Consider the following 57,438-nt stretch of genomic DNA (forward strand, 5'->3'; position numbering starts at 1 on the left):
CCTGCCCGCGCCCGCCGGCCCGCGCCCGGCACCGGTTCGTCCGGTGCCGGGCGTTCGGCTGTGCGGGCGCTCGGCTTTCCGGCTACGAGACCTTGAGGTGCGCCAGCGTGACGATCAGCCGGTCGGCGATGCCCTCCGGCCACGGAAAGGCGACCGTGACCGCCCGCTGGTGGGCCAGTCCGTGCAGGCCCAGCCAGAGGGCCACGGTGTCCGCGAACGGGTCGTCGCTGCTGGACGCGCCCGTGGCCACGCATGCCTCCAGGGTTTCGACGAACAGGTGCAGGAGCTCCTGGCCGAGGGTGCCCATGTCGTCCGCCGTCACGGTGGTGTCCTGGAGCGCGGGCACCCAGACGCCGCCGAACATGGTGCGGTAGCGCTCGGGGTGCTCCCGGGAGTACGCCAGGTAGGCGTGGCAGAGGGCGGTGAGCCGCTGCCGGGGGTCGTCGCCGGCCGTGTCGACGGCGGCGCGCAGCCGGGCCTCCATCTGCTCGAAGGCCTGCCGCACCACGGCCAGCATGATGGCCGGCTGGTCGGGGAAGTGGCGGTAGATCGAGGGGGCGGCGATCCCGACCCGGCGGGCGACCGAGCGCAGGGTGACGGCGGTCTCGGTGCCGGCCTCGTCGAGCAGTTCGACCGCGGCGGCCACGATGTCCTCGCGCAGGCGGGCACCTTCCCCGCGACGGTTGCGGGCGCGGACGGGGGCTGTGCTCGATTCGTTTCCCATGGCGTGAGCTTACAGGTGAAAACTTACGAGCGGCAGCTCTTGTCAGTCGTGAGCTTACGTGTGTAACTTTACGGCTGTAGCCACCACCGCCACCGCCACCACCGCTGAGCCGAACGGAGCACACCGTGAACACCACCGTCGTCACCCACGCCACCGAGGTCGTCCTGCCGGGCGAGGTCGAGCCGAGCGGCCTGCGGCTGCGCACCCGCGACCTCCCGCCGCCGAGCGCGGGACACGTCCTGCTCCGGATGGACGCCACCGGGGTCTCCTTCGCCGAGCAGCAGATGCGCCGCGGCAAGTACTACGACCAGCCGCCCTTCCCCTTCGTGCCCGGCTACGACGTGGTCGGCACCGTGGTCGCGACCGGCCCCGGCGTCGACCCCGCGATGGTCGGGCGCCGCGTCGCCGCCGTCACCAAGACCGGCGCCTGGGCCAGCCACCTGCTGCTCGACGCCGCCGACGTCGTCCCGGTGCCGGACGGCGTGACGGCCGCCGACGCGGAGACCGTCGTGGTCAACGGCGTGACGGCCTGGCAGATGCTGCACCGGACCGCGAAGGTGCGCCGGGGCGGCACGATCGTCGTGCTCGGCGCCAACGGCGGCGTCGGCTCGACCCTGGTCCAACTGGCCCGGCACGCCGGGATCACGGTGATCGGCACGGCCTCCGCGCGGCACCACGACACCGTCCGCGCCCTGGGCGCGACCCCGGTCGACTACCGCGACCCCGAGCTGTACCGGCGCATCCGGGAGCTCGTGCCGGACGGCGTCGACGCGGTGTTCGACCACGTCGGCGGCGCCGGACTGGAGCAGTCCTGGTCGCTGCTGCGCCGCGGCGGGGTCCTGGTGTCCTACGGCACCGCCGCCACCAAGGACGAGGCCGGCAACTCGCAGCTCCCGGTGTTGAAACTGTTCGCCCGGCTGGCGCTGTGGAACAACCTGCCCAACGGCCGGTCCGCGCACTTCTACAACTTCTGGGCGGGCAAGCGCCGCCCGGCGGCCTTCCGGGCCCGGCTGCGCGAGGACCTCACCCAGGTGCTGGCCCTGCTCGCCGACGGCACGCTCGCCGCCCAGATCGCCGCCGAGTTCCCGCTCGACGAGGCCGCGGCGGCGCTCGCCCTGGCCGAGTCGCGCACCGTCGCGGGCAAGGTCGTCATCGTCCCGTAGTCGGGGACCGGCGTCGGCCGGACGCCCGAAACCCCCTTTGCCGCACCAGGATTGGAGCTCCGCCCATGGTCGACCCAGCTGCCGCCCGGACCGTCCGCCGCCGTTGGTGGTGGTCCCTGTGGGGCCTGATGGCGGTGTCGGCGGTCGGCATCGCGGCCGTCTTCGTCCCGCCGTACCTGACCGGATCCTCGTACGCGCCCATCGACCGGAGCATCGTCGGCTACTACGCGAGCCTCGTCGTCCACGCCGGGCCGGCCGGACTGACGCTGGTCATCGGGCCGTTGCAGTTCGTGCCGCGCCTGCGGACCCGCTACCCCCGGCTGCACCGGATCGCCGGCCGGGTGTACCTGGTCTCCGTGGTGGCCGCCTCGGCCGCGGCCCTCTACGCCACCACGGTGTCGCCGAGCGGCTTCCCGCTCCAGGTCGCCTTCTCCCTGCTGACGGCGGCCTGGCTGTACACCGCGGCCCAGGCCTACCGGACGATCCGGCGCGGCGAGGTGCAGCTGCACCGGATCTGGATGATCCGGAACTACGCGCTGACCTTCGCCGCGGTGACCCTGCGGATCTACCTCCTGGCCGGCCTGGCGCTGGCGAAGGTCGTCCCGTCCCTGACGTTCCGGGACGTGTACACCACGGCGGGCTGGGTGGCCGTCCTGGGCAACGTGCTCGTCGCGGAGTACTTCATCGTGCACCGGACGCTGGAGCGCTCGACCCGCCGGCGGCGCGACGGCTCCGCCCCGGTGACCGTCGCGGGCACGGCGGGCACGACGGCCTCGACGGCCTCGACGGCCCAGCGGGCCTGACCGGCCGGCCGTCGGTCAGGCGGTGTCGGCGGCGGCCGCCGCGATGCGGGCCTCGATCTCCGTCAGGATCGGCCGGTAGGCGTCCTCGTAGGTGTGCATCCGGTCCAGGCACTCGGCGAACAGCCGCCGGGAGCGGGACCTGCGGTGGGGCATCAGGCCGTAGCGGCGCAGGCGCACCGAGCGCATGTCGACCATGAACCCGGGTCGGCAGCGCACGCCGTGGGCGTGCCGGACGGTCTCCTCGGCCTCGCGCAGCAGGCTCAGGTAGGCGTCGTGGCCGACCTTCCAGCGAGCGGCCTCCTCCGGGGTGCCGGGCACCTCGACGCCGCGCAGGGGCGGCAGGACCGGGTCGGCGATGTCGTAGAGGGTGAACTCCAGCCCCTCGGGCGCCTGGGCCCAGGACATCACCCGCCACGGCCACGGGATCAGGGTGTAGGTGCGGTGCTGTACGCGGATCACGCGGTTCCCCCCGGTGTCGGTGCGCATCGGTCCGGCGGCCGGGGCCTGATGCCCCGGGCCGGCTGCCCCGGGCCTGGCGTCAGCGTAGAGGATGCCGCGGGCGGGGCGGAGGCCGTCGGCGTGGGGCCCGACGGTTGATCATCGGGCGTCAAGTTGTCTGTACAGCTACGGGTTTCTTGACGGCCACCGGCCGGACACCGGACTCCGCCGCTGCGTCCACCTCGGTCTCGTAGACCTGACGGGTCCGACACGAACGGCCGCTCCCGGGCCGGTGCCGGAGACCCCCAGTCCGTCAGCAAGGAGCCCCACCCCATGAGTCCGAAGCCCGAACTGTCGCGCCGCAGCCTCCTCGGCGGCGCGGCGGCGGCCGCGGTGCTGTCCGCCCTCCCGCTCAGCGTCCAGCAGGCGCTCGCCGCGCCGGCCCGGCCCGGACGGCTGGCCGACATCGAGCACGTCGTGGTGTTCATGCAGGAGAACCGCGCGTTCGACCACTACTTCGGCACCCTGGCGGGCGTCCGGGGCTTCGGGGACCGCACCGCCGTGCGCGGCGTCGACGGGCGCTCGGTGTTCCACCAGCCGGATCCGAGCCGCAAGGAGGGCCACCTGCTGCCCTTCGCGATGAACGCCGCCCACACCAACGCCTACCAGCAGGGCGCGCCCGCCTTCGGCTTCGTCGACTCGATGAACGCCTGGAACGACGGCCGGGCCGACGGCTCGGTCACCCGCCGCTCCTCCGGGTGGCTCGGCCAGGGCTACTACGAGTCCGCGGACATGCCCTTCTACCACGCGCTGGCCTCGGTGTTCACGGTCTGCGACGCCTACTACGCGTCCGTGCAGTGCAACACCAACACCAACCGCGAACACCTGATGACCGGGACCAGCGGCGGCACCGTGCGGGACACCCCGGTCACCGACAACACCGAGATCCCCGGCGGCTACGAGTGGACCACCTACGCCGAGCGCCTGGAGCGGGCCGGCGTCAGCTGGAAGACCTACCAGGCCCTCGACAACTTCGACGACAACGCGCTCGCCTGGTTCGCCCCCTTCGTCAAGGCCAAGCCCGGTGAGCCGCTGTACGAGCGCGGCATGCGGGCCGTCGGCGACCCGGCGAAGAAGGACGACCCCTTCGCGATGGGCGACGCCCTGGTCGAGGCCTTCACCGCCGACGTCCAGGCCGACCGGCTGCCGCAGGTGTCCTGGATCGTCGCCCCGGCCGCGCTCTCCGAGCACGCCAACTACGCGCCGCCGAACGGCGAGCACCTCACCGCCCGGCTGCTGTCGGCGCTGGCCGCCAGGCCCGAGGTGTTCCAGAAGACCGTCTTCATCCTCAACTACGACGAGCACGGCGGCTTCTTCGACCACCAGCTGCCGCCCGTCCCGCCGCTGGCCGCCGGGCGGGGCAGGTCGAACGTGCCGGTGGACGGCGAGGTCGTGGTCCGGGTGAGCAAGGCCGGGAAGACCTACCACCGGGTGGTCGGCCAGGACGGCCGGTACGGGGTGAAGGCCGCCGACGGCACGCTCGGCTGGTCCGACACCCTGCCCGCCGGGGAGACCCTGGTCTCCGGCCCCTACCCGATGGGCCTGGGCGTACGGGTGCCGATGGTGGTGGTCTCGCCGTGGACCCGCGGCGGCGTGGTCGACTCCACCGTCTACGACCACACTTCTGTGCTGCGCTTCCTGGAGCAGCGCTTCGGCGTCCAGGAGCCCAACATCAGCCCCTGGCGGCGCTCGGTCTGCGGCGACCTGACCCAGGTCTTCGACTTCTCCGGCCGCAACCCCGCCTGGCCGCAGCTGCCCGACACCAGCGGCAACCGGCAGAAGGTGGTCGACACCGGCAAGCTGCCCGCCCCCACCGTGCCCAGCCCGCAGACCTTCCCGCAGCAGCAGCGCGGCACCCGCTCCGCCCGCCCCGCGCCGTACGACCTGCTCGTCAAGCCGCGGCTCAAGGGCGACGAACTGACCCTGGACTTCGTCAACCAGGGCCGCCAGGGCGCGGTGTTCGCGCTCTACCCGGCCCCCGGCGAGGCGCCCCGGTACTACACGGTGGCGGCGAAGAGCCGGCTGTCGGACGTCTGGAAGGTCGGGCCGCAGGGCTACGACCTGCGGGTGCACGGCCCCAACGGCGCGCTGTGGCACCTGCGCGGCGACACCGCCTCGGCGTACGAGGTGTCGCTCTCCGAGGAGCGCGGCGGCAAGGTGCTGGAGGTCGACGTCATCAACCGCTCGCGCACCGCCCGGACCTTCCTGGTCGGCGACCTCGCCTACGGTGACGGACTGCGCGAGGTGCGGGTCCCGGCCGGCGACGACCGGACCGTCAACGTCGCCGTGGGGCCCGAGGGTTGGTACGACGTCGCGGTGGGCGTCCTGGATGACCTGGGCTTCCGCCGCCGGATCGCCGGCCGCTTCCCGTGGGACGACCGCACCGTCACCGACCCGGCCCTCGGCCTGGCCGACCCGCTCACCGTGAACGTCGCCCTCGGCGCCGCCTCCACCACCATCGACGAGCCGGTCCTGCTGCCCGGCCGCCCGGCCAGGGTCACCGCGACCTTCGCCGCCACCGAGGCGCTCACCCGCTTCGAGGCCCGGCCGCTGCTCCCGCCCGGCTGGACGGCCACCGCCGTCACCGCGCCGCCCGCCGCCCTCGCCGCCGGTGCCACCGCGACCGCGGTCTGGGACGTCACCCCGCCCGCCCAGCTGCCCGCCGGCGCCACCCACCGCCTGCTGGTCACCGCCCGTGCCCTGGCCGGCGGCCGCTTCGCCGTCGCGGACGGCGAACTCGCCGCCCGCCCGGCCCCGGTGATGACCGGCCACCTGCTGGACGAGGACTTCGAATCGCTGGCCGACGCGCTCCGGCCGGAGGGCGGCGTGCTCGGCTGGACCGCCCGGGCGCCCGAGGGCTGGTCGGTGGTCAACGCCCCCGGGATGCCGCAGGGCACCGTCCGGCTCCAGGGCTGGACCTTCCACACCAAGCGCGAGTGGACCGTGCCCGCCGGGCAGGACCGCGGCAACTTCGGCCGCGCCCTGGGCGTCGTCGCCGTCGCCGACCCGGACGACTGGGACGACACCGGCTCGCCGTCCCGCAAGGGCGTCTTCGACTCCACCCTGGTCTCGCCCGCGGTCCCGATCCCGGCCGGCACCGCCACCCTCCACCTGGCCTTCGACTCGCACTACCGCCAGGAGGCCCCGCAGAAGGCCGCCGTCACCGCGGTGTTCGACAACGGGACCGAGACCCGGCTGGTCTTCTACAGCGCGGACGCCACCGGCAACGACAACGCGGGCAAGGACGCCCAGAACGTCCAGGTCGTCCGGCAGTTCGCGGTGCCGACGGGCGCGCGTTCGGTGACGTTGAAGTTCCGGATGTACGACGCGGGCAACAACTGGTACTGGGCGGTGGACCACATCCGGCTGGACACCCGCCCGATCACGGGCTGACCCGGTCGCGCCGCGCCGGTCGCTGTCGCGACCGGCGCGGTCGCCGTTCCCGGCCGTGGGCAGAGTGGTTCAGCCCGTGGGGATGCCGACCTGGTCGCGTTCGAGGGCGGCGCGCAGGGTGGCGAGGGCCTCGGCCGCGGCGGACAGCGCGGCGGCGTCGAGGGTGTCCGCGAGCAGCTCGGCCAGGCCCTCGGTGACGGTCCGCTCCGCCGCCTCGACCAGCCGGGTGCCCTCGTCGGTCAGGACCAGCAGCGAGGACCGGCGGTCCGCCGGGTTCGGCCGGCGGGCGGCCCACCCCTGCTTCTCCAGGCGGTCGACGCCCTTGCTGGTCGCCCCGACGCCGATGGCGAACTCGGCGGCGAGGTCGGCCACCCGGCACCCGGGGCGGCGGTGCAGGTAACCCAGGAACTCGTACTGCGAGGTGACGATCCCGTGCCGCTCGCGGAGCCGGTCGTTGAGGGCGTTGTACAGCCGCGTCTCGCACCGCACCAGGTCGGCGAAGAGCCCGGTGAGGCCGGCTGCGGAGCGGGCGCCGTTCAATGTATCTTCCACGGCATATAGTGTACGGGAAGCTACTCAGCCAGGAGTGTGCCATGAGCAGGGAACAGCGCAGCCGGATCGACGCGATGCTGCGGCAGTCGGCGCCCACCGGGCCCCGGTCGGTGGAGGAGATCAGGGCCGGCTTCCGGGCCCTGATGGCGGGGATGATCGTGCCCCACGACGCCATCCGCACCGAGCCGACGACCCTCGGCGACCGACCGGCCCTGCGGGTCCGGCCCGAAGGCCCGGAGGGGGACGGTTCGGATCGTGCTCCGGAAGGCGGGACGGACGCGACGATCCTGTACTTCCACGGCGGCGGCTGGGTCTTCGGCTCCCCCGAGACCGCCCTCTCGCTGACCGGGAACCTGGTGGCCAGGACCGGTGTCGAGGCGTACTCGCCGGACTACCGGCTGGCCCCCGAACACCCCTTCCCGGCCGCCGTCGAGGACTGCCTGAGCGCCTACCGGGCCCTCCTCGACCGCGGCGGGGACCCGGCCGCCATCGTCCTCGCGGGCGACTCCGCCGGCGGTGGACTCGCCGTCACCACCTGCCTCGCCGCCCGGGACGCGGGCCTGCCGCTGCCCGCCGCCGTGTTGGTCCTCTCCCCGGGCCTCGACGCCACCCGGAGCGGCGAGAGCATCCGGACCAAGGAGGGCATCGACCCGATCTTCACCCGCGCCGCACTCGACCGCACCGGAGCCATGTACCTCGGCGGGGCCGACCCGCGGCAGCCGCTGCTCAGCCCGGTCCTGCACGCCGACCTGACCGGCTTCCCCCCGATGCTGATCCAGGTCGGCGCCAACGAACTGCTGCTGGACGACTCCACCCGTCTGGCCGCGCGGGCACGGGAGGCGGGCGTGGACGTCATCCTCGACGTCACCGCCGACGTGCCGCACGTGTTCCAGGCCTTCGCCGGCGTCCTCGACGAGGCGGACGAGGCCCTCGACCGCGCCGCCCTCTTCCTGCGCCAGCGGCTCCGGGCCGGGCGTGCCGTGCGGGCCGGAGCCGCCGTGGGGACCTCGGTGGAGTAAGCGCGGGGCCCGGCGGAGCAGGCGCGGGTCGGGGGCGGGGCCGGGGTCAGACCGCGTCGCCGGCGCCGGCCTGCGCCAGGCGCAGCAGGTAGGCGCCGGAGGCGGCGGCCAACAGGCCCATGCAGGCGGTGAACACCAGGCCCGCGTGGGCCAGGCCGAGCGGCTCGGTGAGCAGCCCGACGCCGATCACCGGGATCGAGATGCCGAAGTAGCCGACCACGAAGAGGGCCGAGAGCGCCCCGCCGCGGTGCTCCGCCGGGCTCGCGGCGGCGACCTCGCCCACCGCGCCGCGCAGCCCCATGCCCTGCCCGGCGCCGCCCACCAGCGCGGCCGACACCAGCAGTGCCAGGACGGCCCACGCCAGCGAACCCGCCAGCAGCGCCAGACCGGCGATCAGCACCAGGCAGCCCAGCGGCACGGCCCGCGCCGTGCCCAGCCGGGGGACGAGCAGCTGACCGAGGGTCGAGGCCAGGAAGGCCGACGAGACGATCAGGCCGACCGCCGCGCGGTTGTGCACGTCCAGCCCCTCGGCGAGGAAGGCCGGGGCGACCGAGGTGAACAGCCCCAGCAGGGAGAACCCGGCGAAGGCCGCGATCCCGGCCGGTACGAACACCCGCCGCACCTCCGGCGGCAGGCTGGGCCGGACCGGTCGGGCGGTGCGCAGCGGACGGGCGCCGACCACCGTCTCCGGCAGCCGCAGCAGCACGCCGAAGGCGGCGGCGAGCAGCACCAGGTGCGCCACGAAGGGCAGCACCAAGGGGTGCGGCGCGTACTGGGAGAGCAGCCCCGCCACCAGCGGGCCGCAGCCCAGGCCGCCCATGTTGGCGGCCGTCGCGACGAAGCCCGCCCGTCCCCGGCGGCCCGGCGGTGCCAGCTCCAGCACGTACGCCGTGGCGGTGCCGGTGAACACCCCCGCCGACAGCCCCGACAGCAGCCGCCCGAGGCAGAGCAGCAGCACGCTGTCCGCGGCCAGGAACACGACGGCGCTGCAGGCCGCGCCGACCAGCCCGAACAACAGCACGGGCCGGCGCCCGACGGCGTCGGACACGTTCCCGACCAGCAGCAGCACCCCGATCACCCCGAAGGCGTACACGGCGAACACCACCGTCACCGTCAGTTCGGAGAAGCCGATCCGCTCCTGGTAGAGCCCGTACAGCGGGGTGGGCAGGGTGGTCCCGGTCATGCAGACCGCGAAGGCGAAGGCGGCGAGCAGATAACCCGCCCCGCCGACGACGGGACCGGCAGTGCGATGATCAGTCACCAACCCACGATAGGCACCCGGGCCGTACGGGCCCACGGCGTACGGGCGCGCACTGGGCCGACCGGCCGTACGCCCGCCCTGTACCTGGACGGCGGCGCCTCCGGGGCCTCCCGGCACCGCCGTCGGCCCGGCGGCCGACCGTGCGTGGGCCGGGTCAGGGCGTCGCGGCCCAGCCGACGACACCGACCAGCAGGCAGACGCCGGCCGCCAGCAGGCAGCCGAGGCCGGCCCACAGGAGCCGGCGCACCGCCTTGTTGTGCTGCGGGAACAGCCCGGCCGGGAGTCGGCCGCCGGTCGGCAGGGTGCCGACGGCCAGGCAGAGCAGCCAGAGGCCGAACGCGGCGACCGGGATCACGGCGAGCAGTCCGGCCAGGTCGCCGGTCGCGTAGGCGAGGCCCGTGCTGTGGGAGCCGCCGTCGCCGTACTCGACGGGCAGGACGGCGCCGAGGTGGTGGGCGCCGTCGATCGGCGAGCCCTCGACCACCGTTCGGCCGTCGTCGGAGCGGAACGCGCCGGCGCAGGAGGTGATCAGCCCGGGCTTCGCCGGGTTGTCGCCCCAGCAGCGCTCCACGGTCAGCTCGCCCGGTCGGCCGCTGAGGCGGGCCGCGTAGGCGAAGGCGGTGCCGGCGGCCCGGCCGCCCAGGATGCCGAGGGCGACGGCCGCCGTGCCGAGGACGAGCAGGGTCAGGAAGCCCACGCCCCGGCTCTGCGGTTGCCGCCGGGCGGTGGCGGACTGTCGGGTGGCGGCGGACTGTCGGGCGGTGCCGGATTGCCGGGAGGCGCGGGATTGCCGGGAGGTGCGGGACTGCCGGGAGGTGCGGGCCGACCTGTTCCTGCTGCTCATGACCGGTTCCGCTGTTCCTCGCCGTCGAGTCGCCCCCGGCCGGGTGGGGCCGCCGGGAACGATGGGGGGTCGATCATGTCAGACCGCCTCCGCAGCGGAACGGTTGGTGCGCGCCGCGGGCTGAGGCCGGGGGAGAGGGGGAGCTCAGAGCTTGTCGGCCGCGCGGACCCGGTGGAGGTGGATCAGCACGTCGTAGCTGCCGCCGAGGGCGAGGGTGGGCAGCGGGGTGCTGGTGAAGGTCGTACCGGCGTCGTAGGTGGGGCGGGCGGTGTCCAGCCAGGTGCGGGCGGCGGGCGGGGCCTGGCGCAGGTCGAGGTAGTAGTCGCGGGGGCGGACCCGGTCGAGGAGGTACTCGTTCATGCCGAGGGTGGCCGGCGGCACGGTGGTGCTGCGCCAGTCGTCGGCGAAGGGGTCGGCCTCGGTGAGGAAGGAGCCGCTGCCGAAGGTGAAGCCGATGCCGACGTAGCCGGCGCCGAGTGCCGCGCGCAGGTGGGCGCCCTGCGGCGTGGGGTAGAGGACCGGGTCGCTGGCCCGGTAGCCGACGTGGCCGTTGTGCGCGGAGAGCAGCACCTTGCCGCCGTGGCGGCGCTGCCACCACAGGGTGTTGTCGGCCATCGCCCGGTCGCGGAGCACCTGGGCGGCGACGACGGAACCGCTGTCGTCGACCTGCATGGTGGTGAAGGCGAAGGTCCGGGCGATGTTGCGGGCGTGCTGGACGGCCCACTCGTAGTCCGCGTCGCCGTCCCGGCCGGCGGCGGCGACCAGGTCCAGCGCCTGCTGCGCCAGGTCCGCGTTGCGCCGGCGCTCGGGCAGCGGGGTGTGGCTGATGTAGCCGATGGCGTCGGTGAACGGCCGCAGGGCGGCGTAGGACTGCTCGACGCTCGACAGCGAGGCGGGGGCGGCCTTCCGCAGGTAGGCGGTGACCTCGGAGAAGGGCTGCTCGCCGATCCCGGGGAAGCCGAGGTCGGTACCCACGAAGTGGACCGGGTGCTGAGGGCCGCTCCGGTTGTACGCCCGCATCCAGCTGATGAGGTCGGCGAACTCGCGCCGCTGCCAGGGCGATCCGGCCATCACCCGGCGGACCAGCGTACGGGCGTCGCCGTCGCCCTGGCCCTGCACGAACGCGTCGATCAGCAGGCCCGCCGACCAACTGGCCTCCAGGGCGAAGGTGGTGAAGCCCTTCTCCTCGACCAGGTAGCGGAACACCCGGTGCTTCATGGTGAAGAACTCGTGGGAGCCGTGGGTGGCCTCGCCCAGGCCGACCACCCGGGCGTCACCGATCATCGCGCCCAGCGCCCGCAGCCCGGCGGCCGGGGCGTCGGGCTCGGTGGAGCGCAACGGGTGGGCGATCCGGTCGAGTTCGGTGGAGACCGCCGCGGTCTCCGGGACCGGCCGGGAGGCCGTCGGGCCGGCGGCAGCGGTGCCGGCCGCGGCTGCGGCAGCGGTGGCGGCCGTCGCCGGGATGAGCAGGGCGGCGGTCGCCGTCGCCGTGGTGGCGGTCAGCAGGGTCCGTCGGTCGATCGGGGTCCGGGTCACGGTCATGATGGCTACTCCACGGCTTGTCGTTTCAACTCGTCCGGCGGTGTGGGCCGGTGAGAGAATCCTCCGCCGAGGAGGGGGTGGGGCGCGCTGGGGAGGGCCGCCAGGTTCTTCGGGGGGCAGCCCCCACCCACCCGGGCCCCTTGGGGGCACCTGGACGGTTCCCCTGGGGCCACCTGGACGGATGGGCGGGCGGCTGGTAGGCGGTGGGAGGGGGCTGGTACACCCTGTTCCGAATGCTCCGAATGCTCCGAATGCTCCGAATGCTCCGGGTGCTTGGGGTGCTTGGGGTGCTTGGGGTGCTTGGGGTGCTTGGGGTCAGCAGAGCCGGTCGGCGCGGTGGGTGGGGCGGCCGTCCAGGACGGTGAGCAGGACCGGGACCTCGGCGAGCTCGGTGGCGGGGGTGGTGAGCGGGTCGGCGGCGAGGACGGTGAGGTCGGCCCGGTGGCCGACCGCGATCCGGCCCGCCACCTGCTCCTCGCCCGCCGCGAAGGCCGGGTTGACGGTCATCGCGCGCAGCGCCTCCAGGGCGGTGAGGGCCTGGCGGGGGTTGTGCGGGGGCTGGCCGAGGTCGCGGGTGGGGCGGCGGTGGCGGGCCCCCGCCATGACGCCCAGCGGCGGGTAGGGGGCGATCGGCCAGTCGGAGCCGAGGACGACGGTGGCGCCGGCGTCCCACAGGTCGCGGCAGCGCCAGGCCCGGTCGGCGCGCTCCTCGCCCAGGCGGCGGGACCAGTTGTCGGTGTGGTCGGCGCGGGTGAAGTCGCAGCAGTGGGTGGGCTGCATGGAGGCGATCACGCCCAGCTCGGCGAAGCGGCGCACCACCTCGTCCGGGACGGTCTCGATGTGCTCGATCCGGTGCCGGGCGGGGGCGGTTTGGGCGGCTGCTCCCGGGGCCGGGGTGGCGGGGGCGGCCGGGGTGTTCGCGGTGGCGGTCGGGGCGGTGGCCTGCTCGACGGCGTCGAGGGCGTGGCGGACGGCTGCGTCGCCGATGGCGTGGGTGGCCGTCGGTACGCCGGCCTGGTGCAGCTGCCCGATCACCTGGGTGTAGTGCGACGGGTCGGGCCAGAAGGCGTGGGTGGACTCGCCGTGGCAGTCCGGGCGTTCCAGCCAGGCGGTGCCGTTGTCGATCGTGCCGTCCATGAACAGCTTGACGCCGTCCACCCGCCACAACTTCCCGCTGCGGCTCTGGAGTTCGACCAGTTCGTCCAGTCCGTCCCGGTCCACGCCGGGCTGGCACCAGGGGGCGACCCGCAGGCGCAGCGGCAGGTCGCCCGCCTCGTCGAGCTCGGCGTAGAGGGCGAGGCTGTCGCCGCCCGCGTCCATCGCGTGGCCGCCGGTGAGGCCGCTCGCGGCCATGGCGCGCAGGGCGGCGGCCAGGCGCTCACGGCGCTCGGTGCGGGTGGGCCGGGGGGCGGCGCGTTCGACCAGTTCGCAGGCCGCGTCCTCCAGCAGCAGGCCGGTGGGACGGCCGGCGGCGTCGCAGACCACCTCGGCGGCCTGGGCGAAGGTGCGCGGGCCGTCCACGCCGGCCAGCTCCAGGGCGCGCGGGCTGGCGAGCATGGAGTGGGCGTCGAAGAGCTGGAGCAGCGCGGGGACGCCGTCGAGGACGGGGGCCAGGGCGGCGGACTCGACCGGGCGGTCGCCGAAGACGTTCGGGTCCAGGCCCCAGGCGTGCAGCCAGGCGCCCGGGGCGAGGCCCTCGACCTCGGCGGCGAGGGCGGCGCGGACGGACGGCAGGTCGGTGCAGCCGGAGAGGTCCAGGCCGTGGGTGAGCTCGGCGCCGGTGACCGGGTGGAGGTGGCCGTCGACCAGGCCGGGGGTGACCACGGCGCCCTTGAGGTCGATCACCGTCGTTGCGGCGTCGGCGAGTTCGCGGATCGTCCGGTCGTCGCCCAGGGCGGCGATCCGGCCGTCGACCACGGCGAGCGCGCTCTGCGGGAGGAAGCCGCCGGACACGGGGTCGAGCAGGCGGGCGGAGAGGAGGACCAGGGAGGTGCGCACGTCGACTCCAGCGGTGGTGCGGGGTGGGGGAGGGGAGGGAGGTGGGGTGGGGTCAGGGCTGCTCTTCGGTGCGGGAGCCGGGCTCGGTGGTGGGGGGTTCCGGCTCGGTGGCGAGGGCCAGTGAGGCTTCCGCCAGGCCGAGTTCGCGTTCGGCGGTGGCGGCCGCCAGCCGGATGACGGCCGAGGGGTGGTTGCCCAGACCGGTGTTGGCATGGGAGGCGAGGCCGTCGATCACCACCAGGATCCGGACGGCGGTGAGGCCCGGGTCCTCGGCGCGGAACTCGCCCCGCTCGACGCCCGTTCGGACGACGCCGGTGAGCCGGTCCCGCCACAGCGACTCCTGGCCGAGCACGCGCTCGCGCAGGACGGGCCGGTAGCGGCTGAGGTGGCGGGCGTTGAGCCAGAGCCGGCTCATGTCGTCGTACGCCGGGCCGGTGGTGCGGGCGAAGAAGCGGGCGAGGAGGCTGAGCGAGCAGTCGTCCGGCGGGTCGGCGGGCAGCAGCGACTCCAGTTCGGCGGTGGCGGCGCTGCCGAAGGCCTCGGCGACCAAGTCCTCCACGGCCGGGAAGTAGTGGCTGATCAGACCGGGTCTGACGTCGAGTTGCTCGGCGATCCGGCGCAGGGTGATGCACTCCAGGCCCTCGGTGAGGGCGACGGTGGCCGCAGCCTCGACGATCTCCGCGCGGCGGTCGTCGGGGGACTTCCGGATCCGTTTGCGCTGAACGCTTGACGTCATGTGCCGGATGCTATTGAGTGTGCGACCAATAAGCAAGCAGGTGGGCACGACACCCCCACGGAGGGCCCCCAATGGCGTCCACGCTCCCGGATCACCCCCAGTCCGACTCCCCCATCGGACCACCGCTCCCGCAGCCCGCGCAGTCCCCGAAATCCGTACAGCTCAGCCAGATCGGCCAGTCCGGCCAGTCCGCGCAGCCCCCACAGGATCGGGCGGCCGGGCGGGTCGAGGTCCACGGCATCGACCACATTCCCGAGACGGAACGGAGGGGCCGCGCCCGCGAACTCTTCGCGGTCTGGGCGGCGGCCAGCGTCAACTACCTCAATCTGGTGGTCGGCGGCGCCCTGGTGCTGAGCGGTCTCAGCCTGTGGCAGGCCTTCGCGGTGGTGGTCGTCGGCAACCTGTTCTGGCTGGGCACCGGACTGCTGGCCGTCTCCGGACCGGCCGCCGGCGCGCCCAGCGAGGTGATCACGCGGGCGCTGTACGGCGTCCGGGGCAACCGGGTGAACAACGCCGTCACCGGCTGGATGATCTCCGTCTGTTACTTCGCACTGAACCTCGCGGCGGCCGCCGTCGCGGCGTTCTCCCTCGTCGAGCAGGTCGGGATCACCCCGGACACCCCGATCAAGATCGCCATCGTGATCGCGATCGTGGTGGTCACGCTGACCATCAGCGTGTACGGGCACGCCGTGATCGTGCGGCTCTACCTGCCGATCACCCTCGTCCTCGCCGCCGCCTTCGCCGTCGTCGGGTACGCGATCCTCCGGCACGCCGACTTCGGCTGGAGCCAGCCGCAGCCACTCAGCGGCAGCGGGATGTGGGCGGCCGTCCTGGCCGGCGTCACCCTCATCGCCTCCGGGCCGCTCTCGTACACCACCAGTGCCGACTTCTCCCGCTACCTGCCGGCCAGTACCTCCCCGCGTGCCGTGCTCGGTTGGACCGCCCTCGGCGGCTTCCTGCCCAGCGTCGTCGTCGGCGGACTGGGCGTGCTCGGGGCCACCGCCGTCGACATGACCGACCCCCAGGCGGCGCTCCGGACGATCCTGCCCGGCTGGTTCAACCCGGTCTTCCTCCTCTCGCTGGTCATAGGCACCGTCGCCGTCAACGCCCTCACCGCGTACAGCGCCGGCCTCGCCCTCCAGGCCGTCGGCATCCGCATCCGCCGCACGCTCAGCGTGCTGGTGGACGGCACGGTCGCCGTCGCGCTGACCCTCTACGCCCTGCTGGTCTCCAACTTCCTGGACACGGTCAGCAACGTGCTCCAGCTGACCGTCGTCCTCCTCGGCCCCAGCACCGCCATCTACGCCGTGGACATCCTGCTGCGCCGCAACCGCTACGACGGACGGGCACTGACCGACGAGTCGCCCGGCAGCCCGTTCTGGTACCGCGCCGGCGTCAACCCGGCCGGCGCGCTCGCCCTGTTGGCAGGCGTGACGGCCTCGGCCCTCTGTGTCGACACGCTCTACACCGGCCCGATCGCGGCGCTGACCGGCGTGGACCTGGCCCTCCCGGCCGGGATCGCGGTCGCCGCCGTGGTCTACGCCCTGCTGATGCGACGGGTGGTGTCGCGGGGGAAGGCGTGAGGCCGGGGCGGTCGGGCCCGTACGGTCTGCGCCGCAGCCGCAGCCGCAGCAGCTCGGTGGGCGGTCCATCGGTACGTCGCGCGGGAAGTCGGCAGGTCCGACTTCCCGCGTCGGCCTTGCCCGGTCGTTCTCCGTTCCGTCTCGGTGGCTCAGGTCGGGGTGGTGGGCCGAGGTTCGTCGATGGTGCCGTTGCGGAGCACAGGGAAGGGTGCGGCGGCTCGGAGGCGGGCGAGGGGCTCGGAGGTCACTTCGACCGGCTCGGTCAGGGCGAACCGACGGGGGTTCTCGTGCCGCTGCTCGGTCCGGACAGTCGGCGGTGGGTGGCGGTGGTGCTGGGCGAACAGTGGTGCGCCCCAGCCGAGTTCCTCCTCCGGGCCGCCTCTGCGCCCGACCGATCGGCGTTGGCTGTCGGCGATCTCGGTTAGGGTGCGGACCGGCTGCGCCTGGCCATTTCAGGGCCGGCGCGAGGGGAGGGGCGTCATGATCGGCGTCGTCGGTGAGGGTTCGCGCGGGGCCGAGGAGCAGGACGGTGAGGGCATCCAGTGGTTGGCGGACGCCGGTGGCGAGGTCAGCGGAGTGGTGTTCGCCCGTGGGATCCCGCCGGAGGAACTCGCCCGCCGGATGGGGGCCGACCCGGCTGCCGCCACCGGGCCGATCAGCGGGCGGGAGATCTGGGACCTGGACATCGAGGTCTACCGGCCCGGTGACGACGGCGACGGCGTGATCCGGGTCGGCGAGGCGGACGGCTGGTCCTACGCGATCGAGTACGGGGACTCCACCGGCGGCGAACTGCTCACCGAGATAGCGCGCGAGGGCGTGGAGGTGGTGCACTTCCGGCCGATGCCGGAACAGCCGCCCGCCCTGCTCGACTACGCCCGGGACGGCGCCGTGCTGTGCGGCTTCGGGCTGGGGGAGGAGCGGTGGCGCTGGGGCCGGCAGCCCGATCTGCTCGTACCGGAGCTGATCGCCGCGAACGTCCTGGAGGCGGACGGCGTCACCTCCTGCACCCCCGGGCGGGCGCCCGCGGCCGGGGCCCGGCGGCGGACCCTCGGCGCGGTCGGGCGGCGCTTCGGACTGCGCCTGCCCCGGGCCGTCCTGGGGGAGGTGCGGCTGCCGGCGTACGTGGTGCGCGGCAGGCCGGGGCTGGAACTGCACTGAGCCCGGCGGCGGGGACGCCGGCGGGAACGACAGCGGCGCGACGCTGACGGTGGTGATGGCGGCAGTGCTGATGGCGGTCATGACGGTCATGGCGGGCTCCCTCCCGGGGCCCACCGGCGGGGCCCCGATGACCGTTATCCTCGCCCGCCGTCGGCCGCCCGCACATGTGCCGATCGGGAGGTTCCGCCGAGCACAACTCCCTTGCGGGGGTGCCGATCGGCCCACGCACCGGTTGAGTCCGCGCCGGGTCGGGTCGGGCCGGGCCGAGCCGCGCCGGGTCGGGTCGCGCCGGGTCAGGTCCGGCGGCCGGTGCCCGCCTCAGGCAGGGAGGTCCGCCGTCCGCACGCGGGCGGCGGCTCGGGACAGCCGGAGCGCGGCGATCGGGCTCGGGGAGAAGCCGAGGGCGCAGGCGACGAGCAGGGCGCTGGCGGTGAGGCCCGTGGAGAACAGCGTGAACGCCAGCATGATCGCGGGGACGAGCAGCAGCGGGGAGACCATGAGCACGGCGGCCTGCCGCTTCTCCCGGCGCGTCCACTGACGGGACCTGGTCACCCGGACGGCCGCGACGACGGCCGCGGCGAAGCCGAGCACGGGCCCGGCGACCGGGACGAGCGAGACCGGCAGGGCGAGGACGGCCAGGGCGAGGGTGACGTTGGTCCAGCGGGTCGTCTCCGGGGCGGGCGGCGTCTGCCCCTCCTCGGCGAGGGCGGCGTCGGCGATCTGCCGGGGCGTGCCGAGCTGCGCCAGGACGGAGCGGACGGCGTCGTCGTCGAGCGGGACGTCGGTGAGCGAGACCTCGATGTGCTCGCGCAGGTCGGCCAGCAGTTCGCGGCGGCGCTCGGGCGGCAGGGTGGCGGTGCCGCGGGTGACGGCGTCGAGGTGAGCGCGGACCAGGGGGTGGTCGACGGGGTTGTTCACGGGTGCTCTCCCGGGGCGAGGACGTGGTCGATGGTGGCGCGGAAGGCGGGCCAGAGCGCGGTGAACTCCGCCAGCGCGCTCCGCCCCGCCTCGGTGAGGGTGTAGTACCGGCGGGACGGGCCACTGGCCGAGTCGCGCAGGAAGGTGTCGGCGAGCCCGGCGCGGCGCAGCCGGGACAGCAGCGGGTAGATGGTGCCCTGGCTGGTCGCCAGCATCGGGTGGCGGCCGAGCTCCTGGAGCAGCTCGACCCCGTAGCGCGGGCCGTCGCGCAGCAGCGCGAGGACGCAGTACTCCAGGACGCCCTTGCGCAGCTGGGTCGCGACCGGGCCGTCGACCGGGCCGTCGACCGCGCTGGGCTCGTCGCCGCCGCCGTCGGTGCTTGCGATGCCAGGTACCATGCAATGCAAGATAGCAGGCGAAGCAAGGTACCGGCCAGGGGGCCGCCCGGACGGCACACCCGGATGGCACACCCGGACGGCGGGCGCCGGGACCGGAAGCGCCACCGACCGCGCGCGACCCGCGGACGCGCTACCCCTCCCGCCGCACCGGCCGCCAGCCGGCCAGGTGCGCAGCCAGGACGGCGCCCGGGTCCGCCGTGGTGTCCCGCAGCGCGACCATGGCCGCGGTGATCACGTCGCACAGCTCGCCCTGCAGTTCGGCCACGGTGTGGCTGACGCCCTTGCGCGGGTTGGCGCCGAGCACGCCGAGCAGGGCCTCGGCGACCTCCCCGGCCTCCTCCTGGATCTTCACCACCTGGAGGGGCAGCAGCGGCAGTCCGACGGTCGACCGGTGGTCGGACAGGTGGCGGTGGATGTCGTCGACCACCGCCCACTCCGGCGTCCGCCCGACCGCCAGCCGCGCCTCCAGCTGCCGCAGGTACCCCTTGAGCGCGGGCGGCAGCTTCATCCGCTGGGCCTCGGCGAAGGGGACCAGCCGCAGCTCCTGGCCCTCCCCGAGGACCAGCTCCGCCGGGTCGACGTCGACCAGGGCGTGGAAGGCGCGGTTCCGTCGGCCCTCCGGGTCGGTGGCGGCCAGGACCGGGTGGAAGGGGAGCAGCCCGGGCACGTCCAGCCCGGTCTCCTCGCGCAGTTCGCGCACCGCCGTGCGGTACGGCGTCTCGCCGGGCTCGCGGTGGCCGCCGGGGACCACCCAGTGGGCGGGCCACGGGATGTCCGGCCGGTCGTCGCGCAGTTGGAGCAGGACCTCCTGCCGGCCGGTGGTGATGTAGACGTCCACGCTGACGAAATCGCTGTCGGTGCTCAATGCGCCCTCCGTTTCGACGGTGCCCCGCGGTCCACGCCGTGCCGTGCCGTGCCGTGCTGTGTCGCGGCGCCGGACTCCCGGGCTGCTTGCGGCGTACCCGCGGCGTACCCGCGGCGTGCCCGCGACGCACCCGGGCAGTGCCCCGCACCCGGGCAGTGCACCCGCCGCCCCTCACTCGGTCGGCCGATGGCAGCCCGTCCGGCGCGCGCCCCCCGTCCGGAGACTCCGGCGGGCGTCGCCCTACGCGGGCCCCTAGGGTCTGTGGTGCGCCGACGGTGCCGGGCGCCGGGGCGCACGCCTCCCCGACGCACGCTTCCCCGACGCACCAGGCGTACGCCGTCCTGCCACGCGCCGGTGCACCCGGCAGTACCGCCCGGCCAACCCGAGAGGTGGACCGCCCCATGCACTCCGTCGTCCGCGGCGCCGGCGCGCTCGGCCTGGCCGCGCTGCTGCTCGCGCCCGTCTCCGGTTGCCAGGGCGGCGGCCCGTCCGCCGCCGAGCCCGCGCCCACCTCCCCGGTCACCGGCGCGAGCACCGGTGGCCCGGCCGCCCAGCGGCTGGACTGGCGGGCCTGCCCGGCCCCGAGCGTCGCGCAGGGCGGTGGCACCGCGCCCGCGAGCGACTGGGAGTGCGCCACCCTCAAGGCCCCGCTGGACCACGCCAAACCCGACGGCGGCACCATCGACCTGGCGCTGATCCGCACCAAGGCCAAGGACGAACAGCACCGGCTCGGCTCGCTGCTGTTCAACTTCGGCGGCCCCGGCGCCTCCGGGGTGGCCACCCTGCCCGCCCTGGCCGCCGCCTACGCCTCCCTCAACACCCGCTACGACCTGGTGGGTTTCGACCCGCGCGGGGTCGGCGACAGCGCCGGGGTGAAGTGCCTGGACGACCGGGCGGCGGACGTCAACGCCGCCGTCGACAGCACCCCGGAGACCCCCGCCGAGGTCAAGGCCCTGGACGACAGCAACGCCCAGTTCGCCGCCGCCTGCGAGCACAACTCCGGCCCGGTGCTGCCCTACGTGGACACCGAGAGCGCGGCCCGGGACCTCGACCTGATGCGCCAGGTGCTCGGCGACCAGAAGCTCTCGTACTTCGGCATCAGTTACGGCACCCAGCTGGGCGGCGTCTACGCCCACCTGTTCCCGCAGGAGGTCGGCCGGGTCGTGCTGGACTCGGTGGTCGACCCGACGAAGGACCCGGAGCAGAGCGCGCTCGGCCAGGCCCAGGGCTTCCAACTCGCCCTCGACGACTTCATGAAGGCCTGCGCCACCCAGGACGCGGCCGCCTGCCCGACCGGTGGCGGCGGCGCCGAGGGCACCGCGCGGATCACCGACCTGCTGCAGAGGCTCGCCGGGTCGCCGCTGCCGACCAGCAGCGGACGGAAGCTGACCGAGGGCCTGGCCGTCACCGGCATCGCCGGCGCGCTGTACAGCCAGCAGACCTGGCCCGCGCTGGCCTCCGGGCTCACCGAGGCGATGCAGGCGGGCACCGGTGACACCCTGCTCCAGCTCGCCGACTCGCTGAACGGACGCGACCCGCAGGGCCACTACAACAACCTCAACGCGGCCAACCGGGCGATCAGTTGTGTCGACGCCCGGCAGCGCTACTCCGACCAGGACGTGGAGCAGCAGCTGCCGCAGTTCCGCGCCGCCTCCCCGGTCTTCGGCGCCTTCACCGCCTGGGGCCTGACCGGCTGCACCGGCTGGCCCGTCCCGGGCAAGGCCGACCACCCGGAGGTCGCCGCCCCCGGCGCCGCCCCGATCCTGGTGGTCGGCACCACCGGGGACCCGGCCACCCCGGTCGAGGGCGCCCGGACCATGGCCCAGCAGCTGGGCGCGGGCGTCGGCGTCACCGTCACGCTCAACGGCGAGGGCCACGGCGGCTACAACACCGGCAACCCGTGCTTGAAGAAGACTGTCGACGCCTACCTGCTGGACGGTACGGTGCCTGCGGACGGGACGACCTGCAGCTGAAGTGGCCCACTGCGGCAGTATTCGATTGGCCCTACGGAATGGTCCAATCGGCCCCTAAGATCATCCGTGTGAACACGCAAGCGAACGAGAACGCCGCCACCGCCGTCCCCAAGGTCGACTTCTACTTCGACCCCGTCTGCCCCTTCGCCTGGATCACCTCGCGCTGGATCCTGGAGGTCGCCCGCCAGCGTGAACTCGACCTCACCTTCCGGGTGATGAGCCTGTCCGTGCTCAACGAGGGGCGCACCGACCTGCCGGAGCGCTACCAGCGCCTGATGACCACCGGCTGGGGCCCGGTCCGGGTCTGCATCGCCGCCGCCGAGCAGCACGGCGAGCACGTGCTGCGCGACCTGTACACCGAGCTCGGCACCCGCTTCCACGACCAGGACCGGGAGGCCGACGACACCGTCATCCGCGAGGCCCTGGTCGCCGCCGGGCTGCCCGAGGAGCTCGCCGAGGCGGCCAACAGCACCGCGTACGACATCGCGCTGCGCAAGAGCCACCACGAGGGCATGGACCCGGTCGGCGAGGAGGTCGGCACCCCGACCATCCACGTGGACGGCACGGCCTTCTTCGGCCCGGTGCTGAGCGCGATCCCGCGCGGCGAGGACGCGCTGCGGGTCTTCGAGGGCGTCCGGCTGCTGGCCGGCTACCCGAAGTTCTTCGAGCTCAAGCGGACCCGGACCGGGTCGCTCGACTTCTCCTGACCGGCGCTTTCCCATGACCGGTGCTCGCCGCCCCGCCACCGCCACGGGGCACGATTCGGGACGGGGGTGGGCGGCGTGACCACGGATCCGCGCGGGCCGTTCGAGTCGGGCCGGCCGAGCGGGCCGGTCGAACATGTCGAGCCGGTCGAACAGGTCGATCCGGTTGAGCCGGGCGAGCTGGTCGAGCGGGTCGACGAGCACGACCGGGTGCTCGGCGTGGTCGAACGCGGCGAGGCGATCCGCCGCGGCTGGCTGCACCGGGTCGCCACCACCGTCTGCCGCGATCCGTCCGGCCGGGTGCTGGTGTACCGCCGCCCGGACGGCGCCAGCCGCTTCGGCGGGTGCCACGACGTGATGCTGGGCGGCGCACTGCGGGTGGGGGAGTCGTACGCCGCCGGGGCGCGGCGGGAGCTGGCGGAGGAGCTCGGGGTGAGCGTGCCGGTGCGCCACCGGTTCACCTTCCTCTGCCGGGGCGCGATCGCGCCGTACTGGCTGGGCGTGCACGAGGCCGTGCTACCGCCGGACCTGATCGCCCCCGACGCGGTCGATCCGGCCGCGATCGCCCGGTACGACTGGCTGACCCTGCCCGAGCTGGCCGGCGCCGTACGGCGGTGGCCGTTCGTGCCGGACGGGCAGGTGGCGTTCCGCCGGTACCTGCTCGGGCTCTCGTCCGGGGCCGGAGGGGTCGACCATGGAGGGGTGGGCGCCGAGCCGGGGCCCGGCTGAGGCCCGGCGGCGCCCGAGAGGCGGTGAGCGTGGATGATCGTCCGAACGCGCCCGGGCGCCGCCCGCCACGCCGCGACCCCGCCCGGCGGCGGCAAGGGCCCCGGTGGCGGCAAGGGCCCGGGCCCCGGCGGCTGGGGCGGCCCCGGTCGCGGACCGGGGCAGGGCCCCGGCGGCACCCCGCCCAAGCCGCCCCCGCCCGCCCTGCGCCGCTGGCTGCTGCCGGTCGCCGTGCTGGTGACCCTGCTGCTCCTGGTGCTGCTCGCCAAGCCCGCCCCGACCGGCCCCCGCTACGGCTACACCGACCTGCTCAACCGGGTCGACGCCGGCCAGGTGCAGACCGTGGACGTCAGCGACACCGGCGGCGTGTCCGGCACCCTCAAGGACGGCACCCGGTTCACCAGCCAGATCCCGACCGCCCTGGACACCTCCCAGCTCGGCAAGGCGCTCTCCGACCAGCACGTGAACGTCACCGGCAGCCGGTCCGGCGGCAGCTCGATCTGGTCGACCCTGCTGCTGTTCCTGCCGCTGCTGCTCTTCGGCGGGTTGTTCCTCTGGTCCGGCCGGCTGGCCGCGCGGTCGCTCGGCGGCGGGCTCAGCGCCATCGGCCGCTCCCGGGCGAAGATCATCGAGGCCGAGCGGCCCGCCACCGGCTTCGCCGACGTCGCCGGGTACGAGGGGGTGAAGCAGGAGGTCAGTGAGGTGGTCGACTACCTGCGCAGCCCGGAGCGCTACGCCGCCGCCGGGGCCAAGGGGCCGCGCGGAGTGATCATGGTCGGCCCGCCGGGCACCGGCAAGACGCTGCTCGCCCGGGCGGTCGCCGGCGAGGCCTCGGTGCCCTTCCTGTCCGTCACCGGCTCCGGCTTCGTCGAGATGTTCGTCGGCGTCGGCGCCTCCCGGGTCCGCGACCTGTTCGACGAGGCCCGCAAGCGCGCACCGTCCATCGTCTTCATCGACGAGATCGACGCCGTCGGCGGGCGCCGCGCGGGCGGCACCCGGATCGGCGGCAACGACGAACGCGAGCAGACCCTCAACCAGCTGCTCTCCGAGATGGACGGCTTCGACCAGAGCACCGGCATCGTCGTCATCGCCGCCACCAACCGGCCGGACGCCCTCGACCCCGCCCTGCTGCGCCCCGGCCGCTTCGACCGGCAGGTCGTCGTGCCACTGCCCAACCAGGCCGAGCGGGCGGCCATCCTCGCCGTGCACATCCGCGGCAAGACCCTCGCCCCGGACGCCGACCTGGACCGGATCGCCCGCGGCACCCCCGGCTTCTCCGGCGCCGACCTCGCCAACCTGGTCAACGAGGCCGCCATCAACGCCGTGCGCGCCGACCGGTCCACCCTCACCGCCGCGGACCTCGACGACGCCCGCGACCGGGTGCTGCTGGGCCGCCGGGAGTCCTCCAACGCGCTGCTGCCCGAGGAGCGGCACTCCGTCGCCGTCCACGAGTCCGGGCACGCGCTGATGGCCGCGCTCTGCGAGCACGCCGACCCGGTCGCCAAGGTGACCATCCTCCCGGCCGGGGTCGCCCTCGGCGCCACCGAGCAACTCCCCGAGGCGGAACGGCACTTGTACAGCGAGAGCTACCTGAACGACCTGCTCACCGTGCAGCTCGGCGGGCGCGCCGCCGAACTGGTGGTCTTCGGCGAGGGCTCCACCGGCGCCGCCAACGACCTCGCCAACGCCACCTCGGTGGCCACCCGGATGGTCCGCGAGTTCGGCCTCTCCCCGGACCTCGGCCCGGTCGGCTACTCCAGCGGCTCCCCGCAGTACCTCGGCGAGCACCCCGACGACCTGCTGCGCCGCCCGTACTCCGAGCAGACCCAGCGCGCGGTGGACGAGGCGGTGGCCGGGCTGCTGCGCGGCGCCGAGCGGCGGGCCCTCGGGCTTTTGCGCGAACACCGGCACCACCTGGACGAGTTGGCGGCGCTGCTGGTCGCCCAGGAGACGGTGGACGGTACCCTGGTGCTCGACATCCTGCGGCACCCGGCGCCGGGCACGCCCGGGGCGGACGGGAGCGGGGGCGCAGGGACGGCACCCTGAGGCGGGGGGCCGTGCGGGCGGGGTGGATGATGGCGTGGTACCGACCCGAAGGAGCCCGACCATGACCGAATCCCTGCCCGCGGACGTCCAGCGCGAGATCGCCCTGGCCCTCGGAGTGGTGCCCGTCACCGACCCCGCGAAGGAGGCCGAGCGCCGGATCGCCTTCCTCGCCGACCAGCTGCGGGCCTCGGGCGCCCGCACCCTGGTGCTGGGGATCAGCGGCGGCGTGGACTCCACCACCACCGGGCGGCTCTGCCAGCTCGCCGTCGAGCGGCTGCGCGCCGAGGGGCACCAGGTGGCCTTCACGGCCATGCGGCTGCCGTACGGCGTCCAGGCGGACGAGGCGGACGCCCAGCGGGCCCTCGACTTCATCCGGGCCGACGAGGTGCTGACGGTCGACGTCAAGCCCGCGACCGACGCCGCCTTCGACGCCCTGCTGACGGCGGGCGTCACCTTCCGCGACCACGCCCACGAGGACTTCGTGCGCGGCAACGTCAAGGCCCGCCAGCGGATGGTCGTCCAGTACGCGGCCGCGGGGGCGAGCGGCGGCCTGGTGGTCGGCACCGACCACGCGGCCGAGGCGGCCGTCGGCTTCTTCACCAAGTTCGGCGACGGCGCGGCCGACGTGATGCCGCTCTCCGGCCTGACGAAGCGTCAGGTCCGCGCGGTGGCGGCCCACTTGGGCGCGCCCGAGGAGCTGGTCGGCAAGGTCCCCACCGCGGACCTGGAGGACCTCGCCCCCGGCAAGGCCGACGAGGACGCCCTCGGCGTCGAGTACGGCGACCTGGACGACTTCCTGGAGGGCCGCCCGGTCAGCGAGCAGGTCTTCGACACCGTCCTCGGCCACTACCGCCGCACCGGGCACAAGCGCGCCCTGCCGATCACCCCGGGCCAGGCGTGACCGACCCGGACGGGCGCGCGGGCCGCGCGGCCGGGGCGGTCCTCGGCGCGGCCGTGGGCGACGCCCTCGGCGCGCCGTACGAGTTCGGCCCGGCCGGCGCCCTGAGCGCCCGCTTCCCGCTCGGCGGCGCGGAGCTGGTCGCGGGCGGCGGCTGGGAGCTGGGTGAGGCCACCGACGACACCCAGATGGCTGTCCTGGTCGCCGAATCCCTCCTTGAACGGGGTGAGTTGGACCTCCCCGACATCTTCGACCGGTTCCGCCGCTGGGCCGCCGCCGAGCCCAAGGACATCGGCATCCAGACCGAGTCCGTCCTCACCAGCGGCTACGCCTGGGACCTCGCGGCCGCCGTCCACTTCAACACCACCCTGCGCGCCGCGGGCAACGGTTCGCTGATGCGGGCGGCCACCTCCGCCGTCGCCTTCGCCGGTGCCGGGCGGGAGGCCACCATGGCGGCCGCCCGGCGGATCGCCGCGCTCACCCACGGCGACCGGGCCGCCTGGGAGGGCACCGCGGTCTTCCACGAGCTGGTCCGGCTCGCCCTCGACGGCACCGACCCGCTCGCCGAACTCCCCACCGTGCTGGCCGCCGTGGACCCGGACGACCGTGAGCGCTACGCCACCGTCCTGGCCCCGGACTGGCACCCCGACCGGGCCACCGAGCCCAACGGCGCGGTCTGGCCCTGCCTCGGCTCGGCCGTCTGGGCCCTGCGCACCACCGACGGCTTCGAGGCGGCCGTCCACGCCGCCGTCGACCTCGGCGGCGACACCGACACCGTCGCGGCCGTCACCGGCGGCCTGGCCGGGGCCCGCTACGGGCTCGCGGCCATCCCGGCCCGCTGGACCGAGCCGCTGCACGTGCCCCTGCCGGGCTCCGGCGGCCGGGTGCTGCGGGCGCCCGACCTGATCGCGATGGCGGCGCGGCTGGCGGCCTGAGCCTCGGGGCGCGGGGCGGCTGCGATGGCCGGCCGGGATGGCGAACAGTGCTTCCCCGGCCCCCCTTGATCGTTCCGGCGGACGGCTCGCTACCGTACGTCGTGGAACGGTTCGACGTCGAAGGGGGAGACGGCATGGCTGACATGACGGTGCGTCCGGTGGCCCGTGTGGTGGGTGGCCGGGAGGACGTGCGGGACGACGGGTGGGGCGGTGTCGCGGCGGTGATCCGGCTGGACGCCGGGCAGTTCACCGAGGAGGCGCTGTACGGGCTGGCGGACTTCTCGCACCTGGAGGTGGTCTACCGCTTCGACCGGGTCCCGGAGGGAAAGGTCGAGACCGGCGCCCGGCACCCGCGCGGCAACACCGACTGGCCGTTGGTGGGGATCTTCGCCCAGCGCGGGAAGAACCGGCCCAACCGGCTCGGGGTCTCGCGCTGCGAGCTGGTCCGGGTGGACGGATTGGACCTGCACGTCACCGGCCTGGACGCGGTGGCGGGCACGCCGGTGCTCGACATCAAGCCGTACCTGGCCGAGTTCGGCCCGCGCGGTGAGCTCCGGCAGCCCGCGTGGTCGACCGAGCTGATGCGCGCCTACTACGACGGCGAGGTCTGAGCGGTGACGGAGCAGCGGTTCGCGGTGGTGTCCGGCGGCGGGACGGGGATCGGGCGGGCGATCGCCGCCCGGCTGGCCGGGGACGGGTGCCGGGTGGTGGTCCTGGGGCGCCGGGCGGCCGTGCTGGAGGAGGCCCGGGCGGAGATCGAGCGCACCGCCGGGCCGGGGGCGGTGGTGCCGCTGGCGGGTGACCTGGCGGATCCGGAGGCGGTCGAGCGGGTGGCCGCCCGGATCGCCGAACTCGGTCCGGTGGACGTGCTGGTGAACAACGCGGGCGCGATCATCACTCCGCCCGAGGACGACGGCCTGGCCGCGCTGGCCGCCTCCTGGCGGCGGGACCTGGACACCAATCTGCTGACCGCCGTGCTGCTGACCACCGCGCTCCAGGGGGTGCTGCGCCGGCCCGGCGGCCGCCTGGTGGTGATCAGTTCGGCGGCCGCCCAGCGCGGTGGCGCGGGCCCGCACTCGGCGGGCTCGTACGCGGCCGCGAAGGCGGCGCTGCACGGCTGGGCGTTCGGCCTGGCCCGGCAGTTGGGGCCGGACGGGATCACGGTGAACGTGCTGGCCCCGGGCTACGTGGCGGACACCGAGATCTTCGGCGCGGACCGGAACGAGGAGTTCCACGCCCGGAAGGTCGCCGACACCCTGGTCGGCCGGGCCGGCACGCCCGAGGACGTGGCCGAGGCGGTGGCCTACATCGCCTCGCCGGCGGCCGGCTACCTCACCGGGCAGGTGATCGGGCTGAACGGGGGCGCGGTGCTGGGCCGATGAGCGGCTCCGCCGGGCAGACGAGCCGTTCATCGGACGTCTACCACCGCTGCCTACGGTGAGTCCCCGTACGAACCGGGACCGACCACAGGAGTTTCCGCTGTCCAGGATCATCACCACCGCCCTGCCCGCGCACGGGCACGTCAGCCCGCTGCTGGCCATCTCCGCCGACCTCGCCGCGCGCGGCCACGAGGTGGTCTTCCTGGGCGGCTCGCGCTTCGCGGAGGCGGCCGGGCGGGCCGGGGTGCGCTTCGCCGCGCTGCCCGTCGAGGCCGACTGGGACGACCGCGACCTCGACGGCTCCTTCCCGGGCCGGGCGGAGCTGGCGCCCGGCCCGGAGCGGATCGCCTTCGACGTGCGGCACGTCTTCCTCGACCCGGTGCCCCACCAGTACCGGGCGCTGCTCGCGCTGTTGGCGGAGTTCCCGGCCGACGCCGTCGTCGCGGACGCCTTCGTCCAGGGCGTGCTGCCGCTGGCGCTCTCCCGTCCGAGGGCGCAGCGTCCGGCGCTGATCGGGGTCGGGATCACCCCGGCGATGCTGCCGAGCGCGGACACCGCGCCGTTCGGGCTGGCGCTGCCGCCGCTGCTGGGGGAGGAGGGCCGGATCCGCAACCGCTCCCTGCGGGAGGAGGTGGACCGGCGCGGCGAGCCCTTGCAGCGGTACGCGGAGAAGGTGTTCGCGGAGGCGGGCGTCCAACTGCCGGAGGGGCCGCGCGGGCTGGCCCAGGTGACGGTGCCGGACGCGTACCTCCAGCTGACCGTGCCGGGCTTCGAGTACCCGCGCTCCGACGCGCCCGCCTCGTACCGGCTGATCGGCGCGCTGCCGGGCAACGTCGGCGAGGAGCAGCCGCTGCCCGGGTGGTGGGCGGAGCTGACGGGTGAGCGGCCCGTCGTGGTGGTGACCCAGGGGACGCTGGCCAACGACGACCTGGGCGAGCTGGTCGCCCCGACGGTCCGCGCGCTGGCGGACCGGGACGTGCTGGTGGTGGCCGCCACCGTCCGCCCGGACGGGCCGGCGGAGCTGACCGAACTGCTGGGCGGCCGACTGCCGGAGAACGTCCGGGCCGCCGGGTACGTGCCGTTCGACCGGCTGCTGCCGCACACCGACGTGCTGGTGAGCAACGGCGGTTATGGTGGGGTGCAGACCGCGCTGCGGTACGGGGTGCCGGTGGTGGTGGCCGGGGCGAGCGAGGACAAGCCGGAGGTCGCGGCCCGGGTGCAGTGGGCCGGCGTGGGGCTGGACCTGCGCACCGGCCGCCCGGCCCCGGAGGCGGTCGGCCGGGCGGTGGAGCAGGTGCTCGCCGAGGGCCGGTTCCGCGAACGGGCCCGCGCGCTGGGCGCGGAGTTCGCGGAGTACCGGCCGTTCGACACCATCGCCGAGCTGGTCGACTCGCTCTGAACCGGTCGGCTCGCGCCGGGCTGGTCTGCTCGCGCCGGGTCGGTCGGCTCGCGCCGGGCCGGCCGGGCCGGTCAGTCCCCGTCGGCGTCCGGCTCCGTGGTGGGTGTGGCGGCGGCCCCGCCCTTGCTGATGCCGAGCTTGGCCTCGGCCGTCGTCCAGTCGGTGGCGATCGCCTGCTGGGCGGCGGTCAGGGTGACCTGGCCCTTGCAGATCGCGGTGTGCAGGTGGGTCTCCACCGAGTCCTTGGGGTTGTTCGGGCCCTTGCCCGGGACGTGGCCGGGGGAGGGCGGCTGGACCCACAGGTTGCGCGGGTCGTTGGGGTCGCCGCCGAGCTGGAGGCTGATCAGGTGGTCGTACTCGGCGTCGCCCATCGGGCCGGTGTAGCCGTAGGACTTGGCGTTCTCGGTCTTCTCCTTGCCGGTGACGTTCACCGGCGGGCGGATGGTCGAGGTGTAGCCGCCCGGCTTGCAGATGGTGTCGTTGATGGTGCCCTGGTTGACCGCGGGGCTGATGGCGCCCGGGGTGCAGTTCGGGTCGGGCAGCGGCTGCTTGTCCGCCGTGTAGCGGTAGTGGCAGCTGCCCGCCGCGGGCTGCGGCTGGGCGTCGTAGGAGCTCTTCGGCCCGGGGCCGGTCACGATCGCGGCCGGGACGGGCTGGGCGGCGTCCCCGGCGGCCGCCGGGGCGGAGCCGTGGGCGCTGCTGCTGTGGGCGGAGGCCTTGCCGCCGGAGCCGTCCTTGGCGGTGTGGCCGCCGCCGGACGAGCAGCCTGCGGCGGCGGCGAGCAGGACGGCCGCGGCTATGGCGAGGGCGCCTCGGGCGGGTGCCGGCACGGAGTTCCTCCAGGTCGTTGCGGTGGCACGGACGGCCGGCCGACGAAGGTGCCGGGGGCCGCGCCAGCGGACACTACCGTGTGGAGGGGGCCGAAGGGGTGACGCCACGTCCGGCGCGGGAGGACGGCGGCGGGCGCGCGGAATCGTTTTCGCACTCCTGACGCGTCGACGGCCGTGCCACCGCCCGGTGCCGTCCCCCTCCGCCGGGACGGCACCCGACGACGGCACCCGGGGCCGGCGGGACCGTCAGACCGACCGCAGCGCCGTGATCCAGTCGCTGATCACGTCCTCCAGCACGCCCAGCGGCAGGCTGCCGTGCCCGATCACCTCGTGGTGGAACTCCCGTACGTCGAAGAGCCCGCCGAGCTCGGCCCGGGCCCGCTCGCGGTGCCGGACGATCTCCCGACGCCCGATCAGGTACGCGGTGGCCTGGCCCGGCCAGGCGATGTAGCGGTCGATCTCGTTGCGGACGTTGGCCTCCGGGGTGGCCGTGTTGTCCCGCAGGTAGGCCATCGCCCGCTCCCGGGACCAGCCGTAGTGGTGCAGTCCGGTGTCCACCACCAGGCGCACCGCGCGCAGCGCGTCCATCGACAGCATGCCGAAGCGGGACAGTTCCGAGCCGTACAGGCCCATCTCGTCGGCCAGCCGCTCGGTGTACAGGCCCCAGCCCTCGACGTGCGCGGTCAGCTGGCCGTTCGGCCGCTGCCGGAACTCCGGCAGGTGGTGCAGGGTGCGGGCGAGCGCGAGCTGCAGGTGGTGGCCGGGCACGCTCTCGTGGAAGGCGATCGCCTCGTACTCGTAGCTGAACCGGCTCCCCGGGTTCAGCGTGTTGATCCAGTGGGTGCCGGGCAGTCCGCCCGGGCCCGGCGGCTGGTAGTAGGCCAGCGGCGCGGTCTCCGCCTCCAGCGGGTCGATCTCCCGGGTCACGCAGTCGGCGATCGGGTACGGGCGGAACCAGTCGGTCGAGGCGCGCCGGGCCCGGTCGAGGGCGCCGTCCACCAGGGCGACGATCTCGGCCGCGCTGGTGAAGCGCAGCGAGCGGTCCTCGCGCAGCGCGGTCAGCACCTCGTCGGTGCCGCTGATGCCGAGCACCCGGGCGCCCAGCTCGCCGAACTCCTCGCGCAGCGCCGCCACCGTCTCCAGGCCGATCCGGTGCACCTCCTCCGGGCCCAGCCCCGGCCGGGTGAAGCGGCCGACGGCGTCCGCGTAGCCCTCGTCGCCGCCGGGCACGTAGCAGACCCCGGCCTCGGCGTCCGGGCGGGCGGCCGGTGCCAGCCGCTGGGCGAGCCCGGCCCGGTAGCGGGCCACGGCCGGGCGCACGCCCTCGCGGACGATGGCCCGGGCCCGCTCGAACTCCCGGCGGTCCCGGAGCGGGCGCAGCAGCTGGTCGGCGGTCGGGTCGGCGGCCAGGTAGCCGTCCAGCTGGGTGATGGCGGCGTCCACGCCGCTGCGCAGCGGGTGGCGGCCCTCGGCGGCGGCGTCCAGGCTGCGGCGCAGGACGGCGTCGAAGTAGCCGGGCAGGCCGGCCAGCCGCTCCAGGTAGGCGTCGGTGCCCTCGTGGTCGACGGCGGTCATGGCGAGCGAGGTGAAGACCGTGTTGTGCGGGGCGACGATGGTCGCGGAGACGCTGACCTCGGCGAGTCCGTGGGTGATCCGGCCGTCGTTGTCGTCGATCAGCCGGGCGAGCACCCGGTGGGTGGTGCGGTCCTCGCCGGTCAGTCCGTCCAGTGGGACGGCGGCCAGCCGGGCGGCCAGGCCGCGGAGCACCTCGCGGTGGCGCAGGGCGGCCGCGCGGGACGGGTCGGGCACCTCGTGGGCGTAGCCCTCGGTGCCGGAGAGGGTGGCCTCGAAGGGGTCGTGGTCGTTCTCGGCGGCGAAGAACTCGTCCGCGAGGGCGGCCAGTTCGGTGTGGTGGGCGGGGACGGCTCGGTGGGAGGTGTCGTTCGGCTGCTCGGTCATGGGTCGCTCCCGGGTCCGGTGGGGGCAGTGCGACACGGGTTCCCTGAGGGCCCGATCGGGCCGATTATTCGGAGTCGGCCACGGCGCGGTCAATACGCACCGGGGGGAGAGCAGTTCGGGGCACCGGGCGGGCACCGGGCAGTGGGCACAGGGCGCCGGCCACCGGGCGCCGGGCAGCGGGCAGCGGGCATGACGGTGCCGGCGTCCGTCCTCCCTGGACGAACGCCGGCACCGGTGGAGCGAGGGGGTCCGGTGGCCGGCCCCCGGAGGGGCTCAGCTGCCCTGGGCCTCCTTGGCGGCCTTCTCGGCGGCCTCCTTCTCGTGCTTCGCCTTGATCCGGGCGGTCTCCTTGCGGACGTCCACCTGGTTGGCGCGCTCGTGCTGGAGCCACAGCGGGTTCTCGGCCTTGAGGGCGTCGACCTCGGCGGTGGTCAGCGCCTCGGTCACGCCGCCGCGGGCCAGGCCCGCGATGGAGATGCCGAGCTTGCCGGCGATCACCGGGCGCGGGTGCGGGCCGTTCTTGCGCAGCTCCTGGAGCCACTGCGGCGGCTCGGCCTGCAGCGCGCTGAGCTCCTCGCGGGAGACCACGCCCTCCTGGAAGTCGGTCGGCGCGGCCGCGAGGTAGATCCCCAGCTTCTTGGCCGCCGTGGCCGGCTTCATGGTCTGGCTGGTCTTCTGCTTGAGCGATGTCATGGAACAAGGGTAAGGGAGTGCGCGGGCGCTTCCGGTCACGGTCGGTAGCCTTGCCCTGTGACAGACATGCAGGTGAACCAGCCCTTCCGGCTCGCGTACGTCCCGGGCGTGACCCCCGGCAAATGGGCCCGGGTGTGGATCGAACGGCTTCCGGACGTCCGGCTCGACCTCGTCGCGGTGCCCTCCACCGACGGTGAGCGGATCCTGCGCGAGGGCGCGGTGGACGCCGGACTGGTCCGGCTGCCGGTCGACAAGGACGTGCTGAGCGCGATCCCGCTGTACACGGAGACCACAGTGGTGGTCTTCCCCAAGGACCACTGGCTGGCCGCCGCGGAGGAGGTCGCCCTCGACGAGCTCGCCGACGAGGTGGTCTTCCACCCGCTGGACGACACCCTCGGCTTCACGGCCGGGACCCTGCCCGGGCGCCCGGCGATCGCCCGCCCGGACACCACGGCGGACGCGGTCGAGCTGGTGGCGGCCAACGTCGGCGTGCTGCTGGTGCCCCAGTCGCTGGCCCGGCTGCACCACCGGCGGGACCTCACCTACCGGACGGTGCCGGAGGCGCCGCAGTCGCAGGTCGCGCTGTCCTGGCCGCAGGAGCGGACCACGGACCTGGTGGAGGAGTTCATCGGGATCGTCCGGGGGCGCACCGTCAACAGCTCGCGCGGCCGCGGGGCCGGACAGCCGGCCGACGCCCCGGCGGAGAGCCGGCCGAAGAAGGCGGCGGCGCCGCGGAAGCCGCAGCAGCAGAAGGCCGGCGGCCAGAAGGCGGGTGCGCAGAAGGCGGGCGGCCAGCGGACCGGCGCGCAGAAGGGCCGGGGCGGCCCGGCCGCGGCCCGGCGCGGTAAGCCGAAGCGGCGCTCCTGACCGCCGCGCGGGAGTAGCGTCGGCCCCGTTCCGGACGGCCGTTCCGGAGCGTCCTGGTGGGAGGAGCGGGGCCGTGTGGCATGACCTGGTGGTCGTCCAGATTCCGATCGTGGAGAAGGTCCTCCGGACGATCGCCGTCTACGTGCTGATCCTGGTGCTGTTCCGGCTGGCCGGGAAGCGCGGGCTGGCGGGGCTGAACACCTTCGACATGGTGGTCGTGTTCCTGCTCTCCAACGTGGTGCAGAACGCGATCATCGGCAACGACAACAGCCTGCTGGGCGGCGCGATCGGCGCCGTCACCCTGATCGCGGTGAACGCCGGGGTCACCCGCTGGCTGGCCCGCGATCCGCGGGCCGCGCGGATCCTGGAGGGGGCGCCCACCACGGTGGTCCGCGACGGCGCGCTGGTGCCCGGCGCGCTGCGCGAACTGGCGCTGCGCCCGTCCGAGCTGGAGCACGCGATCCGGGTGCAGAACGGCGACGACGTGGGCGACGTGGCGCGGGCCCGGCTGGAGCCGGACGGGCAGCTGCTGGTCACCCTCCGGGAGGCCGAGCGGAGCGCGACCAAGGGCGACGTCGACGAGCTGCGGGAGCGGCTGGCGGCGATCGAGCGGCTGCTGACCACGCTCGCCGAGGAGCGCCGCCCGCCGCGCTGACCAGCTGCCTGCTGCCTGCCGCCTTCGGGCTGCAGGCTGCCGGCCGACGGACCCGGGCCGCCCCCGGCCCCGCCCAGGGGCGGTCAGCCGCCGGTGCGGGCGGCGGCCGGGGCGGTGGCGCGGCGTCGGCCGCGGGCGGTGGCGGCGGCCAGGGCGAAGCCGAGCGCGGCGGCGAGGAGGTGGCCGACGGTGGTGAACTCGGGCAGCGGGCCCGGCCACTCCTCGTCGCCGGTGAGCGGCCAGGCGAGCACGAAGGCGGCCCAGGGCAGTCGGGCCCAGCGGGGCAGGGCGAGGGTGGCGAAGGCGAGGGCGCCCTGGGCGCCGTAGCTGATGCCGTAGTCGGAGGCCGCCCGGACGCTCTCCGGGTACCAGCCCTGGTGCAGGGCGAACAGGATCACCAGGGCGGTGATCAGGGTCGCCCCGACGTGCCCGGCGAGGAAGACGGCGGCGGCGCGGGGCGTGCCGAAGCGGCGTTCGGCCCAGGCCAGGCCGACGACGATGCCGAGGCCCAGGGTGATCAGGGTGCCGCCGAAGCCGGTGGAGGTGATGTCGGTGAGCGTGCCGTCGTACAGCAGGGCGCTGCCGGCCAGGGCACGGACGGGGTGGTCGTGCAGGTTGTCCAGGTTGGTGCTGATGTAGGCCCGGAGGTCGTCGGCCTGCTCCTCGGTCAGCCCGTACTCGACCCAGGCGTGCCCGAGGAGCAGCAGCCCGACGTAGACGAAGGTCAGCGGTGAGCGTCGCGGGTACGTGCGGACGGCGCGCAGCAGCGTGCTGAGGAGCCCCAACGGGGGTCGAGCGTTCATGTTCTGATGGTGTCCCGGTCGAGCGGCTGGTCCCGGCCGGCCCGGATGCGGCCGGCCTCCTCGGGACAGTACCGAACCGCGCTGCCGGATGCTCGCGGGGCCCTCAGCGGATCCGGCGGGCGAGCGTGGCGGTGAACGGGCGGGGGGAGAGCGAGGCGCTGCGCTGGGGGCGGACGGGCCTGCCGGGGGTGGGGGTGACGCTCCAGTGGGCGGCGATGCCGGCCAGCGCGAGGGCGGCCTCGGTGCTGCCGAAGGCCTCGCCGATGCAGCGGCGGGCGCCGAGGCCGAAGGGGGTGTAGATGCCGGGGGCCGGGCGGGCGGTGGTGAGCCAGCGGTCGGGGTCGAAGCGGTCGGGGCAGGGGAAGAGGTCGGCCCGGCGGTGCAGCAGGTACGGGCTGTACAGGACGGTGGCGCCGGCCGGGAGGGGGTGGCCGCCGAGCTCGGTGGCGGTGGTGGTGGTGCGGCTGAGGATCCAGGCCGGCGGGTGGAGCCGCAGGGTCTCGCTGACGATCCGGGCGGTGAGCGGCAGGGCGGGCAGGTCCTGGTGGCGGGCGGGGCGGCCGTCGAGGACGGTGTCGAGCTCGGTGTGCAGGCGCTCGCGGACGGCCGGGTTGGCGGCGAGCAGGGTCCAGGCCCAGGAGAGGGTGGCGGCGGTGGTCTCCATGCCGGCCAGCAGGAAGGTGACCACCTGGTCGTGGACCTCGTCGTCGGACAGGCCCCGCCCGTCCTCGTCGCGGGCGCCGAGCAGCATCGAGAGCAGGTCGTGGTGGTCGGTACCGGCGGTGCGGTAGTCGGCGATCAGGCGGTCGGTGATCTCCCGGAGGTCCCGCCGGGCGCGGGCGAAGCGGCGGTTGCCGGGGGTGGGGACGCGGTCGGCGCCGGGCAGCGGCAGCACCATCCGCCGGGCGACCCCGCGGGCGACCTGGTCCATGGCGGCGTGGACGGGCAGCGAGCCGGCCCGTTCGTGGGCGGCGAACAGGCAGCGGGCGGTGACGGCGGTGGAGAGGCGGTACATCGCGGCGGGCACGTCGACCACGTCGCCGTCGCGCCAGCCGCCGGTGGTGGCGGCGATCTCCTCGGCCATCAGGGCGGCGTAGCCGGGCAGCCGGTCGCGGTGGAACGCGGGCTGGAGCATCCGGCGCTGGCGCCGGTGGTCGGCGGCGGGGCAGGTGGCGAGGCCGTTGCCGAAGGCCTCGCGGGCCTTCTCGACGACGATGCCGCCCTTGTCGTAGGTGCGGTCCTCGGTGAGCAGGCGGCGCACCAGGTCGGGGTGGCAGACGACGTACGCGGTGAGCGGGCCGAGCCGGATCCGGACGAGGTCGCCGTGGGCGGCCAGGCCGGCCACGAAGTCGGGCGGGTTGCGGAGCAGGGCGGGGGCGTGGCCGAGCAGGGGGAGCGCGCCGGGGGCGGTGGCCGAGGTGTAGCGGGCGGTGGAGTGGTACTGGGTGGGCACGGGCGTCACCTAGGGGAGGGCGGGTCGGTCGGGCGTCGGTGATCTTTCCCGGCGGCCGCCGGTGAAACGGTCCGCGAACGGCGGGTGGGGTGAACGCGGGGGCGCAGGCCGAACGCCCGTGCGCCGGGGTGGCCTTGACACCCCGGCGCCGAGCCCGGACCGGAGCCCGGTGCGGAGCCTGGTGCGGCCCGGTCGACGCTCGGGGCGGGGCGGGAGCGCCGGAGGCCCGGACGGCGGTTCCGGGGGCGGGCGCAGGGGGTTTCCGCGCGCGGTGCCGCGCGCCTACACTGCGAGCTCCGCACTATTACCGGCTGGTACTACCGGCCGGTACCGCCAGTCAGTTCGGTACTACCGGTTGGGAGTTGGGATGGCCGACGAGCGGGCCCACGCGTTCACCGACGACGCCCTCGGCGCACACGACGCCGTGGCACTGGCCGCCCTGGTCCGGGCCGGTGCGGCCCACCCCCGGGAGCTGGTCGCGGCCGCCGTCGCCCGCGCCGGGCGGATCGACGCCGCGCTGCTGCCCGTCGCCCACGCCGCCCACGACCGGCCCCGGATCAGCCGGGCGGGCATCGACGGCCCGCTCTGGGGCGTACCGACCTACCTCAAGGACAACGTCGACCTGCGCGGCCTGCCGACCGGCATGGGCAGCGAGGCCTTCCGCGCCCGCCCGGCCCGCCGCAACGCGCCCTTCGCCGACCAGCTGCTGTCCACCGGCCTGGCCGTGCTCGGCAAGACCCGGCTGCCCGAGTTCGGCCTGAACGCCTCCACCGAGTTCGCCACCGCCCAGCCGGTGCGCAACCCCTGGAAGACCTCCCACTCGCCCGGCGCCTCCTCCGGCGGCGCGGCCGCGCTGGTCGCCGCCGGAGTGGTGCCGATCGCCCACGCCAACGACGGCGGCGGCTCGATCCGCATCCCGGCGGCCTGCTGCGGCCTGGTCGGCCTCAAGCCCACCCGCGGCCGGCTGGTCACCAACGCCCAGGGCGGCAAACTGCCGATCGACCTGGTCACCGACGGGGTGCTGACCCGTACGGTGCGCGACACCGCCGCCTTCTTCGCCGCCGCCGAACGCCACCACCGCAACCCCCGGGTGCCCCCGCTCGGCCTGGTCGAGGGCCCCGGCGGGCGCCGGCTGCGGATCGGGCTGGTGGTCGACTCGCCCACCGCCAAGACCGACGAGGCGACCCGCCGGGTGGTCGAGGAGACCGCCGCCCGACTGGAGGCGATGGGGCACCGGGTGGTGCCCACCACCCTGCCCTTCGGCGAGGAGTTCTCCCGGGACTTCCTGGCGTACTGGGGCTACATCGCCTGGGTGATCGCGCTCACCGGCCGGGTGCTGCTCGACCCGAGCTTCCGGGCCGGGAAGCTGGACGGGCTCACCACCGGGCTGCGCAACGGCTTCCGGGCGGAGTTCCGGCGCACCCCGGGCGTGCTGCGCCGACTGCGCCGGGCCGAGGCCGTGTACGCGGGGATCTTCCGCGAGCACGACGCGATCCTCTCCCCGGTGCTCGCCCACACCGCCCCGCCGATCGGCCACCTCAGCCCCAACGTGGCCTTCGACGAGCTGGTCGACCGGCTGCTGCGCTACGTCGCCTTCACCCCGGTCAACAACGTGACCGGCGGCCCGGGCATCGCGCTGCCCGCCGGCGCGGCGCCGGGCGGCCTGCCGATCGGGGTGCACCTGTCGGCCGCGCACGGGCAGGAGCGGCTGCTGCTGGAGCTGGCCTACGAGCTGGAGGCGGACCGGCCCTGGCGGCGGATCCAGGACTGACCGGCGCGGGCCCCGGCCCGCCGCGCCGCGGCGGGCCGGTCAGGAGGCCGCGACCGCCCGGGCCGCGTGCACCTCGTGGTGCAGCCGGGCCAGCGCGCAGTCCGGCGCCGGCGCGTCCGGGTCGCCCGGGGGCAGCGGCGCGCCGGTGCGCAGCGCCTCGGCGAGGTCGGTCAGCTCCCGGGCGACGGCGCCCACCTCGGCCGGGGTCGGCACCGGGGCCCCGTGCTCGACCCGCACCCGGGTGGCGGTGGTGGTGTCCACGATCCGCTCCACCGCGATCACCAGCGGCCACCAGGCCTCCGCCCGGGCGCCGACCGGCGGCGGCTCGGTGAGCGCCCGCTGGAACTCGCTGCGCACCGCGGAGAGGTCCCGGTAGAGCCGGCGCCGGTAGCGGGCCCGGGCCGGCTCGTCGTGGCCCGGCGCGGTGGTGAAGGCCAGCGAGACGTACGAGGCGGTGTCCTGGACGGCGTCGGCCAGCCGGTCGCCGATCCGGGTGTGCCAGGACTCCGGCCAGAGCAGGTAGCCGGCCAGCAGGGCGATGCCGCAGCCGATCAGCGAGTCGTAGAGCCGGGGCAGCGCCAGGTGGAAGCCCTGGTGGTTGAGCAGGTCGGAGAGCATCAGGATGACCGGGGTGATCGCGGCGGTCTGGAACGCGTACCCCTTCGCGGACAGCACCGGGATCAGCGTGGCGAGGGCCGCCATCACCGGGACGTCCCACCAGCCGTGCGGCACCTCGGCGAGCACCGGCACGGCGACCAGCAGCCCGGCGGCCGTCCCGAGCGCGCGCAGCACCGCGCGGGAGAACACCGAGCCGAAGTCCGGTTTCAGCACGAAGGTCACCGTCAGCGAGACCCAGTACGAACGCGGCACGGCGATCACCGACACCAGCACCTGGGCGAGCCCGATGCACAGGGCCAGCCGCAGTCCGTACCGCCAGGACGCGCCGGAGAGCAGCAGTGCCCGGGCGGTCCGGCGGGCCCGTACCCGCAGCCCGGCGGGCCGGCCGAGCCGGTCGTCGGCGGCGTACGGGTCGGGTTCGGCCTCGTGCACGACGGTGGCGGCGTGCCCGATGGCCTGGGCCAGCGCCCGGGTGGACGGGCCGCGCGGCTCGGGCAGTTCGGGCAGTCCGAGGACTCCGGGCGGCCCGGGCGGCGGGGACGGGCCGCCGGGGCCCCGCTCGACGGCGGCGGCCAGCGCGCGCACCGCCGCCGGGTAGGCGGGCGGCAGCGGGCCCTCGGCGGGCGGGCGAAGCTGGGCCGCGGACGCGCCCTCGACCACCGGGATCAGCGCGTTGAGCTGGGCGAGCAGGCGCACCAGGGTGGGCGAGCGGCCGTGCCGGCGGGCGCGGCGGGCCAGCAGCAGGTCGTAGGAGTGGTCGAGCGACCGGGTGAGCTCCCGGCGCCGGTCCTCGTAGTCGGGTGAGCCGGCCGCCTCCAGCAGTCCGGCGACCGCCCGGTAGGTGTCGGCCACCGTCGCGCGCTCGGGCGTGCCGCCGCGGAAGGGCCAGGCGAGCAGGGTCAGCGCGAGCACCAGCAGGCCGCCGAGCAGCAGCAGGGCGGGCGGCAGCCACCACGGGGAGGGCAGCGGCAGGCCGGCCCCGACCACGGCGTTCAGCAGCAGGAGCAGGCCGGAGACGGAGGCGACCGCGCCGATCGAGGAGATCATGCCGGACACCAGCGCGACCACCGTCAGCACCACCACGGCCGTCCAGCCGGTGCCGAACACCTGGGTGCCGACCAGCACCCCGAGGGCACCGAACAGCTGCGGCACGGCGATGTTGAACACCCGCATCCGGTAGGCGTCGGCGGTGTCCCCGATCACCCCGGACAGCGCGCCCATCGACACCAGTGCGCCGTAGCCGGTCCGGCCGGTGGCGGTGCCGACGGCGAGCGGGGCGGCGAGCGCCACCGAGGCGCGGGCCGCCGCGGCCCAGGGGACCGGCGCGTCCCGGGGCCGCAGGCTCGCGGTCAGCCAGCCGGGCGGGGCCGGCCGGGGCCGTGCCGGTCGGGGCCGTGTCCGTCGGGGAGGTGCCGGCCGGGTGCGTGCCACAGACCCAACGTACGTGCGCAACGGATGTGGGGCGCGTGGGGTTCACCTCCGCGCGATTATGTCAATTCTCGAAACATACCCGGCCTTATGTCAGTCTCCGAAACATAAAGCGAACCTCCAGAACCGCCGTGAACTGCGCTGATTCCCAATCGGTAACCTGCGGGAAAGGGTTGACACCATTAGTTGGTCTAGTCCAACGTATGGGGAAGCGCGGTCCGGCGCAGGCTGATGTGGGGTGAGTGCCCTTGCCGGACGGGTGAGTTGGCCCCCTGACGTGGCGTTGCGTGCCGCTCGGGGGCCGAGGCGAGAAGGAGCGCATGCGGACGGGGAACCGGCCCGCGCACCGAATTCCCCTTCCGGCCGACGACCGGCCACCGGCTCGCCGCGCCCGCACCGGGCGCCCGGGAACGCGCTGCATCGACCACGAACCACGGAGTGACCGCCCATGCCGAGCCCTGACGAACACCCCGAGGAATATCTGTACCGGGCCGCCTCCGCGCGCCCCTACTTCAGTGCCGACACCGAGAGCTACCTCGCCTCCGACGCCCTGCGCGAACTGCGCAAGAAGCACCCGCTGCGGGTGCTCTCCGAGGAGGACTTCGCGCACTGGCAGACCTATGGCCACGTCGTGGTCCGGCAGGCGATCCCGGCCGAGGCCGCGCAGCGACTGCTCGACTTCGCCTGGGAGTTCCAGGGCCTGTCGCCCGACCGCCCCGAGGACTGGTACCGCGAGCGCGACCACCGCGACGAACTCGACCGGCACCTGCACATCTACGGCTTCGTCGAGGCCTACCACCACCAACTCATCTGGGACAGCCGCCAGTCGCAGCGCGTCTACGACGCCTTCGTGGACGTCTGGGACTGCGAGGAGCTCTGGGTCACCCTCGACCGGCTCAACCTCAACCCGCCGAACGTCCGCAACCGCGACCGCGCCCTGATCGAACCCACCGACAAGGGCTTCGACATCGAACTGCACTGGGACGTCGACACCACCCGCGCCATGCTGCCCCAGCGCGTCCAGGGCATCATCGCGCTCAACGACACCGCCCCCGACCACGGCGGCTTCCAGTGCGACCCGGAACTGTTCCGCCGCCACAACGAGTGGCAGGCCGCCCAGCCCGCCGACCGCGACCCGATCCGCCCCGACATCGACCGTGCCGAGTTCCCGGTCGTCCGGCCCGAGTTGAAGGCCGGCGACCTGCTGATCTGGAACGGCCTGCTCGCCCACGGCGTCGCCCCCAACACCTCCGCGAACGGCGTGCGCTCGGTGCAGTACCTGTCCATGATGCCCGCCCTGGAGGAGGCCGAGCCGCTGCGCCGCTCCCGGGTCGAGTCCTGGCGCACCCTCGCCACCCCGGACTGGAACCGCACCCTGGTCGGGGACGCCGAGCGGCCCGAGGCCCTGCGCTACGGACCGGCCGAACTCACCGAACTGGGAGAGAAGTTGCTCGGTCTGCGGTCCTGGACCGGCCGGAACTTCGAGGACTCCGCTGCCGAGCAGCCCACGGGGGAGCGGGAATGCACGCCGTCTGCCTGACCCTGCCCACCAACCGCGCCTGCGCGGACACCATCACCACCGTCGGCGCCGAAGCCGCCCACGCCGCCCGGACCTTCGGCGTCCGGGTGCACCTCCTGGTGCTCGACTCCGCCGAACCGGCGGACCGCGCCCGGCACGCCGCCGCCGTCGCCGCACTGCCGCCCACCGAAGGCGTGGTCACCCACCACCTCGACGAGGACGCCCAACGCGCCTTCCTGCGCGAGGTGATCGAGCGCACCGCCCACCCAGACCCGGACCGGCTGCTCGACCTGATGCTGCCCGACGCCGTCTCCTACGGCGCCTGCACCAACCGGGCCTTCCTGCTGGCCGCCGCCCTCGGCTGCGCCTCCGTGCACCGCCGCGACTCCGACAGCCGCTACCAGTGGCACGACGGCGCCCCCGTCTTCCCGATCGACCACGAACTCGCCACCATCGGCCTCAAGGCCGCCGACGCGGCCGCCGCCGTCACCGAGCACACCCTCGACCCGGCCGACGCCGACAAGCCCGTCGCCCTGGTCGGCGCCTCCTTCATCGGCGAACTCTCCGTCGACCTCGGCGAGATCCGCGCCCTCGACCCGGACGTCTACCACGACCTGGTCGCGCTCTGGGCGCCCACTGGAGCCACCGAGCAGGAGCGGCGCGAACTCGTCGCCGACTCCTTCACCGGCGCCGGAACCGACCCGTTCACCGTCGACCGCGCCGTGCTCGGCCGGCCCGACATCTGGCGGATCGACATGTGCAACATCGCCCTCGACCACGAGGTCTACGAACGCGTCCCGCTGCCGCCCGCCACCGACACCATCGGCAGCGACTACTTCCTGCACCACCTGGTGCACGACGCCACCCTGCCCGGGGTGACCCACAACCGGCACATCGTCAACTACTACACCCCGGAACGACGCACCGACTCCGGCTTCACCGCCTACCAGGAGCGCTACGCCAAGTTCCTGCTCTCCATGCTCTACCTCCACCCCGTCTACTCCGAGATGGAACGGGCCGGCGACACCCTGCTGGACGAGCACCACCACGTCCGCCCCGGGGTGATCGCCGACTCCGCCCGCCGCAGCGCCACGACCGACCGCGCCGAGAACCACCGGCGGCTCGCCGAGCTCGACCGCTGCTACCGGCAACTCGGCGGAAGGTACGCCGAGTTCGCCGACCACCTGGCGCCCCGACGGGCGCAGCTGCTCGACCGGGCGCAGGCCGACATCGAGGACTTCGCCCTGCTGATCGACGCGTGGGGCCCGCTCGTGCGGGCCGGTAAAACCACGCCCACCGACCGGCTGCCGCGCTAGCCGCACCGGGAGTTCACACGTGATATCTCAGACCACCGAACCGCGCCCTGCCTCCGAACCGCACCGCTCCGCCGAGCCCCGGCGCTCCGCCGAGCCGCGCCACATCCCCGAGCAGCGTCACCCCGCCGGGGCGCAGCACGCCGCCGAACCGCGGGAGCGGGCCGACCGGGGGAGGGCCAACCACCGGGCCCCGACTGCCTCCGCCGCCGTGCACGCCGACCGGGCGCCCCGACCCGACCAGCACGACCACACCGCCCTCCGGGCCGCGCTCGCCGCCGCCACCGAGGACACCGTCATCTACGACCTCGACGGCATCGGCCGCCAGTACGCCGCCCTGGGCGCCGAACTGCCCGGCGTCGCCGTCCGGTTCGCGATGAAGGCCTGCCCCGTCGACGAGGTGCTCGGCCACCTCGCCCGGCTCGGCTCCGGCTTCGACGCCGCCAGCCCGCAGGAGATCGCCCAGGCGCTGCGCACCGGGGTGGCCCCCGGGCTGATCCACTACGGCAACACCATCAAGTCCGACCGCAACATCGCCGAGGCCTACCGGCTGGGCGTGCGCGAGTTCGCCACCGACAGCCTGGAGGACGTCGCCGCGATCGCCGAACACGCCCCCGGGTCACGGGTGTTCTGCCGGATCGCGACCACCGGCGAGGGCGCCCTGTGGGGGCTCAGCCACAAGTTCGGCTGCTCGCCCGAGGACGCCCTGCGGGTGCTCGGCGCCGCCCGTACGGCCGGGCTGGTGCCCTCCGGGCTGTCCGTGCACGTCGGCTCCCAGCAGATGACCGCCGAGGCCTGGACCGCGGCGGTCGACTCGCTGGCCGCCGTCCTGGAGGCGCTCAACTGGCGTGGCATCACCCCGGACCGGATCAACCTCGGCGGCGGACTGCCCGCCCTCGGCGTCCTCGACCGGGGCGGCCGCCCGCTCGAACCGCCGCTGGACAAGATGTTCACGGTGATCCGCGAGGGCATGGACCGGCTGCGCGCCGTCAACGCCGCCCCGCTGGACTTCGTCCTGGAACCCGGCCGCCACCTGGTCGCCGACCACGGCGCGATCCGCGCCCACGTCGCCCGGCTCTCCTCCCGCCACCGGCTCGACGGCACCCGCGAGGACTGGCTCTACCTGAGCTGCGGGAAGTTCAACGGCCTGTACGAGATGGACCAGTTGCAGTACCGGCTGGAGTTCCCCACCCACCCCGGCGGGCAGTTCGTCAACGCCGTGGTGGCCGGCCCGACCTGCGACAGCGACGACGCGTACGCCCAGGAGGACGGCGCGGTGCGCGTCCCGCACGCGCTCGCCTCCGGCGATCCGGTCTGGATCCACTCCTGCGGCGCCTACGCCACCGCCTACGCCACCCGCGGCTTCAACGGCTTCCCGCCGCTGCCGTACACCTGCGTCGGCGGCGACCACCCCGAGGAGGGGCGCGGATGAGCGACACCCGGATCCGGCTGCTCCGGGAGGAGGACTGGCCGGACGTGATCGCCGCCGAGGAGCGCGCCTACGCCGCCAGCGGCCTCTCCGAGGGCGGTGCGGCGCTGCGCTCCCGGCACCGCGCCTCGCCGTCGACCTGCTTCGTGCTGGAGGACGCGGACGGCTTCGCCGGCTACCTGCTCGCCCTGCCGTACCCGCTGTTCCGCTGCCCGGACCTCAGCCTGGCGTCCGCGGGCGGCGTGGTGCGGCCCACGGAGAGCAACCTGCACGCCCACGACCTGGTGATCGCCGAGCGGGCGCGCGGCCGGGGCCTGGCCCCACGGCTGCTGCGGCACCTGGAGGAGTGCGGCCGGGCGGCCGGCCACCGCACCCTCTCGCTGGTCGCCGTGCGCGGCTCCGAGGTGCTGTGGACCGGCCTGGGCTACCGCGCCCGGCCGGAGATCGGGCTGCCCGCGAGCTACGGCGCCGCGGCCGTCTACATGGCCAAGCCGCTGGACCGCGCCCCGAACCCCGCGGACCCGACTCCCGGATCCGCACCCAGAGCCGAAGTGGGCTGATGCACATGACCTCCCCCGCGCGCGACGAGTTCCGCCGCTCCCAACTGGCCATCGGCGCACTGTTCTTCGCGCTCGGCTTCCAGTACGCGACCTGGGTGTCCCGGGTGCCCGCGCTCAAGGCGCGGCTCGACCTGGGCGAGGCCCAGATCGGCCTGCTGCTGATGACCTGCGGGATCGGCGCGGCGGTGTCGTTCCCGCTGGTGGCGGTGCTGATGCGGCGGTTCGGCTCCCGGCTGCTCTCGGTGCTGTCGGCGCTCGCCCTGGGCGTGGTCCTGCTCGCCCTGTCGGTGGTGCCGAACTACCCGGTCACCCTGCTGGTGCTGTTCTTCGACGGCGTCGCCGTCGGCTGCCTGAACGTGGCGATGAACGCCCAGGGCGCCGCCCTGGAGGCCCGCTTCGAGCGCACCACGATGTCCAGGCTGCACGCCACGTTCAGCGCCGGCTCGCTGCTGGCCGCCCTGCTGGCCTCCGGCGTCAACGCCTTCACCGGCAGCCTCGTCGTCCACTTCGGGCTGGCCGCCGCTCTGCTGGCGGTGCTGGCGCTGGCCGCCCGGCCGGGCCTGCTGGCCGAACGTCCGGACGGGGCCGAGAACCCGGACGGGGCCGCCGCCCCGGCGGAGCAGGCCGGGAAGAAGACCCGTCGCGGCTTCGCCCTGCCGGCCGCGGCCACCCTCTGGATGGGCCTGGCGATGGTCTTCGGCACCGTCACCGAGGGCGCGATGAACGACTGGTCGGCGCTCTACCTCAAGGACGTGGTGGACGCCGGTGCCGGACTCGCCCCGCTGGGCATCGCCGTCGTCTCGGTGATGATGGTCTGCGCCCGGATCTTCGCCGACGGCTGGCGCACCCGCTTCGGTGACGGCCGGATCGTCCGCACCGGCAGCCTGCTGGCCGGCCTCGGCCTCGCCCTCGCCCTGCTGACCGGCGGCGTGGTGCCGACCCTGCTCGGCTTCGCCTGCGTGGGCCTCGGCGTCGCCGCCGTCACCCCCTGCGTCTACGTCGCCGCCGCCCGCCAGGGCTCCGACGCGCTCTCCCTGGTGGCGGCGATGGGCACCACCGGCCTGCTGGCCGGCCCCGCCGTGATCGGCTTCATCGCCAGCGGCACCAGCCTGGTCTGGGGCATGGCCGCCGTCGCCGCCTCCGCCGCGGTGGTCTCGCTCTGCGCCACCCGGATCACCTGGCCGCAGCCCGCCGCCCCCGCGCCGGAACCCCGGCTCGCCGCCGAGGCCGGCTGACCGACCAGCGGTCCACCCCTCAGCCCTCGCCCGGCACGCCCGTACCCCCCGTTGCGGCGTGCCGGGCGAGCCCTTTTCCCGCCGCGGGCCGACCGGACGCCGACCCCTGACGCGCGGGGTCGGGGGCAAGTCCCGGCGCGGGAGGGGTGTCTGACGGGGTGTGGGGAGAGCGGTCTTCTAGAGTCGCCTGCGGTACGACCGTACGACGGTGTGACCGAGAGCCGTACGAGCCGCGAGTGAAGGAAGAGCAGCATGACCGAGCAGGCGCCCGAGCCCTACCAGCCCGTCGACGAGGACTGGCGGACCGCCGTGGCGATCGTCGCCCACCCCGACGACATGGAGTACGGCGGCGCGTCGGCCGTCGCCCGCTGGACCGCCCAGGGCAAGCAGGTGGTCTACGTGATGGTCACCAGCGGCGAGGCCGGGATCGACTCGATGGACCCGGAGCGGTGCGGCCCGCTGCGCGAGGCCGAGCAGCGAGCCTCCGCGCGGGTGGTCGGGGTGGAGACCGTCGAGTTCCTCGGGCACCCGGACGGCGTGGTCGAGTACGGGCTGCCGCTGCGCCGCGACATCGCCCGGGTGGTCCGCCGGCACCGGCCGGACATCGTGATCACCAGCAACTTCCGGGAGACCTACGGCGGCACGTTCCTCAACCAGGCCGACCACATCGCGGTCGGCCGGGCCACCCTGGACGGCGTGCGCGACGCCGGCAACCGCTGGGTGTTCCGCGAACTGCTGGACGAGGGCCACCAGCCCTGGAACGGCGTCCGGCAGATCTGGGCGGCCGCCTCGCCCGAGGCCCGGCACGCGGTGGACACCACCGACACCTTCGACCTGGGCGTCGCCTCGCTGGAGGAGCACAAGGCGTACCTGGCCGGGCTGGGCGGGGCGATGGCGGACGCCCGGGAGTTCCTGGAGGGCTTCGGCCGGGGCGCGGGCACCCGGCTGGGGACGCGCTTCGCGGTGCCGTTCGAGGTGTTCCCGCTGGGCTAACCGTCCTCGGGCCGGTGGGGGTCCTCGGACCGGTCGGGGTCCTCGGGCCGGTCGGAGGGCCTGCCGGCGTCGGCCTCCTCGCGGCGCCGGCGCCGGTAGCGCAGTACCTGCCGCAGCAGGAACGCCGCGACCAGGCCGCCGAGTCCGATCGCGAACCAGAGCTGGTAGCGGAGCGCCGTCCGGTAGACCGCACCGATGTTGGCCCCGGCGACGTACCCGAAGGTGCCCCAGACGGCCGTCCACAGCACCGCGCCGAGCAGGTTGAAGACGGCGAAGCGGCGCCAGGGCATCTCGGTGGTCCCGGCGATGATGCCGTTGTACTGGCGCAGCCCGTCCACGAAGCGGGCGACCGTGACGACCTTGCCGCCCTGCCGGGCGAAGAAGCCGTCGGCGCGTTCCATCCGGGCCGGGGTGAGCAGCACGTAGCGGCCCCAGCGGTGGACGAAGGCGCGCCCGCCGGTGTGGCCGATCAGGTAGCCGAGCATGTTGCCGACGGTGGCGGCGGCCGCCCCGATCAGCAGGACGGCGGCGAGGTCCAGGTGCCCGGTGCCCGCGTACACCGCGGCGAGCACCAGGACGGTCTGCCCGGGCACCGGGACGCCGCAGTTGTCCAGCAGCACGAGCAGCGCCACCGCCAGGTACCCGTAGTGGTCCAGCAGTGGCGCGAGCCCGGCGAGCGCTCCGGGCAGCGGGGTCGTGGGGGAGTGGGTCAGTGTTCCGCCAGGCGCGGTTCGACCAGGCAGTCCGGTCCCGGGTAGACCAGGCCCTGGTGGCCGTCCTCGAAGCGGACCACGTACGGCGGTTCGCCGTTGGTGCCGCGCACCTCGATGATCTCGCCCTTCCGGTCCACCATGCCCACGGACCTGCTGTGGATGTGGAGCTGGTCACCTATCGCTGCGTGCATGGTCTGCTCCTCGGGTCGTGCGGGCGTTCCGCTATCCACTGTGCTGCGCCGGGGACGGCCTCGCAACGGCTCGGGCGGCCGGGGCGGGGCGGGCCCGAGGGGGCGGGGGTCAGTGGGCGGGCAGTTGTTGCGCGAGGTAGCCGCGCACCAGCCGCTTGCACTCGGCGATCAGCGCCGGATCCCCGTGCGGGTCCCCCCGGAAGGCCAGCTTGAGCACCGCGTCGGCCGCCTCCAGGGCGACCCGCAGGGCGAGCGTGGTGGCCGCCGGGTCGCCGGCCTCGAACAGTTCGCCGCCGAGCGCCTGCAGCCGCAGGGCGACGGCGGTGTTGTTGTCCATGCCGGAGTCCAGCAGGTGCTTGTCGTTCCGCACCCCGGAGGGCACCGCCGTACCGGCGAGCCCGAAGTCGACCTGGCCGAAACCGGGCACCGCGCGCTTCATCGCGACGAACTCCTCCACCGCGAGGTCGGTGAACCCGGCCGGGCCGACCGGGGCGGAGCCGGCCAGCCGGTCGTCCAGGCGCTGGAGGTAGTGGTCGAGGTTGCGGGTGGCGAGGGCGGCCAGCAGGTCCTCCTTGCCGGCGAAGAACTGGTACAGGGTGCCGATCGGCACCTGGGCGCGCTGGGCGACCTCCTTGGTGGTCAGGGCGGTCGCGCCGACCTCGTCCAGCAGCCGGGCGCAGGCGTCCAGGATGCGGCCGTACCGCTCCTGGCTGCGCTGCTGGACCGGCCGCCGCCTGGCCGGTCCGGGGCTGTGCTGGAGACTCCGGGCGTCAACGCTCATGCCGCCAACTCTGCCGCATCCGCTGTTCCGACGGCGAATCATCGGGGCGGGGGAGTGCCGGAGTTTCGGTTGGGGTGCGAATGGACTGGTGGCCGGAGCTGAACGGCACGGTGGCGGGAAGGTAACCACGGGTTGGCTTTGGTCTTGTCGTGGACGCGAAGGCCGGTTCATACTCCTGGGGCGGATCACCTTGCGTGATCGACGCTTGGCTCTTCGTGGCGACCGTGGGCCCGTTCGGTGGACCCGGTCGCGATTGCGAAACGCGCATCCAGCTGTCTGTGGCGACGACGGGCGACACCGCCGCCACCCGAAGTCAGGACGGACCCGTGTGCCTCCATGCCCGAACCACGTCCCGCCGTACCCCGGCCCGTTGCGCCCCGCCCGGCTGTGCCGAGTCCCGCAGCGCCGAGTCCCGCAGCGCCGAGTCCCGCTGTGCGTCCCGTCGAACGGAAGGAGGGGGTCGGTACGGTGACAGTCTTCTCCACCGGGCGTGAGGCCCTCGACGCCGAGCACCGCCGTCAGTTCCTGGAGTCCGGGTACCTGGTCCTGCCCGGGCTGCTCCCGGAAGCGCTGCGCGAACGCCTCGCCCCCGAGGTGGACCGCTGGGTGGACGAGGGCCTGCGGGCCCGCTCGATCGCCGCCTGCACCGACCCGCGCCGCAACGGGCCGCCCCCGGTGCTGGAGCTGGAGCTCCCCGCGCACGGCGAACTGCTCACCCACCCGCCGCTGCTGCGGGCGCTGACCGGACTGATCGGCCGGTCCTTCGTCTTCCACCACCTGCACAGCGACCGCCAGGCCCCCGACCTCCCCGGCAAGCCGTGGCACCACGACTGCGAGCCCAACGACGGCTCCGACCCGTCGCTGCTGATGGTCCACGCGCTGCACTACCTCACCGGGCTGGACGAGCGGGTCGGCAGCCTGGCCGTGCTGCCCGGCTCGCACCGCCGCACCGCGGACAAGGGCGCCTACGCCCACCACGGCACCGGCGAACTGCCCGGCGAGGTGGTCCTCGACCGGCTGCCGCCCGGCACCACCGTGCTGCTCAACTCGGCCCTCTTCCACACCCGTAGACCGGCGCCCGACGGCGGGCCGGGCCGGCCGCGCTACTTCATCGACGCCTCCTACTGCCAGGTCGGAGCGCGCTGGCGCCCGGTGAAGCCGCACTGGCGGCAGATGCTCGCCCGGGCCCGCGAACTCGACCTGGCCGACGGCCAGTGGCCCGACCTGTTCGCGGAACACCACTTCACCGAGTACACCGGAACCGTCTGAACCTCCTGAGGAGCACCGCCGTGGAGATCGTCAGCGCCGTCGCCTACTCCGAGGTCCACCGGGCCTACCTGCGGGACCATCCGGTGGAACGCGCCCACGAGGGCAACACCAACCTGTACGGCGAGGAGAACCTGGAACGCGCCGACGAGGAGGTCCCCGGCGGTTGGTGGCGGGTCCGGCTGACCCGGGCCGACGTGCTCGGCGTGGTCCTGCCCTGGCATCTCAGCGAGGGCGGCGAGCGTGAACTCGTCCCGCGCAGCGGGCTGACCGTCGCCCGCGCGGTCGAGCGCGTCCGCTCCGGCGGCGCCGACTGGGCGGCGGCCAACCCGGTCTGCTCGGGGAAGCTCCGGCTGCTCGGCCGGGCACCGTTCACCGCGCTCTACCTCGCCACCGCGCCGGTCGACCACCCCGACTACGAGCGGCTGGCGGTCCGGCGCGGGCTGATCCACGTCGACGGCCTGCACCGCATGCTGGCCTGGGAACTGGCCGGACGCCTGCGCGACGGCACCGTGCTGGACGGGTACCTGGCGGGGGACCCGGCCGACCTCGACCCGCCCGGGCCGGGCCCTACGGTCCGTTCGCACCGCGCGGCCGGTACGGCCCGTACGGCCGACCCGGCCGGTCCGGTGCGTGCGGCCGACCCGGCCGGTCCGGTGCGTGCGGCCGACCCGGCGCGTACGGCGCAGACGGCCTGTACGGCCCGCGTGGTCCGGACGGGGGACGAGCCGGCGTGACCTCCGCGACCCAGCACCTCCGGGCCACCGCGCCCGACACCGGCTCGCTCACCGCCCTGCTGTCCGAGCGCGCCCGCACCCACCCCGACCGGCCCGCCGTCAGCGACGGCCGCCGCACCATCGACCACCGCACCCTGGACGCCGCCGCCGGGCGGATCGCCGCCCGGCTGGCCGCCGGCGGCACCGGGCGCGGCGACCGGGTCGCCCTGCTCGGCCCCCGGGACGCCCGGATGCTGGTGCTGCTGCACGGGGTGCTGCGCTCCGGCGCGGCCGCCGTGCTGACCGACCCGGACTGGACGGCCGCCGACCTGGCCCGGCGGCTGGCCGCCGTCGGGGTGGGGCGGGTGCTCGCCACCGAGGGCGGGGCCGCCGGCCCGGACGTCGAGGTCGTCGACGTGCTGGCGGGCGGGCAGGACGGCTGGCCGGACGACGCGGCGGAGGACGGGCCGGCGGGCGAGCCCGCCGAGGAGGGTGGCGGGCCCGGCGGGGAGGACCCGGCGTACCTGTCCTTCACCTCCGGATCGGGCGGCGAGCCCAAGGCCGTGACCGTCACCCACGCCAACGCCGTCCACTACGCCCACGCCCTGGCCGACCGGCTCGGGCTCACCGAGGCCGACGCCCCTCGACTCGCCCACGTCACCACCCTCGCCGCCGACCTCGGCCACACCGCCTGGCTGCTCGCCCTGGCCACCGGCGGCTCGGTGCACGTGGTGCCCGACCGGGAGGTGCGCGACCCCACGGCGTTCTGGACCACGCTGCGCCGCGCCGGGGTCGACACCGTGAAGACCACCCCCTCCCACCTGGCCGCGCTGCTGGAGGGCCGCCCGGCGGGCACCCCGCCGCTGCGCACCCTGCTGCTCGGCGGCGAGGCGCTGCCCCGCCCGCTCGCGGCCGCCCTGCTCGACGACGGCGTCACCGAACGGCTGGTCAACCACTACGGGCCGACCGAGACGACTGTCGGCGCGACCTGCTTCCTGGCCACCGCCGCCCGCCAACTCCCGGACGGGGAAGCGACCGTGCCGATCGGCAGCGGCATCGGAGAGGTGCTGCTCACCGTGGTGGACGGCGCCGGGCGGCCGGTGGCCGACGGCACGGTGGGGGAACTGCTGATCGGTGGGAGGGGCGTCAGCGCCGGGTACTTCGGGCGGCCCGAGGAGACCGCCCGGGGCTTCGTCCGGCGGGACGGCCGACGGACCTACCGGACCGGCGACCTGTGCCGCCGACGGGCCGACGGCGACCTGGTGTTCCTCGGTCGGGTGGACCGGCAGGTGAAGGTCCGCGGGTACCGGGTCGACCTCGCCGAGGTCGAGCGGGCGATGGACGGGTACCCGGGCGTGGCGGGCTCGGCGGCGCTGCTGCGGGAGACCTCCCCCGGGAGCCAACTGATCGGTGTGGTACGGCTGTTGGATCCCGCCGTCGACCTGTCGGGACTGGTCGACCGGCTGCGCGACCGGCTGCCCGGCTACTCCGTGCCGCAGCCGGTCCTGGTGCTGCCCGACTTCCCGTTCGGGCCGAACGGCAAGCTGGACCGGGCCCGGCTGGCCGAGCTGGTGGACCGACTGGTCGAGGCCCGCGCCGAGCCGACCGGTGCGGAGGGCCCGGCGGGTTCGGACGGTACGGCGGGTTCGGACGGTACGGCGAATGCGACGGCTGCGGCTGCGGCCGGGGACGGTCCGGCCGGGGAGATCGCCCGGTTCTGGGCCGGCGCGCTCGGCCTGCCCCGGATCGGACCGCGGACGGACGTGATCGGCCTCGGCGGGGACTCCATCCTCGCCATGCGCACCATCGCCCTGCTGCGCCGCTCCGGGCTGCGGGTCACCCACGAGGACTTCTACCGGTACCCGACGGCGGCCGGGCTGGCGTCGGCGGCCGTGCCCGTAGGTGCCCCAGTACCGGCGCCGAGGCACCCGGGCAGCGGTCAACTCGCCCCCGCCCAGCGCTGGTTGTACCGGCAGCGGGCGGTCGACGACCTGCGGCACTGGAACCAGTCGGTCCTGCTGCGCTGCCGCGCCGCCGTCGACCCGGCCGCGCTCTCGGCGGCACTCGCGGCCGTCCTGGAAGGCCACCCGGCGCTGCGCCGACCCGTCGGCCCGGACGGCCCCGGCGAACCGCTCGCCGTCGCGGACCTCGACCCGCTCTCCCACTCCCGCATCCCGGGCGCCGCGCGGGCGATCGCCGACACCGTCGCCGGGGTCTGCACCGAACTCCACCGCAGCCTCGACCCCTTGGCCGGCCGGCTGCTGCGCGCCCACCTGTTCACCGGCCCGCCCGGCACCGACCAGCGGCTCGCGCTGATCGCCCACCACCTGGTGGTCGACGGGCTGTCCTGGCGGATCCTGCTGGACGACCTCGCCCGGGCCTACCGGGCGGTGCTGGACGGCGAGCCGGTCGGACTGCCGCCGACGGCCGACTTCTACCGGTGGGCCGCCGCCGCCGCGCCCGCTGCCGCCGCGCCCGCCTCCCCACCCGCTGCCGCCGCGCCCGCTGCCCCCGCCCCCGCCCCCGCCGCCGACCCCGGTCCGCCCGTCCGACCGGCCGCGCTCAGCTGGGCGTTGGACACCGAGGCCACCGCCCGGCTGGTCGCCCGGTACGGCGGCGGCGCCGGGCTGGAGGCCGTCCTGCTGGACGCCTTCGCCGAGGCCGTCGTGCGGGCCGAAGCCGCCCTCGCCACGGACGGCCGCGGGCCCCGGCTCGCCGTGGAGGTCGAGACCCACGGCCGGGACGCGGTCGGCGACCCGGGCGAATTCCTGGACACCGTCGGCTGGTTCACCGCCGTCAAGCACGTCGAGCTGGACCCTGCGAGCGGCGCCGGACCGGCGGAGACGGCCCGCCGGCTGAGCGAGGCGCCCGTCCGGCCGATGGACGCCCCCGGTGCGCGACCGGACCTCGGGTTCAACTTCCTCGGCACCTTCCGGCTGCCCGAGGAACCCGCGCTGGACTGGACCGTCGCCGACGAGCAGGCCGGTACGGCCCGCTGCACCGGCGGCGACCCGCTGTACCGGCTGCGGCTCACCGCCCGGGTGGTGGAGCGGCGCCTGGTCGCCGACCTGGTGTACGGATGGCCGGCGGTGGGGCACCCGTCCGCCCGGCGGGTCCTCGACCGCTTCGCCGCGGTGCTCGGCGGGCCGACCGCCGACGAGCCCGTCCGCTCGCCGCTGTCCACCTCCGGGCAGCTGCTGCACAGCGGGGTGGCACCCACCGCCCGGGCGGTCGTCCGGGAACCCGCCCGGGTGCTGCTCACCGGCGCCACCGGCTACCTCGGGCGGCACCTGCTGGAGGCCTTCGGGCGGCGCGGCGCCGTGGTCACCTGCCTGGTGCGGGCCGCCGACGACGCCGCGGCCGTCCGGCGGCTGGCCGGTGGGCTGGCCGGCGGGCGGGCCGGTGGGACGGCCGCCCACGTCGTCGCCGGGGACCTCGAACGGGACGGTCTGGGCCTGTCCCCGGCCGGGCTGGAACGGGCCCGGGAGGCCCGGATCGTGGTGCACGCGGCGGCGGACGTCCGGCTGGTCGCGGCGCCCGAGGAGCTGGAGCGGGCCAACCACGCGGCGGTGCGCCGACTGCTCGGCTGGGTCGGCGAGCACACCCCGCAGGCCCGGCTCCACCACGTCTCCACGCTGACCGTGTCCGGCGGCGTGGACGGCCCCCCGCGCCGGTTCGGCGAGGCGGACCTGTGGATCGGTCAGCGGTTCCGCACCCCGTACGAGCGCAGCAAGTACCGGGCCGAGCAGGCCGTCCGGGCCTGGGCGGCCGGCGGGCACCCCGCCTACCTGTACCGCAGCGGCCACATCGCCGCGCACAGCCTGACCGGCGCCTTCCAGGCCAACTCCGGCGACAACCGGGTCTACCAGCTGGTGCGCGGCTACCTGCTGGCCGGCGCCGCCCCCAGTCGCCCGGACACGGCCTTCGCGTTCTCGTACGTGGACACGGTGGCCGCCGGGATCGCCGCGATCGCCCTCGACCCGTACGCGGCGCCCGGCGCCTACCACGTCGAGAACCCGCACCCGACGCCGCACGACGAACTGGTGGGCTGGCTCGCCGCGCACGGCCGCCCCGTCCGGCTCACCGACGAGGCGGGCTTCGCGGCCGCCATCGCCCGGGCCGAGCGGCGGCACCCGACGGCCGCCCGGCTGGCCGCCGCCTGGGCCCAGCAGGAGGAGCGCAACGTCCGGGTGGACTGCGGCTACACCACCGCCGTGCTGGACCGGCTGGGCGTCCGCTTCGCCGCGCCGACGGCGCAGTGGTGGGCGGCCGCGCAGACCTGGGCCGCCGAGGCCGGCCAACTGCCGCCACCCCGCTGAACCGTTTCGCCTCGCCGTCCGGACCGACCTGTCCCGCCCCGACCGACCTGTCCCGTTCCTACCGACCCTTCGTCCCGCCGTTCCGTCCCGCCGCTCCGTCCCGCCGCTCCGACCCGCCCCGAGAGAAGGCAGACTCCGTTGTCCCAGCTCTCCCCCGTGCTCAAGCAGGCCACCCCCGTCGTCGCCGTACGCGGCGAAGGCCTCCACCTCTACGACGCCGCCGGCCGCCGCTACCTCGACTTCACCTCCGGCGTCGGCGTGACCAGCACCGGCCACTGCCACCCGAGGGTGGTCGAGGCCGTCCGCGAACAGGCCGGCCGGCTGCTGCACGGCCAGTACACCACCGTGCTGCACGACCAACTGCTCACCCTCACCGACCGCTTGGGCGACGTCCTGCCGCCCGGTCTGGACTCGCTCTGCTTCGCCACCGCCGGGACGGAGGCGGTGGAGACGGCGCTGCGGCTGGTCCGGCACGCCACCGGGCGGCAGAACGTGATCGTCTTCGAGGGCTCCTTCCACGGCCGCACCATGGGCGCCGCCTCGCTCACCACCGCCGGGACCCGCTTCCGGGCGGGCATCGGCCCGCTGCCGCCCGGGGTCGCGGTGGCGCCCTTCCCGGCCGCCTTCCGGCTCGGACTGTCCGAGGAGGAGGCGGTGGCGCACGCCCTGCGCGGGCTGGACGAGGTGCTGGCGACCGTCTCCGCCCCCGCCGAGACCGCCGCCCTGTTCGTCGAACCGGTGCTCGGCGAGGGCGGTTACGTCCCCGCCCCGGCCGGGTTCCTGGCCGGGCTGCGCGAGCGCGCCGACCGGCACGGCCTGCTGCTGGTGCTGGACGAGGTGCAGACCGGCTTCGGCCGCACCGGCCGGTTCTGGGCCCACCAGCACGAGGCGGCCCACCCGTACGGGACGGGCTTCCGGCCCGACGTGCTGATCACCGCCAAGGGCCTGGCCAGCGGCTTCCCGCTGTCCGCCGTCGCCGCGCCGACCGATCTGATGCGGCGCGCCTGGCCCGGCTCCCAGGGCGGCACCTACGGCGGGAACCCGGTGGCCTGCGCCGCCGCCCTGGCCACCCTGGACGTGCTGCGCGAGGAACGGCTGGTGGAGAACGCGGCCGAGCAGGGCGAGCGGCTGCTGGACGGCCTGCGGACGGTCGCCGCCGGGGTGCCCGGCATCGGCGACGTCCGGGGCCTCGGGCTGATGGCGGCCAGTGAGTTCTGCCGCCCGGACGGCTCGCCGGATCCGGAGACGGCCCGGCGGGTGCAGCAGGCGGCGGCCGAGCTCGGACTGCTCCTGCTGCTCTGCGGGATCCACCTCAACGTGGTCCGGATGATCCCCGCGCTGGTCGTCACGGCCGCGCAGGTCGACGAGGCACTGGCGCTCTGGTCCAAGGCCGTCGCGGCCGGGACGGGGCAGGAGGAGGCGCTGTGAACGAGCACGCCGTGACCGAGATCGGCTGGAGCAGCCTGGAGTTGGAGGCCCGGCGGCAGATGTGGTCGCTGCCGCTGAGCGACGGTGAGCGGAACCTGCTGTGGGCCGACGCCCGGGCCCGGCGCTGGGGCGCGGCCGGGCCGGTGCGCGAGCGGCTGCGGTCCTTCGTCCGGGAGGCCGTCGACTCGGTCGGGATCACCCACGTCGCCAACCTGGTCGACCCGGAGCAGCCGGAGCGCGAGATCACCGAGGTGCTCTCCTTCCTGCTGCGGGACCACGGCCGGATCGTCCCGCAGAACGGCCGCGGCGACCTCACCTCGGTGCTGCGCGACCACGACGGGGACGGCAACACCGAACTCGGATTCCACTGCGACACCTGCGAC

The 57,438-nt window shown here is 75.0% G+C and carries 49 protein-coding genes (1 of these 49 only partly in view); 29 read left to right on the forward strand and 20 right to left on the reverse strand.

Features of this window, described 5'->3' with window-relative positions; translation table 11 throughout:
• Positions 1-82: 82 nt before the first annotated feature.
• Positions 83-724, reverse strand: coding sequence for a TetR/AcrR family transcriptional regulator (locus tag ACFV8H_RS01750; protein WP_380396067.1), 642 nt, complete (start codon positions 722-724; stop codon positions 83-85).
• 125 nt (positions 725-849) lie between these two features.
• On the opposite strand from ACFV8H_RS01750, the gene ACFV8H_RS01755 reads away from it, so the two are divergent.
• Both ACFV8H_RS01755 and ACFV8H_RS01760 read left to right on the forward strand, forming a co-directional pair.
• The gene (locus ACFV8H_RS01755) at positions 850-1,887 is read left to right on the forward strand and encodes a medium chain dehydrogenase/reductase family protein (protein ID WP_380396068.1); all 1,038 of its coding nucleotides are present in this window, start codon (positions 850-852) and stop codon (positions 1,885-1,887) included.
• Positions 1,888-1,952: 65 nt separating this feature from the next.
• Complete coding sequence (locus ACFV8H_RS01760; protein ID WP_380396069.1) at positions 1,953-2,690, forward strand: DUF2306 domain-containing protein; 738 nt, start codon at positions 1,953-1,955, stop codon at positions 2,688-2,690.
• Between the two features lie 15 nt (positions 2,691-2,705).
• Here the strand turns inward: ACFV8H_RS01760 and ACFV8H_RS01765 are convergent, their stop codons facing one another.
• Positions 2,706-3,149 (reverse strand): hypothetical protein, encoded by a 444-nt coding sequence (locus ACFV8H_RS01765; protein ID WP_380396070.1) that lies wholly within the window; start codon positions 3,147-3,149, stop codon positions 2,706-2,708.
• 312 nt (positions 3,150-3,461) lie between these two features.
• Between ACFV8H_RS01765 and ACFV8H_RS01770 the strand changes: the two genes are divergently transcribed.
• A complete protein-coding gene (locus tag ACFV8H_RS01770) occupies positions 3,462-6,581 on the forward strand; it encodes a phosphocholine-specific phospholipase C (protein ID WP_380396071.1) in 3,120 nt (1,039 codons plus the stop codon).
• Between the two features lie 69 nt (positions 6,582-6,650).
• On the opposite strand, the gene ACFV8H_RS01775 is transcribed toward ACFV8H_RS01770, so the two are convergent.
• Positions 6,651-7,133 (reverse strand): MarR family winged helix-turn-helix transcriptional regulator, encoded by a 483-nt coding sequence (locus ACFV8H_RS01775; RefSeq protein WP_380396072.1) that lies wholly within the window; start codon positions 7,131-7,133, stop codon positions 6,651-6,653.
• 41 nt (positions 7,134-7,174) lie between these two features.
• Here ACFV8H_RS01775 and ACFV8H_RS01780 point away from each other — a divergent pair, with 41 nt between their 5' ends.
• Entirely contained in the window at positions 7,175-8,152 is a 978-nt protein-coding gene (locus tag ACFV8H_RS01780) for an alpha/beta hydrolase (RefSeq protein WP_380396073.1), read from the forward strand.
• Between the two features lie 46 nt (positions 8,153-8,198).
• Here ACFV8H_RS01780 and ACFV8H_RS01785 read toward each other — a convergent pair whose 3' ends face one another.
• From ACFV8H_RS01785 to ACFV8H_RS01805, 5 genes are all read right to left on the reverse strand, one after another.
• Entirely contained in the window at positions 8,199-9,335 is a 1,137-nt protein-coding gene (locus ACFV8H_RS01785) for an MFS transporter (protein ID WP_380396160.1), read from the reverse strand.
• A 232-nt stretch (positions 9,336-9,567) separates the two neighbouring features.
• Positions 9,568-10,257, reverse strand: coding sequence for a hypothetical protein (locus ACFV8H_RS01790; RefSeq protein ID WP_380396074.1), 690 nt, complete (start codon positions 10,255-10,257; stop codon positions 9,568-9,570).
• A gap of 144 nt (positions 10,258-10,401) precedes the next feature.
• Positions 10,402-11,799 (reverse strand): erythromycin esterase family protein, encoded by a 1,398-nt coding sequence (locus tag ACFV8H_RS01795; protein ID WP_380396075.1) that lies wholly within the window; start codon positions 11,797-11,799, stop codon positions 10,402-10,404.
• A gap of 315 nt (positions 11,800-12,114) precedes the next feature.
• Positions 12,115-13,797, reverse strand: a complete 1,683-nt coding sequence (locus ACFV8H_RS01800) for an amidohydrolase (protein ID WP_380396076.1) — start codon at positions 13,795-13,797, stop codon at positions 12,115-12,117.
• A gap of 52 nt (positions 13,798-13,849) precedes the next feature.
• Positions 13,850-14,533, reverse strand: a complete 684-nt coding sequence (locus ACFV8H_RS01805) for a TetR/AcrR family transcriptional regulator (protein ID WP_380396077.1) — start codon at positions 14,531-14,533, stop codon at positions 13,850-13,852.
• A gap of 71 nt (positions 14,534-14,604) precedes the next feature.
• Between ACFV8H_RS01805 and ACFV8H_RS01810 the strand changes: the two genes are divergently transcribed.
• Positions 14,605-16,116, forward strand: coding sequence for a purine-cytosine permease family protein (locus ACFV8H_RS01810; protein WP_380396078.1), 1,512 nt, complete (start codon positions 14,605-14,607; stop codon positions 16,114-16,116).
• Between the two features lie 480 nt (positions 16,117-16,596).
• A complete protein-coding gene (locus ACFV8H_RS01815; protein WP_380396079.1) occupies positions 16,597-17,274 on the forward strand; it encodes a DUF6461 domain-containing protein in 678 nt (225 codons plus the stop codon).
• Positions 17,275-17,592: 318 nt separating this feature from the next.
• Here ACFV8H_RS01815 and ACFV8H_RS01820 read toward each other — a convergent pair whose 3' ends face one another.
• The 3 genes from ACFV8H_RS01820 to ACFV8H_RS01830 all read right to left on the reverse strand — a co-directional run bounded on the left by ACFV8H_RS01820 (position 17,593) and on the right by ACFV8H_RS01830 (position 19,455).
• A complete protein-coding gene (locus tag ACFV8H_RS01820) occupies positions 17,593-18,192 on the reverse strand; it encodes an HAAS signaling domain-containing protein (protein ID WP_380396080.1) in 600 nt (199 codons plus the stop codon).
• Positions 18,189-18,590, reverse strand: coding sequence for a PadR family transcriptional regulator (locus ACFV8H_RS01825; protein WP_380396081.1), 402 nt, complete (start codon positions 18,588-18,590; stop codon positions 18,189-18,191). The genes ACFV8H_RS01820 and ACFV8H_RS01825 overlap by 4 nt, the downstream gene beginning before the upstream one ends.
• A 130-nt stretch (positions 18,591-18,720) precedes the next feature.
• Complete coding sequence (locus ACFV8H_RS01830; protein ID WP_380396082.1) at positions 18,721-19,455, reverse strand: NUDIX domain-containing protein; 735 nt, start codon at positions 19,453-19,455, stop codon at positions 18,721-18,723.
• Between the two features lie 401 nt (positions 19,456-19,856).
• Here ACFV8H_RS01830 and ACFV8H_RS01835 point away from each other — a divergent pair, with 401 nt between their 5' ends.
• From ACFV8H_RS01835 to ACFV8H_RS01875, 9 genes are all read left to right on the forward strand, one after another.
• Entirely contained in the window at positions 19,857-21,428 is a 1,572-nt protein-coding gene (locus tag ACFV8H_RS01835; protein ID WP_380396083.1) for an alpha/beta hydrolase, read from the forward strand.
• Positions 21,429-21,496: 68 nt separating this feature from the next.
• Complete coding sequence (locus ACFV8H_RS01840) at positions 21,497-22,135, forward strand: DsbA family protein (protein WP_375886101.1); 639 nt, start codon at positions 21,497-21,499, stop codon at positions 22,133-22,135.
• A 75-nt stretch (positions 22,136-22,210) separates the two neighbouring features.
• Positions 22,211-22,861, forward strand: coding sequence for an NUDIX hydrolase (locus ACFV8H_RS01845; protein ID WP_380396084.1), 651 nt, complete (start codon positions 22,211-22,213; stop codon positions 22,859-22,861).
• Between the two features lie 33 nt (positions 22,862-22,894).
• Complete coding sequence (gene ftsH / locus ACFV8H_RS01850) at positions 22,895-24,904, forward strand: ATP-dependent zinc metalloprotease FtsH (protein WP_380396085.1); 2,010 nt, start codon at positions 22,895-22,897, stop codon at positions 24,902-24,904.
• Positions 24,905-24,965: 61 nt separating this feature from the next.
• Positions 24,966-25,805 (forward strand): ammonia-dependent NAD(+) synthetase, encoded by an 840-nt coding sequence (gene nadE, locus ACFV8H_RS01855; protein ID WP_380396086.1) that lies wholly within the window; start codon positions 24,966-24,968, stop codon positions 25,803-25,805.
• Positions 25,802-26,737 carry an ADP-ribosylglycohydrolase family protein gene (locus ACFV8H_RS01860; RefSeq protein WP_380396087.1) on the forward strand — a complete coding sequence of 312 codons (936 nt, stop codon included), beginning with the start codon at positions 25,802-25,804 and terminating at the stop codon, positions 26,735-26,737. The genes nadE and ACFV8H_RS01860 overlap by 4 nt, the downstream gene beginning before the upstream one ends.
• Before the next feature lie 143 nt (positions 26,738-26,880).
• On the forward strand, positions 26,881-27,348 hold the full coding sequence (locus tag ACFV8H_RS01865) for an SAM-dependent methyltransferase (protein WP_380396161.1): 468 nt from the start codon (positions 26,881-26,883) through the stop codon (positions 27,346-27,348).
• 3 nt (positions 27,349-27,351) lie between these two features.
• Positions 27,352-28,119 carry an SDR family NAD(P)-dependent oxidoreductase gene (locus tag ACFV8H_RS01870; protein WP_380396088.1) on the forward strand — a complete coding sequence of 256 codons (768 nt, stop codon included), beginning with the start codon at positions 27,352-27,354 and terminating at the stop codon, positions 28,117-28,119.
• Between the two features lie 55 nt (positions 28,120-28,174).
• A complete protein-coding gene (locus ACFV8H_RS01875) occupies positions 28,175-29,515 on the forward strand; it encodes a glycosyltransferase (protein ID WP_380396089.1) in 1,341 nt (446 codons plus the stop codon).
• A 71-nt stretch (positions 29,516-29,586) separates the two neighbouring features.
• Here ACFV8H_RS01875 and ACFV8H_RS01880 read toward each other — a convergent pair whose 3' ends face one another.
• The 3 genes from ACFV8H_RS01880 to ACFV8H_RS01890 all read right to left on the reverse strand — a co-directional run bounded on the left by ACFV8H_RS01880 (position 29,587) and on the right by ACFV8H_RS01890 (position 32,997).
• Positions 29,587-30,345, reverse strand: coding sequence for a hypothetical protein (locus ACFV8H_RS01880; protein WP_380396090.1), 759 nt, complete (start codon positions 30,343-30,345; stop codon positions 29,587-29,589).
• 246 nt (positions 30,346-30,591) lie between these two features.
• Positions 30,592-32,304, reverse strand: coding sequence for a DUF885 domain-containing protein (locus ACFV8H_RS01885; protein ID WP_380396091.1), 1,713 nt, complete (start codon positions 32,302-32,304; stop codon positions 30,592-30,594).
• Between the two features lie 273 nt (positions 32,305-32,577).
• Complete coding sequence (locus ACFV8H_RS01890) at positions 32,578-32,997, reverse strand: DUF5997 family protein (RefSeq protein WP_375886123.1); 420 nt, start codon at positions 32,995-32,997, stop codon at positions 32,578-32,580.
• A gap of 57 nt (positions 32,998-33,054) precedes the next feature.
• Between ACFV8H_RS01890 and ACFV8H_RS01895 the strand changes: the two genes are divergently transcribed.
• Together ACFV8H_RS01895 and ACFV8H_RS01900 are read left to right on the forward strand one after the other, a co-directional pair.
• Positions 33,055-33,864 (forward strand): LysR substrate-binding domain-containing protein, encoded by an 810-nt coding sequence (locus tag ACFV8H_RS01895; RefSeq protein WP_380396092.1) that lies wholly within the window; start codon positions 33,055-33,057, stop codon positions 33,862-33,864.
• A gap of 73 nt (positions 33,865-33,937) precedes the next feature.
• The gene (locus ACFV8H_RS01900; protein WP_380396093.1) at positions 33,938-34,519 is read left to right on the forward strand and encodes a DUF421 domain-containing protein; all 582 of its coding nucleotides are present in this window, start codon (positions 33,938-33,940) and stop codon (positions 34,517-34,519) included.
• 83 nt (positions 34,520-34,602) lie between these two features.
• Here ACFV8H_RS01900 and ACFV8H_RS01905 read toward each other — a convergent pair whose 3' ends face one another.
• Positions 34,603-35,322, reverse strand: coding sequence for a rhomboid-like protein (locus ACFV8H_RS01905; RefSeq protein WP_380396094.1), 720 nt, complete (start codon positions 35,320-35,322; stop codon positions 34,603-34,605).
• Positions 35,323-35,425: 103 nt separating this feature from the next.
• A complete protein-coding gene (locus ACFV8H_RS01910; RefSeq protein ID WP_380396095.1) occupies positions 35,426-36,775 on the reverse strand; it encodes a cytochrome P450 in 1,350 nt (449 codons plus the stop codon).
• Between the two features lie 367 nt (positions 36,776-37,142).
• Between ACFV8H_RS01910 and ACFV8H_RS01915 the strand changes: the two genes are divergently transcribed.
• On the forward strand, positions 37,143-38,546 hold the full coding sequence (locus tag ACFV8H_RS01915; protein WP_380396096.1) for an amidase: 1,404 nt from the start codon (positions 37,143-37,145) through the stop codon (positions 38,544-38,546).
• A gap of 39 nt (positions 38,547-38,585) precedes the next feature.
• On the opposite strand, the gene ACFV8H_RS01920 is transcribed toward ACFV8H_RS01915, so the two are convergent.
• Positions 38,586-40,517 carry an FUSC family protein gene (locus tag ACFV8H_RS01920; protein WP_380396162.1) on the reverse strand — a complete coding sequence of 644 codons (1,932 nt, stop codon included), beginning with the start codon at positions 40,515-40,517 and terminating at the stop codon, positions 38,586-38,588.
• A 523-nt stretch (positions 40,518-41,040) separates the two neighbouring features.
• Here ACFV8H_RS01920 and ACFV8H_RS01925 point away from each other — a divergent pair.
• The 6 genes from ACFV8H_RS01925 to ACFV8H_RS01950 all read left to right on the forward strand — a co-directional run bounded on the left by ACFV8H_RS01925 (position 41,041) and on the right by ACFV8H_RS01950 (position 47,641).
• A complete protein-coding gene (locus ACFV8H_RS01925) occupies positions 41,041-42,132 on the forward strand; it encodes a phytanoyl-CoA dioxygenase family protein (protein WP_380396097.1) in 1,092 nt (363 codons plus the stop codon).
• Positions 42,114-43,427, forward strand: coding sequence for a DUF6271 family protein (locus ACFV8H_RS01930; RefSeq protein WP_380396098.1), 1,314 nt, complete (start codon positions 42,114-42,116; stop codon positions 43,425-43,427). Before ACFV8H_RS01925 ends, ACFV8H_RS01930 begins: the two co-directional genes overlap by 19 nt.
• Positions 43,428-43,635: 208 nt before the next feature.
• Positions 43,636-44,856 carry a type III PLP-dependent enzyme gene (locus tag ACFV8H_RS01935; RefSeq protein ID WP_380396163.1) on the forward strand — a complete coding sequence of 407 codons (1,221 nt, stop codon included), beginning with the start codon at positions 43,636-43,638 and terminating at the stop codon, positions 44,854-44,856.
• Positions 44,853-45,413: a GNAT family N-acetyltransferase gene (locus tag ACFV8H_RS01940; protein ID WP_380396099.1), complete on the forward strand. Its 561-nt coding sequence runs from the start codon at positions 44,853-44,855 to the stop codon at positions 45,411-45,413. The genes ACFV8H_RS01935 and ACFV8H_RS01940 overlap by 4 nt, the downstream gene beginning before the upstream one ends.
• Positions 45,413-46,648 carry an MFS transporter gene (locus ACFV8H_RS01945; protein ID WP_380396100.1) on the forward strand — a complete coding sequence of 412 codons (1,236 nt, stop codon included), beginning with the start codon at positions 45,413-45,415 and terminating at the stop codon, positions 46,646-46,648. Before ACFV8H_RS01940 ends, ACFV8H_RS01945 begins: the two co-directional genes overlap by 1 nt.
• A 252-nt stretch (positions 46,649-46,900) precedes the next feature.
• A complete protein-coding gene (locus ACFV8H_RS01950; RefSeq protein WP_380396101.1) occupies positions 46,901-47,641 on the forward strand; it encodes a PIG-L deacetylase family protein in 741 nt (246 codons plus the stop codon).
• On the opposite strand, the gene ACFV8H_RS01955 is transcribed toward ACFV8H_RS01950, so the two are convergent.
• The 3 genes from ACFV8H_RS01955 to ACFV8H_RS01965 form a co-directional block, all read right to left on the reverse strand.
• Entirely contained in the window at positions 47,638-48,273 is a 636-nt protein-coding gene (locus ACFV8H_RS01955; RefSeq protein WP_380396102.1) for a DedA family protein, read from the reverse strand. The two genes, ACFV8H_RS01950 and ACFV8H_RS01955, sit on opposite strands and share 4 nt — an antisense overlap.
• Positions 48,274-48,350: 77 nt before the next feature.
• On the reverse strand, positions 48,351-48,545 hold the full coding sequence (locus ACFV8H_RS01960; protein WP_380396103.1) for a DUF1918 domain-containing protein: 195 nt from the start codon (positions 48,543-48,545) through the stop codon (positions 48,351-48,353).
• A gap of 109 nt (positions 48,546-48,654) precedes the next feature.
• A complete protein-coding gene (locus ACFV8H_RS01965) occupies positions 48,655-49,326 on the reverse strand; it encodes a TetR/AcrR family transcriptional regulator (protein ID WP_380396104.1) in 672 nt (223 codons plus the stop codon).
• A 468-nt stretch (positions 49,327-49,794) separates the two neighbouring features.
• Between ACFV8H_RS01965 and ACFV8H_RS01970 the strand changes: the two genes are divergently transcribed.
• The 5 genes from ACFV8H_RS01970 to ACFV8H_RS01990 all read left to right on the forward strand — a co-directional run.
• Positions 49,795-50,595 carry a phytanoyl-CoA dioxygenase family protein gene (locus ACFV8H_RS01970; protein WP_375886154.1) on the forward strand — a complete coding sequence of 267 codons (801 nt, stop codon included), beginning with the start codon at positions 49,795-49,797 and terminating at the stop codon, positions 50,593-50,595.
• A 20-nt stretch (positions 50,596-50,615) separates the two neighbouring features.
• Positions 50,616-51,329, forward strand: a complete 714-nt coding sequence (locus ACFV8H_RS01975; RefSeq protein ID WP_380396105.1) for a DUF6309 family protein — start codon at positions 50,616-50,618, stop codon at positions 51,327-51,329.
• Positions 51,326-55,627: an AMP-binding protein gene (locus ACFV8H_RS01980; RefSeq protein ID WP_380396106.1), complete on the forward strand. Its 4,302-nt coding sequence runs from the start codon at positions 51,326-51,328 to the stop codon at positions 55,625-55,627. The genes ACFV8H_RS01975 and ACFV8H_RS01980 overlap by 4 nt, the downstream gene beginning before the upstream one ends.
• 138 nt (positions 55,628-55,765) lie before the next feature.
• Positions 55,766-57,055, forward strand: coding sequence for an aspartate aminotransferase family protein (locus tag ACFV8H_RS01985; protein ID WP_380396107.1), 1,290 nt, complete (start codon positions 55,766-55,768; stop codon positions 57,053-57,055).
• Positions 57,052-57,438, forward strand: partial view of a TauD/TfdA family dioxygenase gene (locus ACFV8H_RS01990; protein ID WP_380396108.1) — the 5' portion only. Its footprint extends 483 nt past the window's final position; 387 of the gene's 870 nt are visible here — the first part of the coding sequence; its start codon is at positions 57,052-57,054; the stop codon falls past the right edge of the window. The genes ACFV8H_RS01985 and ACFV8H_RS01990 overlap by 4 nt, the downstream gene beginning before the upstream one ends.

The sequence above is a fragment of the Kitasatospora sp. NPDC059827 genome (genome assembly GCF_042731675.1).
GTDB lineage: Bacteria > Actinomycetota > Actinomycetes > Streptomycetales > Streptomycetaceae > Kitasatospora.

Bases quoted from the DNA above. Each gene is read 5' to 3' on its own strand.
- ACFV8H_RS01750 (WP_380396067.1), bottom strand. From the start codon at position 724: ATGGGAAACGAATCGAGCACAGCCCCCGTCCGCGCCCGCAACCGTCGC.
- ACFV8H_RS01760 (WP_380396069.1), top strand. From the start codon at position 1,953: ATGGTCGACCCAGCTGCCGCCCGGACCGTCCGCCGCCGTTGGTGGTGG.
- ACFV8H_RS01770 (WP_380396071.1), top strand. From the start codon at position 3,462: ATGAGTCCGAAGCCCGAACTGTCGCGCCGCAGCCTCCTCGGCGGCGCG.
- ACFV8H_RS01780 (WP_380396073.1), top strand. From the start codon at position 7,175: ATGAGCAGGGAACAGCGCAGCCGGATCGACGCGATGCTGCGGCAGTCG.
- ACFV8H_RS01785 (WP_380396160.1), bottom strand. From the start codon at position 9,335: ATGACCGGGACCACCCTGCCCACCCCGCTGTACGGGCTCTACCAGGAG.
- ACFV8H_RS01790 (WP_380396074.1), bottom strand. From the start codon at position 10,257: ATGAGCAGCAGGAACAGGTCGGCCCGCACCTCCCGGCAGTCCCGCACC.
- ACFV8H_RS01795 (WP_380396075.1), bottom strand. From the start codon at position 11,799: ATGACCGTGACCCGGACCCCGATCGACCGACGGACCCTGCTGACCGCC.
- ACFV8H_RS01805 (WP_380396077.1), bottom strand. From the start codon at position 14,533: ATGACGTCAAGCGTTCAGCGCAAACGGATCCGGAAGTCCCCCGACGAC.
- ACFV8H_RS01810 (WP_380396078.1), top strand. From the start codon at position 14,605: ATGGCGTCCACGCTCCCGGATCACCCCCAGTCCGACTCCCCCATCGGA.
- ACFV8H_RS01815 (WP_380396079.1), top strand. From the start codon at position 16,597: ATGATCGGCGTCGTCGGTGAGGGTTCGCGCGGGGCCGAGGAGCAGGAC.
- ACFV8H_RS01825 (WP_380396081.1), bottom strand. From the start codon at position 18,590: ATGGTACCTGGCATCGCAAGCACCGACGGCGGCGGCGACGAGCCCAGC.
- ACFV8H_RS01835 (WP_380396083.1), top strand. From the start codon at position 19,857: ATGCACTCCGTCGTCCGCGGCGCCGGCGCGCTCGGCCTGGCCGCGCTG.
- ftsH (WP_380396085.1), top strand. From the start codon at position 22,895: ATGATCGTCCGAACGCGCCCGGGCGCCGCCCGCCACGCCGCGACCCCG.
- nadE (WP_380396086.1), top strand. From the start codon at position 24,966: ATGACCGAATCCCTGCCCGCGGACGTCCAGCGCGAGATCGCCCTGGCC.
- ACFV8H_RS01865 (WP_380396161.1), top strand. From the start codon at position 26,881: ATGACGGTGCGTCCGGTGGCCCGTGTGGTGGGTGGCCGGGAGGACGTG.
- ACFV8H_RS01885 (WP_380396091.1), bottom strand. From the start codon at position 32,304: ATGACCGAGCAGCCGAACGACACCTCCCACCGAGCCGTCCCCGCCCAC.
- ACFV8H_RS01890 (WP_375886123.1), bottom strand. From the start codon at position 32,997: ATGACATCGCTCAAGCAGAAGACCAGCCAGACCATGAAGCCGGCCACG.
- ACFV8H_RS01905 (WP_380396094.1), bottom strand. From the start codon at position 35,322: ATGAACGCTCGACCCCCGTTGGGGCTCCTCAGCACGCTGCTGCGCGCC.
- ACFV8H_RS01915 (WP_380396096.1), top strand. From the start codon at position 37,143: ATGGCCGACGAGCGGGCCCACGCGTTCACCGACGACGCCCTCGGCGCA.
- ACFV8H_RS01925 (WP_380396097.1), top strand. From the start codon at position 41,041: ATGCCGAGCCCTGACGAACACCCCGAGGAATATCTGTACCGGGCCGCC.
- ACFV8H_RS01930 (WP_380396098.1), top strand. From the start codon at position 42,114: ATGCACGCCGTCTGCCTGACCCTGCCCACCAACCGCGCCTGCGCGGAC.
- ACFV8H_RS01940 (WP_380396099.1), top strand. From the start codon at position 44,853: ATGAGCGACACCCGGATCCGGCTGCTCCGGGAGGAGGACTGGCCGGAC.
- ACFV8H_RS01945 (WP_380396100.1), top strand. From the start codon at position 45,413: ATGCACATGACCTCCCCCGCGCGCGACGAGTTCCGCCGCTCCCAACTG.
- ACFV8H_RS01950 (WP_380396101.1), top strand. From the start codon at position 46,901: ATGACCGAGCAGGCGCCCGAGCCCTACCAGCCCGTCGACGAGGACTGG.
- ACFV8H_RS01960 (WP_380396103.1), bottom strand. From the start codon at position 48,545: ATGCACGCAGCGATAGGTGACCAGCTCCACATCCACAGCAGGTCCGTG.
- ACFV8H_RS01965 (WP_380396104.1), bottom strand. From the start codon at position 49,326: ATGAGCGTTGACGCCCGGAGTCTCCAGCACAGCCCCGGACCGGCCAGG.